The 57671-nt window shown below is 61.2% G+C and carries 52 protein-coding genes and 2 pseudogenes; 28 read left to right on the top strand and 26 right to left on the bottom strand.

Annotated elements, in window-relative coordinates; all coding sequences use genetic code 11:
• Positions 1-211: 211 nt before the first annotated feature.
• The 3 genes and pseudogenes from APH34_RS21180 to APH34_RS21170 form a co-directional block, all read right to left on the bottom strand.
• On the bottom strand, positions 212-1006 hold the full coding sequence (locus tag APH34_RS21180) for an OBAP family protein (protein WP_054902843.1): 795 nt from the start codon (positions 1004-1006) through the stop codon (positions 212-214).
• Positions 1007-1252: 246 nt separating this feature from the next.
• A pseudogene (locus APH34_RS21175) lies at positions 1253-1945 on the bottom strand (DUF421 domain-containing protein).
• Positions 1946-2589: 644 nt separating this feature from the next.
• Positions 2590-3114, bottom strand: coding sequence for a toll/interleukin-1 receptor domain-containing protein (locus APH34_RS21170; RefSeq protein ID WP_054902842.1), 525 nt, complete (start codon positions 3112-3114; stop codon positions 2590-2592).
• Positions 3115-4137: 1023 nt separating this feature from the next.
• Here APH34_RS21170 and APH34_RS21165 point away from each other — a divergent pair.
• Positions 4138-5145: a hypothetical protein gene (locus tag APH34_RS21165; protein ID WP_054902841.1), complete on the top strand. Its 1008-nt coding sequence runs from the start codon at positions 4138-4140 to the stop codon at positions 5143-5145.
• 169 nt (positions 5146-5314) lie between these two features.
• Entirely contained in the window at positions 5315-5677 is a 363-nt protein-coding gene (locus tag APH34_RS21160) for a histone-like nucleoid-structuring protein, MvaT/MvaU family (protein WP_054902840.1), read from the top strand.
• A gap of 72 nt (positions 5678-5749) precedes the next feature.
• Here the strand turns inward: APH34_RS21160 and APH34_RS30400 are convergent, their stop codons facing one another.
• The gene (locus tag APH34_RS30400; RefSeq protein WP_371263317.1) at positions 5750-5857 is read right to left on the bottom strand and encodes a helix-turn-helix domain-containing protein; all 108 of its coding nucleotides are present in this window, start codon (positions 5855-5857) and stop codon (positions 5750-5752) included.
• A 74-nt stretch (positions 5858-5931) separates the two neighbouring features.
• Here APH34_RS30400 and APH34_RS21155 point away from each other — a divergent pair, with 74 nt between their 5' ends.
• On the top strand, positions 5932-6144 hold the full coding sequence (locus tag APH34_RS21155) for a hypothetical protein (RefSeq protein WP_146024524.1): 213 nt from the start codon (positions 5932-5934) through the stop codon (positions 6142-6144).
• A gap of 555 nt (positions 6145-6699) precedes the next feature.
• Here APH34_RS21155 and APH34_RS21150 read toward each other — a convergent pair.
• Positions 6700-7281 carry a hypothetical protein gene (locus tag APH34_RS21150; RefSeq protein ID WP_054902838.1) on the bottom strand — a complete coding sequence of 194 codons (582 nt, stop codon included), beginning with the start codon at positions 7279-7281 and terminating at the stop codon, positions 6700-6702.
• 476 nt (positions 7282-7757) lie between these two features.
• Positions 7758-8210, bottom strand: coding sequence for a helix-turn-helix domain-containing protein (locus APH34_RS21145; RefSeq protein WP_054902837.1), 453 nt, complete (start codon positions 8208-8210; stop codon positions 7758-7760).
• Between the two features lie 322 nt (positions 8211-8532).
• On the opposite strand from APH34_RS21145, the gene APH34_RS21140 reads away from it, so the two are divergent.
• From APH34_RS21140 to APH34_RS21130, 3 genes are all read left to right on the top strand, one after another.
• Positions 8533-8970, top strand: a complete 438-nt coding sequence (locus APH34_RS21140) for a hypothetical protein (protein ID WP_054902836.1) — start codon at positions 8533-8535, stop codon at positions 8968-8970.
• Between the two features lie 141 nt (positions 8971-9111).
• On the top strand, positions 9112-9453 hold the full coding sequence (locus APH34_RS21135; RefSeq protein WP_054902835.1) for a hypothetical protein: 342 nt from the start codon (positions 9112-9114) through the stop codon (positions 9451-9453).
• 223 nt (positions 9454-9676) lie between these two features.
• Complete coding sequence (locus APH34_RS21130) at positions 9677-9868, top strand: MbcA/ParS/Xre antitoxin family protein (RefSeq protein WP_054902834.1); 192 nt, start codon at positions 9677-9679, stop codon at positions 9866-9868.
• A 232-nt stretch (positions 9869-10100) separates the two neighbouring features.
• Here the strand turns inward: APH34_RS21130 and APH34_RS21125 are convergent.
• Positions 10101-10871, bottom strand: a pseudogene (locus tag APH34_RS21125) (mechanosensitive ion channel family protein); the annotation flags it as partial.
• Positions 10872-10976: 105 nt separating this feature from the next.
• Here APH34_RS21125 and APH34_RS21120 point away from each other — a divergent pair.
• Positions 10977-12338 (top strand): DEAD/DEAH box helicase, encoded by a 1362-nt coding sequence (locus tag APH34_RS21120; RefSeq protein ID WP_054902833.1) that lies wholly within the window; start codon positions 10977-10979, stop codon positions 12336-12338.
• Between the two features lie 57 nt (positions 12339-12395).
• On the opposite strand, the gene APH34_RS21115 is transcribed toward APH34_RS21120, so the two are convergent.
• On the bottom strand, positions 12396-12668 hold the full coding sequence (locus tag APH34_RS21115) for a hypothetical protein (RefSeq protein WP_054902832.1): 273 nt from the start codon (positions 12666-12668) through the stop codon (positions 12396-12398).
• Between the two features lie 137 nt (positions 12669-12805).
• Between APH34_RS21115 and APH34_RS21110 the strand changes: the two genes are divergently transcribed.
• Both APH34_RS21110 and APH34_RS21105 read left to right on the top strand, forming a co-directional pair.
• On the top strand, positions 12806-13201 hold the full coding sequence (locus tag APH34_RS21110; protein ID WP_054902831.1) for a hypothetical protein: 396 nt from the start codon (positions 12806-12808) through the stop codon (positions 13199-13201).
• A gap of 106 nt (positions 13202-13307) precedes the next feature.
• Complete coding sequence (locus APH34_RS21105; RefSeq protein ID WP_054902830.1) at positions 13308-14234, top strand: DMT family transporter; 927 nt, start codon at positions 13308-13310, stop codon at positions 14232-14234.
• Between the two features lie 61 nt (positions 14235-14295).
• Here APH34_RS21105 and APH34_RS21100 read toward each other — a convergent pair whose 3' ends face one another.
• The gene (locus APH34_RS21100; RefSeq protein WP_054902829.1) at positions 14296-15468 is read right to left on the bottom strand and encodes a YbfB/YjiJ family MFS transporter; all 1173 of its coding nucleotides are present in this window, start codon (positions 15466-15468) and stop codon (positions 14296-14298) included.
• A gap of 106 nt (positions 15469-15574) precedes the next feature.
• Between APH34_RS21100 and APH34_RS21095 the strand changes: the two genes are divergently transcribed.
• Both APH34_RS21095 and APH34_RS30050 read left to right on the top strand, forming a co-directional pair.
• Positions 15575-16468, top strand: a complete 894-nt coding sequence (locus APH34_RS21095; protein ID WP_054902828.1) for a LysR family transcriptional regulator — start codon at positions 15575-15577, stop codon at positions 16466-16468.
• 124 nt (positions 16469-16592) lie between these two features.
• A complete protein-coding gene (locus APH34_RS30050) occupies positions 16593-16721 on the top strand; it encodes a PA1414 family protein (RefSeq protein WP_256215799.1) in 129 nt (42 codons plus the stop codon).
• Positions 16722-16804: 83 nt separating this feature from the next.
• Here the strand turns inward: APH34_RS30050 and APH34_RS21090 are convergent, their stop codons facing one another.
• A complete protein-coding gene (locus tag APH34_RS21090) occupies positions 16805-18184 on the bottom strand; it encodes a sodium:solute symporter (RefSeq protein ID WP_054902827.1) in 1380 nt (459 codons plus the stop codon).
• Positions 18185-18353: 169 nt separating this feature from the next.
• Complete coding sequence (gene speB / locus APH34_RS21085; RefSeq protein WP_054902826.1) at positions 18354-19304, bottom strand: agmatinase; 951 nt, start codon at positions 19302-19304, stop codon at positions 18354-18356.
• A 222-nt stretch (positions 19305-19526) separates the two neighbouring features.
• Here speB and APH34_RS21080 point away from each other — a divergent pair, with 222 nt between their 5' ends.
• From APH34_RS21080 to APH34_RS21070, 3 genes are all read left to right on the top strand, one after another.
• Positions 19527-20420, top strand: a complete 894-nt coding sequence (locus tag APH34_RS21080; protein ID WP_054902825.1) for a LysR family transcriptional regulator — start codon at positions 19527-19529, stop codon at positions 20418-20420.
• A gap of 140 nt (positions 20421-20560) precedes the next feature.
• A complete protein-coding gene (locus APH34_RS21075; protein WP_054902824.1) occupies positions 20561-22126 on the top strand; it encodes a PAS domain-containing methyl-accepting chemotaxis protein in 1566 nt (521 codons plus the stop codon).
• Positions 22127-22318: 192 nt separating this feature from the next.
• Positions 22319-22918, top strand: coding sequence for a tRNA-uridine aminocarboxypropyltransferase (locus tag APH34_RS21070; RefSeq protein WP_054902823.1), 600 nt, complete (start codon positions 22319-22321; stop codon positions 22916-22918).
• A gap of 116 nt (positions 22919-23034) precedes the next feature.
• Here APH34_RS21070 and APH34_RS21065 read toward each other — a convergent pair whose 3' ends face one another.
• From APH34_RS21065 to APH34_RS21055, 3 genes are all read right to left on the bottom strand, one after another.
• Positions 23035-24390 carry an HlyD family type I secretion periplasmic adaptor subunit gene (locus APH34_RS21065; RefSeq protein WP_054902822.1) on the bottom strand — a complete coding sequence of 452 codons (1356 nt, stop codon included), beginning with the start codon at positions 24388-24390 and terminating at the stop codon, positions 23035-23037.
• 57 nt (positions 24391-24447) lie between these two features.
• Entirely contained in the window at positions 24448-26583 is a 2136-nt protein-coding gene (locus APH34_RS21060) for a type I secretion system permease/ATPase (RefSeq protein ID WP_156358105.1), read from the bottom strand.
• A gap of 66 nt (positions 26584-26649) precedes the next feature.
• The gene (locus APH34_RS21055) at positions 26650-28023 is read right to left on the bottom strand and encodes a TolC family outer membrane protein (RefSeq protein WP_054902820.1); all 1374 of its coding nucleotides are present in this window, start codon (positions 28021-28023) and stop codon (positions 26650-26652) included.
• Between the two features lie 195 nt (positions 28024-28218).
• Between APH34_RS21055 and APH34_RS29315 the strand changes: the two genes are divergently transcribed.
• Positions 28219-28467 (top strand): hypothetical protein, encoded by a 249-nt coding sequence (locus APH34_RS29315; protein ID WP_156358103.1) that lies wholly within the window; start codon positions 28219-28221, stop codon positions 28465-28467.
• A gap of 20 nt (positions 28468-28487) precedes the next feature.
• Entirely contained in the window at positions 28488-34667 is a 6180-nt protein-coding gene (locus tag APH34_RS21050) for a retention module-containing protein (RefSeq protein ID WP_054902819.1), read from the top strand.
• A 96-nt stretch (positions 34668-34763) separates the two neighbouring features.
• On the opposite strand, the gene APH34_RS21045 is transcribed toward APH34_RS21050, so the two are convergent.
• Positions 34764-35129 carry a YbaN family protein gene (locus tag APH34_RS21045; RefSeq protein WP_054902818.1) on the bottom strand — a complete coding sequence of 122 codons (366 nt, stop codon included), beginning with the start codon at positions 35127-35129 and terminating at the stop codon, positions 34764-34766.
• A 7-nt stretch (positions 35130-35136) separates the two neighbouring features.
• Entirely contained in the window at positions 35137-35724 is a 588-nt protein-coding gene (locus APH34_RS21040; protein WP_039602166.1) for a YecA family protein, read from the bottom strand.
• A 245-nt stretch (positions 35725-35969) separates the two neighbouring features.
• Between APH34_RS21040 and recQ the strand changes: the two genes are divergently transcribed.
• Both recQ and APH34_RS21030 read left to right on the top strand, forming a co-directional pair.
• Positions 35970-38114 carry a DNA helicase RecQ gene (gene recQ, locus APH34_RS21035; RefSeq protein WP_054902817.1) on the top strand — a complete coding sequence of 715 codons (2145 nt, stop codon included), beginning with the start codon at positions 35970-35972 and terminating at the stop codon, positions 38112-38114.
• 137 nt (positions 38115-38251) lie between these two features.
• Positions 38252-38689 carry a MarR family transcriptional regulator gene (locus APH34_RS21030; protein ID WP_054902816.1) on the top strand — a complete coding sequence of 146 codons (438 nt, stop codon included), beginning with the start codon at positions 38252-38254 and terminating at the stop codon, positions 38687-38689.
• Positions 38690-38719: 30 nt separating this feature from the next.
• Here the strand turns inward: APH34_RS21030 and APH34_RS21025 are convergent, their stop codons facing one another.
• A complete protein-coding gene (locus tag APH34_RS21025) occupies positions 38720-40906 on the bottom strand; it encodes a patatin-like phospholipase family protein (RefSeq protein ID WP_054902815.1) in 2187 nt (728 codons plus the stop codon).
• 67 nt (positions 40907-40973) lie between these two features.
• On the opposite strand from APH34_RS21025, the gene APH34_RS21020 reads away from it, so the two are divergent.
• The gene (locus APH34_RS21020; RefSeq protein WP_054902814.1) at positions 40974-41255 is read left to right on the top strand and encodes a SelT/SelW/SelH family protein; all 282 of its coding nucleotides are present in this window, start codon (positions 40974-40976) and stop codon (positions 41253-41255) included.
• Here the strand turns inward: APH34_RS21020 and APH34_RS21015 are convergent, their stop codons facing one another.
• Both APH34_RS21015 and APH34_RS21010 read right to left on the bottom strand, forming a co-directional pair.
• The gene (locus tag APH34_RS21015) at positions 41256-42146 is read right to left on the bottom strand and encodes a DMT family transporter (RefSeq protein ID WP_054902813.1); all 891 of its coding nucleotides are present in this window, start codon (positions 42144-42146) and stop codon (positions 41256-41258) included.
• A gap of 108 nt (positions 42147-42254) precedes the next feature.
• A complete protein-coding gene (locus APH34_RS21010; RefSeq protein ID WP_054902812.1) occupies positions 42255-43028 on the bottom strand; it encodes an AraC family transcriptional regulator in 774 nt (257 codons plus the stop codon).
• Between the two features lie 127 nt (positions 43029-43155).
• Between APH34_RS21010 and APH34_RS21005 the strand changes: the two genes are divergently transcribed.
• Positions 43156-43968 carry a UDP-2,3-diacylglucosamine diphosphatase gene (locus APH34_RS21005; protein ID WP_054902811.1) on the top strand — a complete coding sequence of 271 codons (813 nt, stop codon included), beginning with the start codon at positions 43156-43158 and terminating at the stop codon, positions 43966-43968.
• 18 nt (positions 43969-43986) lie between these two features.
• Here APH34_RS21005 and APH34_RS21000 read toward each other — a convergent pair whose 3' ends face one another.
• Positions 43987-44298: a DUF962 domain-containing protein gene (locus APH34_RS21000; RefSeq protein ID WP_054902810.1), complete on the bottom strand. Its 312-nt coding sequence runs from the start codon at positions 44296-44298 to the stop codon at positions 43987-43989.
• Between the two features lie 154 nt (positions 44299-44452).
• Here APH34_RS21000 and APH34_RS20995 point away from each other — a divergent pair, with 154 nt between their 5' ends.
• Complete coding sequence (locus APH34_RS20995) at positions 44453-45514, top strand: AraC family transcriptional regulator (protein WP_054902809.1); 1062 nt, start codon at positions 44453-44455, stop codon at positions 45512-45514.
• On the opposite strand, the gene APH34_RS20990 is transcribed toward APH34_RS20995, so the two are convergent.
• Positions 45471-46925, bottom strand: coding sequence for a TrkH family potassium uptake protein (locus APH34_RS20990; RefSeq protein WP_054902808.1), 1455 nt, complete (start codon positions 46923-46925; stop codon positions 45471-45473). The genes APH34_RS20995 and APH34_RS20990 overlap by 44 nt on opposite strands.
• A gap of 181 nt (positions 46926-47106) precedes the next feature.
• Here APH34_RS20990 and APH34_RS20985 point away from each other — a divergent pair, with 181 nt between their 5' ends.
• Positions 47107-47664, top strand: coding sequence for a nitroreductase family protein (locus tag APH34_RS20985; RefSeq protein ID WP_054902807.1), 558 nt, complete (start codon positions 47107-47109; stop codon positions 47662-47664).
• 90 nt (positions 47665-47754) lie between these two features.
• Here the strand turns inward: APH34_RS20985 and APH34_RS20980 are convergent, their stop codons facing one another.
• The 5 genes from APH34_RS20980 to APH34_RS20960 form a co-directional block, all read right to left on the bottom strand.
• On the bottom strand, positions 47755-49095 hold the full coding sequence (locus tag APH34_RS20980; RefSeq protein ID WP_054902806.1) for a HAMP domain-containing sensor histidine kinase: 1341 nt from the start codon (positions 49093-49095) through the stop codon (positions 47755-47757).
• 60 nt (positions 49096-49155) lie between these two features.
• Entirely contained in the window at positions 49156-49572 is a 417-nt protein-coding gene (locus APH34_RS20975; protein ID WP_054902805.1) for a Spy/CpxP family protein refolding chaperone, read from the bottom strand.
• Positions 49573-49757: 185 nt separating this feature from the next.
• Positions 49758-50435 carry a response regulator transcription factor gene (locus APH34_RS20970; RefSeq protein WP_054902804.1) on the bottom strand — a complete coding sequence of 226 codons (678 nt, stop codon included), beginning with the start codon at positions 50433-50435 and terminating at the stop codon, positions 49758-49760.
• Positions 50436-50513: 78 nt separating this feature from the next.
• The gene (locus APH34_RS20965; protein ID WP_054902803.1) at positions 50514-50813 is read right to left on the bottom strand and encodes a YciI family protein; all 300 of its coding nucleotides are present in this window, start codon (positions 50811-50813) and stop codon (positions 50514-50516) included.
• Between the two features lies 1 nt (position 50814).
• Positions 50815-51408, bottom strand: coding sequence for a septation protein A (locus tag APH34_RS20960; protein ID WP_054902802.1), 594 nt, complete (start codon positions 51406-51408; stop codon positions 50815-50817).
• A 67-nt stretch (positions 51409-51475) separates the two neighbouring features.
• Here APH34_RS20960 and APH34_RS20955 point away from each other — a divergent pair, with 67 nt between their 5' ends.
• The 6 genes from APH34_RS20955 to APH34_RS20930 form a co-directional block, all read left to right on the top strand.
• Entirely contained in the window at positions 51476-52336 is an 861-nt protein-coding gene (locus APH34_RS20955) for a PHP domain-containing protein (RefSeq protein WP_054902801.1), read from the top strand.
• A gap of 13 nt (positions 52337-52349) precedes the next feature.
• Positions 52350-52979: an L-threonylcarbamoyladenylate synthase gene (locus APH34_RS20950; RefSeq protein WP_054902800.1), complete on the top strand. Its 630-nt coding sequence runs from the start codon at positions 52350-52352 to the stop codon at positions 52977-52979.
• Positions 52980-53104: 125 nt separating this feature from the next.
• Entirely contained in the window at positions 53105-53830 is a 726-nt protein-coding gene (locus APH34_RS20945) for a ScpA family protein (protein WP_176512487.1), read from the top strand.
• Entirely contained in the window at positions 53817-54596 is a 780-nt protein-coding gene (gene scpB, locus APH34_RS20940; protein ID WP_054902875.1) for an SMC-Scp complex subunit ScpB, read from the top strand. Before APH34_RS20945 ends, scpB begins: the two co-directional genes overlap by 14 nt.
• Before the next feature lie 224 nt (positions 54597-54820).
• Positions 54821-55885, top strand: a complete 1065-nt coding sequence (rluB, locus tag APH34_RS20935) for a 23S rRNA pseudouridine(2605) synthase RluB (RefSeq protein ID WP_054902798.1) — start codon at positions 54821-54823, stop codon at positions 55883-55885.
• A gap of 625 nt (positions 55886-56510) precedes the next feature.
• The coding region (locus tag APH34_RS20930) for an amino acid permease (RefSeq protein WP_177337042.1) at positions 56511-57671 on the top strand (1161 nt) is incomplete at its 3' end.

Below are 57671 nucleotides of genomic sequence, written 5' to 3'. Positions count from 1 at the left end.
GATCGTTCACTTTGAGACAAGGACTAGGCCGGGCATTTGAGTGTCGGCAACTAGCAAGCGGAGCGCGCAGCCCATGGAGGGGCGGAGGCGTGAGGATGGAAGCCCGGTAGGGCCGTGACCCTGGCAGCGCCAGGGTGCGGTACACGACAGCCGCTCCCCCGAAAGGGGGGACACGCCCGAGGCCCCATCCACACAAAGCTGATGCAGGCGGCTATTGGCTGGATCGGCTATTTGTAGTGGATGGTGTAGCTGTTGAAGGGCGATGTAAATGGGCACCGGTTGGATCGGTGATTTGAATGACGTTACCGTGCTGCCAGCCATTCGCCTGGGGATCAGCATCAGGAATACGAATGTCAGCCCGCTCAGCTTTGGTTTTTGCAGCATCCACACCCAGGCGCCGATTGCGCTGTTCGACCATCGCCGGGCTAGCCTGGCCATCAGCGGTAAAGCCCATCATCAATTGCGGCACACCTACAGGCAGCGATTTATCCTGATCGGTGTGCCAGGTGTGCCATGTCTTCCCATAAGTATGCGCCAGTCGCTCCATCAAGGCATGTTCAGCAGGAGCAGGGATGCCTGGGGCGATCAGCTGCCCAGACGCGACCTCGTAGCCATGACTGTGCCACATCGCCTTCTCCTTGATTGGTAATCCGGCAAACAGCTTCTCGTCGATGATGTACTCGACGCCCATGATCTTCGCACACTTGGTATTGCCGTCGAATATCACACACTGAATGACATCCTCGTTGAGGATGGAGCAGTAGTGATGCGCTTCCATTTGCACGTCCTGATGGCCGTTGTAGAAGTGAAATCCATCCAGGTAGGCGTTGATGGCCTCAATGGGCGGCTTGGACTGCAGCGTCGCGGCGCCGGTTTCCAGCAACTGGGTTTTTGCCGACTCTGGCCGGCCTGGTGCCTCCACAGGAGACTTCGTTTCGGGAGCGGCGCATGCCCACAGCAGAGTGCAGGCAAGGGGAAGAGTTATCGATTGGAATAGCTGTCGCATGAGGAAGCCTCTGGCTGATGTCCTTAGAGGACAGCTTTGGCCGATGAAGCGGACAGCCCAACGGACGAATGGCCCGAGTCGATGAGGAATGGCGGGCAAAAGAAAGCCCGCTGCTAGGCGGGCAAGGGAGCTTCTATCACACGTAGGGATAGCTAACGCTCCCACATAGCATGTGAAAAGGGCGTGAATAAATCCGTCAGTGAAGACGGTGCCTGTCCAACCCCCGCGCTATTAAGTGGATTAGGTCTAGCGGTTGCGCACGGTATCCAATGCAGGTGACCAGACGTTATGTCCGCAGCGTTCACACACGACTGAGTCTTGAGGTTCATGGAAGGTTGGGAAGCCGCAGCTGACGCAACAGTGAAGGCCCGCGTTCGGCGGTGCCAGGTACTCCGGACGATGTTCGACTGGGAGCACCGACAGCCCTGGCCGGGTGTCATCTTGCCCATAGAAATACAGACTGAGATCGCCATCGGTTTCCAATAGGCCGAGTCGAACTTGGCCGAGATGCTCCACGCCTTGTTGGCGCAGCTCCATGAAGAGCTCGTTGGACGAGATGTTCAAATTCCGCAGCTAATGGATCTCGTACATTCCGTCCTTTACGACCGTGATGGGCAGTCCATCGATCCAGGCCTCGCATGTTTTGCTGCGCCTCATCATGTAGACGGTTCCGCGATAGAGCAGCAAGAGCGTAAGGAAAACCAATGCGACCGGGAGGAGGGGTACATCTTCATAAAAAGTCACATCGCCTGCGGCTGAGCCCAAGGTGAGGATCACCACGAGCTCGAATCGGGACAGCTGCCTGATTCCGCGTCGACCACTGAATTTCAAAAAGAAGAACACGGCTAGAAACGCCGCTGAAACACGAAGGGCGACCTCCAAGAGGAAGGTCAGCGGGAACTCGCCAATGAGCATCCTTTGTAGATCAAATGAAACCATTCGCTGTACCCCGCCAGTTGCAATCTCCCGTTACAGACTGACCCGCAATTATCGATCTTGGTTCATGCGGCGGTGTCGGCGAGATCAGTAGACCTTTTGCCATACGTTGATTGGTGCAAGGCTTTGGATTCCATAGTAGCTGGGTGACGTGCGGTTAGATGGACGCGCGCTTCGGGACTGCGCCCATATCTATGTGGCAGCAGATCTTCGCCCTTGGACGAAGCTCCCAATTATTGGGGGGTGAGTTGCAGTTTGGGCAACTGAGCTGGGATTCACTGAAAGTAGCTATTTCATAAGTGCTCAACATGTCCGTAGACTCGCCGAGCTCAGATTGCGACGATGATGTCTTCGCGACCACACTTTTCTGAGCCGCCAATCATCAATACCTGGTTTTGTCCGAGGTCATTGTCACTATCTGCATCTGAGCAGTCTGCAAGTGGCTTGGCACAAGAATGGCTGGTGTTTCGGTACTCCAATGGCGAAGTTGAATCCGTAGGCATCCATTGGCATTGCTGTCGACACCTTGAATCTGGCGGCCCCCCTGGGGAGGAGAAGGCGATTAGCCTGCCGGGATGTCCCAAGGGCAGGCAACAGCGGATGGGCATGCCCGATTATCTCCAGGCATGCTGTGTGGACGCTTGATGTTAGGATGCTTGGGCATCATTAGACTTTAGCAAATCGGCGATCTCAGCAGCGATCTCATCAATGGTGTGCACCGCGGTGCTGCGCGCCACCTTGTCCGCGATCGAAGAACTGAAATCCATCACCTGCTGCTTGGTGATGTTGTGCCAAATCGGCAGCAATATCTGTTCGCCAGAAACCGAGCGGGTAACGATCCCGTCCAATTCGTAATTCGTCCATCCCTTCTTGATAAACGCTGGGGACAGAACCACAAGTCCAACGCGGCTATTAACCAAGCCTTTATCAATTTTTTGACGCAAGCTGTCCCCGATACGAAGTGTCATTTCGTCAAACCATACCTTGAGCCCAACTGCAATCAACGCATTGGCCAATGGCCTGACAAACTCGTCCTTGTCCTCAGATGCATGAGATATGAACACGTCATAGGTTTGCCCGTTCGACTGCGCCGGAGTTGGAACCTCGCTGCGGACTAGGCTTGGTACCTCAGATAGCGGACGACGATAGATTTCCGGAACTCCACTGGGCAAAGCACGTGACGTGCGCCCCCCACCCCCACCAGATGAAGAGGATGATGACGGAGAAGAGTATGAGGTGGAGGAATATGAGCGTGCTCCATAGCCCCCATAGCGATTTCTACACGCAGGACAATTTGCTGCCGCGCTTGCGGAGCGGTGACCCTTACTAGGTGCGGTGCATGTCGCCATATCGATTCTGACTCCCCAAACGCAATGTGCGCCTTGTACGTGCCCTGCCTCAGTCATGGCATTAGCGGGACAATCCCATAGGTTCAGCGCTAGAAAATCATGCCAGTTTGAAGCGCCTAAACTGAAGGATTACTGATATCAACGTGCCATGCAACCCTTTTGGGGTATAGCGAAACGTGGATCGCTGGCAAGCAGCGGAAACTATGGAAGGAACTTTCGAGTGCGCTTGTGTGGCTGAATTGAACTCGGTTTCGTAGATACCTCGAACGGCTGCAAAGAATCGATTGCGGTCGGTCACCACTGGCTGTTTTCGACCCAGGGGTGCCAGTGCAGTTGCCAGTAATTATGTGGGAGTGGGCTTGTCCCGCGAAGCGGCCGGCCCATGCATTGGAGGTAGCTGGCACGGGCTACGCCCGTGTTCGCTGGGCAAGCCCGCTCCCACAAAAATCAACTCTGAGTTCACCGCCAGCAACGCGTCGTAGGCTAGCGGTCATCATTTACCTCTTTCTATCCAAAGCTCCCAAACGGGAGCGATGGTCACGCTCAATTCCCAAAGCCTGTGGCCGTGGACGAAGACCGTGAGATACCCGCGTTGTGAGCTTCACTGGTACCCATCTCCCTGAGTAATAGATGATCAGGCCACATGCTGGATCAGGGCCCGATGTGTTGTATCTCGAAGTAGCACTCCACCTCGTCTTTGGCCTACCTCTTTCGGCTGAATAACCTGCAGTTCCGTGGAGAAATCATTGTCGCTAGGGGCGAGACGGGATCAAATGATGCAGCCAGTTCAAGCTGTGATAGCGGCTATGTTAATGTGCCATCACGAAGCCAGTAAGGAATATTGTGATGGGTTGGAAAGGGACAGTTCGATCTCTGCAAGCGTCTGCAAGGCGAGCAGAACGTAATGCGCATCGCCGCCAACGTGAGCTGGAGAAGCGGCAGAAAGAGTTCGCGAGAATGGAGGCCCTCGAACAGGCGGCCTACGAAGTCGAGGTGTATGAGAACCACATTGATATCCTGCTCTCGATGCATAAGGAATGCGCTGAGCCGGTCAAATGGAAGAAGATTCTGTCCAAGCCTGAGCCTAAGCCGCCCGTGAAAAGCGGGGCCCTTGAACAGGCCGCTATGCAGGCCTCGGCGACTTATCGTCCAAACTTCTGGGCCAAGCTGTTTAAGTTGGAAAGCCGTCAGCGTGCGGCCCTCATCGCGAAAATCGCCACTGCCGCAACTGAAGATGAACGGCTGTTCCAGGCGCAGTTTGAAGAATGGAAGACTCAGCATTCTGATTGGTCGGAGGAGCGGGACATTGCCCTGCGGATTCTTGATGGCGATCGCCAGGCAAAGCTCGACGCTATCGAGGCGTTCGAGTCGTTCGAGGAAATTTCGCACCTTGGCTCATCCATACAGATGATCGTTCATGAGGGAGGCGTGCTGGAAGCAAAGCTGGCTATTCACGGCTCGCACGTCATTCCCACCGAGATCAAATCGCTGCTCAAAAGCGGAAAACTGTCGACCAAGGCGATGCCTGCAGGCCGCTTCAACGAACTCCACCAGGATTACGTGTGCAGTTGCGCACTGCGGGTAGGCCGCGAGCTGCTGGCCATCTTGCCGGACGACCTCGTCATCGTTACGGCGATGGATAACGTGCTGAACAGCTCTACCGGGCACATGGAGGATCAGCCGATCCTCAGCGTTGCATTCTCCCGTGCCACTGTCGAAGGTCTTAACCTCGAAGCCATCGACCCTTCAGATGCGATGAAAAACTTTGTTCACAATATGAGCTTTAAAAAGGGTGCTGGCTTCTCGGCGGTAACGTCCTTAGACGCGCAGCGCTTTGCTCAGGTAGGTGTGTGAAGCAGCACAGGCCTAATTAGTGAGATGGATATAGTTTCCTTATATTGCTGCTGAGCCTGCAAGTGCTGTTGTGGTGAACTAACTCCACGTTGCAGCATCAAATTCATTAGGCCCAGCTCCACATTTGGGTTAACCTGTAAGCACTTTTTTAAATACCTGAGGACTACATATGTCTCGTTTGGCAGAATTCCGAAAGCTTGAGCAGACCCTGGCCGCGCAGCTCGCTGAGCTCGAGGCGATGAAGGGCAGCACCGAGCTGAAGAAAGAAATCGAATTTGAAGAAAAGCTTCGTGATTTGCTGAACAAGTACGGCTTCAGCCTGCGTGACATCATCAACCTGCTGGATCCTCAAGCGGGTCGTCGTAGCGCCCCGGCTGTGGCAGAGAAATCGCCGCGTCGTGCACGCCAAGTTAAGCAGTACAAGAACCCGCATAACGGGGAGATAATCGAGACAAAAGGCGGCAATCACAAGCTGCTGAAAGAGTGGAAGGCGCAGTACGGGGCCGAAGAAGTAGAAGCTTGGGTTTCCTGATTTATTGTTGCTGCACTCAAAACGGCCAATCTGGCCGTTTTTTTGTGTCAGGGAAATTGGTGAGGTAGCAGATCAGCCTTTCTTCCATATGTCGTTTACCGTCGACCATGGAATGCCAAGCTCATCTGAGATTTCTCGCTTGGATTTGCCAGCCGCTTTGGCTTTGAGCACCGCTTCAATCTTCGCTTGCCGTGCTGGCTGACCAGGCTTGTGGATTACAAGATGCCCACCTCAGGCTGACGACGAGGCTTTTGTTGGACGTGGCCAAGGCTGACCATGGGGCCGATGAAATCGCTGAACAGCTCACTCAGTGGTGGTCAGCAAAAGACGCGGCGCGTATTGCTCATGAGATCAAAGCTCACTTGATGCGTATCAACAGCGCCTCGCATGTCCCCAAAACGTCTGACGATCCGGACTTCATCCCCAGAATGATTGAGGCGGGAGAGCGGCGGATGACTGGGCCCTGATTGTGCGACAGGGGGAAGCTGACGCGGGATAGGTGGAGTACAAATGTATTCTTTCCTGTTTTCATGCCAGTGAATGGCTTAATGAGCGCCTGAATTTCTTCTGCTTTCAGCAATCCCAATGGTAGCGTCGCTCAAGTGCCCGTCTGAACGAGGCCGAGTCAACCCAGGAGATTACAAGCCTGCAAGTCGTACCGTTCGCGTCCTCTCGGATACTGATGTCTCCTAGGGAAGTCCCGCTATGATGCTGAAAATACATTGTGATCAAGTCCTGTGCACACTGGCGAACACACTCTAGGCGACGGGATTGACAGAAAAATGATGGATTGATGACGTCACTGAGAGGTACCAGCGGCAGTAAGCATGGCGGATCGTGCTGTCCGCAGTCCTAGTAGGAGTTGTCTGATCGCGGGTGGTCAGAAGCTAGGAATGAAGTGGCCCTGTTTACCAGGTACGAGATGAGAAGCCACAGCAGGGTTACGATGCTGTCCGGATGGATAAGATATGTGAGCTGCGAAAGGATGGAGGCGGGCGACCGACTGATCGCCCGCCGGAGGGTTAAATCAGGCCGCTCTTCTTCTGCGCGCGACGGATTCTGCGTTTGATTTTCTGAAGGGGAGGATCGGTGACGACCAGGTGCTCCTTCAGGAACAGTGAGGGGAAATTGGCTTTTGCTAGCGCCACTGGGACGGCTGCAAACGACCCCCAGTTCCACCGCCAGGCTGACAGCTCAGCGCCGGTCTCGATCACATAGAGCGGCTCTTCATAAAACGCGCGGAAGTCCATGATCGCCAATTGCTCGTAACCGGGCTTGGGCATACGAACCTCCCTCCCGTTTCTATCCCATCCAATGAAGTAAGAGTCATAGCCGATCGACTTGCCGTCAAAATGACTGAACCGCACATGCGCGATACCCTCTTCGGGAACACGCAAGGCGCAGATTTTCTTCATGAGCGTAGTGTAAAAGTCACCGAGGCGGTCGGATGGCGCCGTCTTCAGGCAGCCCTTGAAGTGCTCATAATCTTGGTAGCCCAGGCGCTGAGCCAGGTAACGAAGGTACTGGGTGTGTTTGAGCTTTGGGGCATCCGCAACCTTGGTGGTTTTAAAGGTTTCCAGGATGGTTTCGGCATTGAAACGCATGACATTGACTCCGGTGTCATGGCCGAAAAAGCACTCGTTAGACGAGATCTTTGCAGATCAGACGCGCTTTGCTGAGCTTGCTGCTAGCCGGGCTGGCCACGGGGAGTAATGTGGTAAGCAGGCACAACACCGTGCTTTCCCAACACAGCGGGGCGGTATACGGCAACCTGGGCACTTGGCCCTCGTCAGCAGGATAGCAAGGCTTCGAATTTGGGTGCAAGCGCTCTATCATCGTTCCTTGCTGCTTTAATACTTTGTGCTAGGGATGCGAAGTTTGGCTAGGTTGAGGGTGTGCTGATCACAGTGGCACGGGCCTGATCTTTGGCATCTGCTGCTGCAGAGGAGCTCGCCAGCAGGCTGGGCGTGGCTCTTTTGGGCATCAATACTTTAAGGGTCGCAGGCCCACTCCTCAGAGTGCATCCATACGGCTACTACGCTTGGCTGGCCGCGCTTGAAGCGGACAGGTCGAGAGAGGGTTAGCATTTTCTCCAGTAACGGCTCAGAGTGGATCTAGGTAAGTCCAGCAACGCCATGGCCTCTGATTGAGTCTTGCCCTCAGCCTTCAGCGCCTGCACCTTCAACAAAACTGCCTCAGCGCTCCTGGTGCGAGGATGTGCTTGCTTGACTGGCTCGGTGGGGAGTGGCGCATCGATCAGCTCCATGCGCTCCAACTGGTCGAGCGCCTGCTCCAGAATCTGCCTCGCGGTTTTCTGCTCATCAGCTGCGTGCACGAGCGCCAGGAAAGCGATCGGATGCAAGTTCAGCGCTTTCGCGAGCTCTTGGCTGGTTTCCAGAGTGGCATTGGATTTCAAGCCTTCCAGTCGACTGATGTGTGACTGAGTCACACCTCCAGCGACATCGTATTGCGAAAGCTGCTGCTGCTCTCGCAAAAGCTGGAGCACGGCCGCAAAGGCATCTCGAAGACTCATTTCATCCGCCCTGATAAAAGCGGAGGGTATGCCGCGTTTGCGTGCGCTCACTCAAATGTATATATTCATCGCTGTGGGAATCAGGTGGCTCTGTCAGCTTCGGCTGTAATTGGGGGTAGCCCTCTGACCGCAGGCCCTGGCCCGGAGGGGGCTCTTCAATATATCTCTAAATCGTAAATGAGTAGCGTCACCGTGTGGCAAGCCTCGGCCCGCACTCTGTGTGGCCCGTTAGCTATCCATCAACGATGAAAATTGATCTTTTCTTGTCCGAATCATCATGTCGAGGCGGTTTAGCTGTGCGTTGGAGTAAGCGAGGAAGGCGGTGGAATCAGTTCTAATTGCAGACATCCTGTACGGGGAGGCACGGAATCTTAATGGGTCGAGCCTCAGCGATGGCGACCTCATTAGCATCGTTCAAAAGGACTTTTCCGACCGTGCAGTTTGTGTGGTGAGGCAGTGGTTGTTGCTGGATGTTTTGCTGGCCGAGGGCATGCGCGCTGAGATCGAAGGGGAGGGGCGTCAGCCCACCATTCTCTACGCCCACAACGTGGTCTTTGATAACCGAGAATGCATTCCCGCGGGGGACGGTCTTGTGACCGATTACGAGCGAGAATTCTACGGCTGCCTGTTTGAAACCGGGGATGTCTTGGTGGTGCTTGCCGGCCGTGGTGGACGCAAATATGTGAGTCAGCCTGCGGTGGCCGCGCTGAAAAATCCCGACATTCGAAGTGCCGCAGGATTGCTGGTGCACGATCTTTAACGCCTGCAGGTGCCGCTTTCCTCCCTGGTCGTGCAATGGGGCCGCAAGCTCCAATATTCGTTTCTCTGCGCTGAGAAGCAGTGCTCAGTCGGGTGACCGGTTTTGACGTCGGGGCAGTAACTATTAAAGGAAATTTTCAGGGTGAGTAAGCTTAGAGTTCCGCCGTTTACCAATAAGCCGGCTTGGAGTGACTGCGCCGCGATACCGAGCGGTGTCGCAAAAGCCATGGACACGCAGTTCGACGTGACCGTAACGGCCTATCTTTCCTCTGTGCAGTACGGGGAGGGGGAGGCGTACATGATCGGCGTGATTTTTGGCGACGACCGTAAGCGGTTTACTGATGGCTCGACAATTTGCACATCAATAATTATGAAGACTGAAGAGCGGCGGGGCTACTTGATAGTCCACACCATGAACAGTTGTTATGTGATATGCGACTGGGCGGCAAGTAATGGGAAGGAAAATCTAGGCTTCGTTCATTGATGTTCCTGCCTGAGCTGGAGTTTGAAAGGAGTGAACTTCAGGATGTGGGTTTGCGCTGTCTCATTTTCTCAGAATTTACCAGTGAGGCGGTGCTGGTTTTCAGAAGGTGTTCAAGTGAGCGGGAAATGCAGGAATTTACTTAGGTCTGGCATCGTATGTCACGCCTAGCTAGCTCGGGTTGAGCGATTTTGGACGACCAACACCAAGGGCTGGGAGGGCATCTATGGATCGGATTGAGCGCCTCTGGCTGCGGGCTGAGCAGGTGTTTGGTGACAGAGCCAAAGCTGCCGTTTGGTTGTCGCAGCCTCGGGCCGCATTTGAAGGTTGCTCTGCGCTGGAGCTTGCACGTGAGGAGGCTGGCAATCGTCTGGTCGTCCAGACCCTGGAGCGGATTGCTCACGGCTACTGCTGCTGACAAGCATGACGTAACTACGCGTCATCGCGAAATCAACTGCGAGAATAGCAACGGATATTGAGCGCGGATCTTGCCCACAGGGGGAAGCGGAATGGGGCTCAAGGCGCGGGCTGGGCGGGAAAGGGGTTACGCAGGAGGGTGGCAGATAGTATATGAATTGGTAGTATGTGTACTATCTATGAGGCCAGGGTTTACGGGGTCTGTGGCGTAGGTAGTATATTATCCGCGGTTATAGACCACGATTGCGGAACGACTCGCTCATCAGGCGCCAGGTAGGGATGGAAACGATGGTTTTATCGAAGTTCTGCACCTTCACCGTGTGCAAGGTGATGTCGACCACGTCGCCATCGGCGCCGACCTGGGGCATTTCGATCCAGTCGCCGACGTGCAGCATGTCGTTGCTGGTCAGCTGCACGCTGGCGACAAACGACAGTAAGGTGTCCTTGTACACCAACAGCAGCACCGCGGACATCGCGCCCAGACCCGACAGCAGCAACAGCGGCGAGCGGTCGATCAGGGTGGCGACGATGACGATCAAGGCGAAGATCCACAGCATCATCTTGGCCAGTTGCACATAGCCCTTGATCGAGCGGGTGCGGGCGTGTTCGGTACGTGCATAGATGTCCAGCAGGCCATCGAGCAAGCATGACAGCGCCATGGTCATGAACAGCAGGGTGAAGGCCAGCGCAACATTGCCCAAAAAGTGCTGGGCGGTCTCGGACAGCTCCGGCACCAGCTTGAGCCCGAACTGGATGACCAGCGACGGTGTAGTCTGAGCCAGGCGATGGAAAACCTTGTTATGGCGCAGGTCGTCGAGCCATCGAAGCGCGGGCTGGCGGGCCAGCAGGCGGGTTGCGTGCAGTATCAGAAAGCGTGCCAGGCGGCCGATCAGCAGGGAAATCAGCAGCAATACGGCCAGGCCCAGTGCGGCGTGGAGCATGGGGTGTTGATCGAGGGTGCCCCACAGGTCGAGGCTGTCACGCCAGATTTTTTGTATATCCATGAGCTTCAGAACGGTCTTTGCTTGCGAAACGAAGGCCCATTAGAGCGCGGATGGCGACAAAGTTGCCAAAAGAAATTCGGCTCCGGCGGCAGAAAACGTTACCCTATGCCACTGAATTTCCCGCACTTGCCTGAGGTTACCTCCGTGTTCTCCCAATTCGCCCTGCATGAACGCCTGCTTAAAGCCGTGGCCGAGCTTAAATTTGTCGAGCCAACCCCGGTGCAGGCCGCGGCCATTCCCCTGGCCCTGCAAGGGCGTGACCTGCGCGTGACGGCGCAGACCGGCAGCGGCAAGACGGCGGCCTTTGTCCTGCCGTTGCTCAACCGCCTGGTCGACCTGAGCGGCCCGCGTGTCGAGATCCGCGCGCTGATCCTGCTCCCTACCCGCGAGCTGGCCCAGCAAACCCTCAAGCAAGTGCAGCTGTTCTCGCAGTTCACCTACATCAAGTCGGGCCTGGTGACCGGCGGTGAAGACTTCAAGGAGCAGGCCGCCATGCTGCGCAAGGTGCCGGACGTGCTGATCGGCACCCCGGGCCGCCTGCTGGAGCAGCTCAATGCTGGCAACCTGGACCTGTCCCACGTCAAGGTGCTGATCCTCGACGAAGCCGACCGCATGCTCGACATGGGCTTTGCCGAGGACATGGAGCGCCTGTGCAAGGAATGCGAACACCGCGAGCAGACCTTGCTGTTCTCGGCCACCACCGGTGGTGCGGCCCTGCGCGACATGATCGGCAAGGTGCTCAAGGACCCCGAGCATCTGATGCTCAACAGTGTTTCGCAGCTGGCCGAAGGCACCCGCCAACAGATCATCACCGCTGACCACGACCAGCACAAAGAACAGATCGTGCAGTGGCTGCTGGCCAATGAAACCTTCGACAAGGCGATCATCTTCACCAATACCCGCGCCCTGGCCGACCGTATCTACGGTCACCTGGTGGCCAAGGACGTGAAGGCCTTCGTGCTGCACGGCGAGAAGGACCAGAAGGACCGCAAGTTGGCCATCGAGCGCTTCAAGCAGGGCAGCTCCAAGGTACTGGTGGCCACCGACGTGGCAGCCCGTGGCCTGGACATCGACGGCCTGGACCTGGTGATCAACTTCGACATGCCACGCAGCGGCGACGAGTATGTGCACCGTATCGGCCGTACCGGCCGTGCCGGGGGTGAAGGCCTGGCCATCTCGCTGATCACCCATAATGACTGGAACCTGATGTCCAGCATCGAACGCTACCTCAAGCAGCAGTTCGAGCGTCGGGTGATCAAGGAAGTCAAAGGGACTTACAACGGGCCGAAGAAGGTCAAGGCGTCGGGCAAGGCTGCCGGCACCAAGAAGAAGAAGGTCGAGAAGAAAACCGGCGACAAGAAGGCCACCGCCAAGCGCAAGCCAACTGCCAAGCCGAAAGCCAACGCGCCCCTGGCCAGCTCCGATGGCCTGGCGCCGCTGAAGAAGCGCAAGCCTGCAGCCGAGTAATGGCCTTGCCAGGCCCTGTCGTCGGCGTGCCGGCGACAGGGCCAACACCACCCCACATCAGTCAGCTTTCTTCTGCGCCTCCTTCAGTTCCTTGATCCGCTTGTCGATCAACTGACACTTGTCGGGCAAGTCCTTACTCGCCGTCCCCAGCTCCATCCCCTGGAGCTCGTCATTGATCTCCTTGGCTTTTTGCGGGTTCTGTTCGGTCAACTGGCTCACCAGCCCGGCCAGTTCTTCACGTTTCTGGGTTGCCTCTTCTGGGGTGCATGCCCAGGCGGGCAGGGCGCAGAACAGGGCGGTCGCACAGGCGATGCGCAGTAGTGGTTTCATCCTTTTCACCTCCAGCGGTGGCTATGCGTGGTGGAGGTTTTTGCACGCCGGGAAGTTCAGAATTTTTCGGAACGCTCCTCGCTGCCGCCGTGTCCCAAGCTGTGTACCCCACGCGTCCACAGCAAGAGGCCATGACCATGAGCATCACTTACGACTGGGACCTGATCGAGCGCTTGTTGCACGAAGTGCAGAATGGCGCCGACCACAGCTTCACGCCACGCCCCTATGCCGAACAACATGCCGCCGCGATGGCCTCCGAGGGTCAACCGGTGGGAGATGTAGACCACCTTAAAACCCGCGCCTGCGAGTATGAGAAGCTGCTGTTCGAACGTGGCTTCATCGAAACCCGGCCCCCAGAAGAGGGCGGCAATGGCGAAAATTTCGTGCTCACACCGCGCGGTTCACGGCTTTTGAGCCTGCTCGACAGGAGTATCCCAGGCGATACACACCCCCGCGAGGTGCTCAATGAGCAGGAGGATCCACTGGACGAGGCCACGTTCGACAAGGTCTCGTCCAAGGCACAGATCGCTTGAGGTCGTTTTGAGGCTGGCACGGGCAGGCAAGGAAAACCGATAATCGGGTTTCTTTGAACACTGCCGAGCCTTGTCCGATGCCATTGACCACTCAGGAGGGCCGCTCATGACCGCGGCCCGCAAGAACCCCGATGCTTTCGCCTTCCAGGTCATGCTGGGGCTATGCCTGATCTGGGGCTGCCAGCAGGTGCTGATCAAGACCGCCGCAGTGGATATCGCCCCAGTGATGCAGGCGGCCCTGCGCAACGGCATCGCCGCCGTGCTGGTGGGGCTGATGATCTGCTGGCGGGGGGGCTGGGGTCAGGTGGGCAGCACGTGGCGCGGCGGGTTGCTGGCGGGCGGTTTGTTCGGCCTGGAGTTTTTGTTCATTGCCGAAGGGCTGAAGCTGACCTCGGCGGCGCACATGTCGGTATTCCTCTACACCGCACCGGTGTTCACTGCGCTCGGCCTGCATTTCATGTTGCCCAGCGAGCGTCTGCGCCTGTTGCAGTGGCTGGGTATCCTGCTGTCGTTCGGAGGGATTGCCACGGCCTTTGCCGGTGGCCTGTCGTTTGAGCAGATGGATGGGCGAATGCTGCTGGGCGATGCCTTGGGCGTGCTGGCGGGCCTGGCCTGGGGGGCGACTACAGTGGTGGTGCGTGGTTCACGGTTGTCCGAGGCACCGGCCACGCTCACCCTGTTTTACCAGCTGGCGGTCGGTTTTGGTGGTTTGCTGCTGATTGCCTTGCTCAGCGGGCAGATCGGTGCGGTGGTATGGACGCCGCTGGCAGTGGGCAGCGTGCTGTTTCAGGGCATCGTGGTGTCATTCGTCAGTTACCTGACCTGGTTCTGGCTGCTGCGTAAGTACCTCGCGTCGAACCTGGCGGTGTTTTCGTTCATCACACCGTTGTTCGGTGTGACGTTTGGGGTGCTGCTGCTGGATGAGCCGCTGAGCGTGAACTTCGTGCTGGGAGCGGTGATGGTTTTGCTTGGTGTAGTGCTGGTGAGCGCCGAGCCGTGGGTGAAGCAGCAGTTACGCCGGCTCGTAGGGTAGAGAGTGTGTAACGGCCCTGTCGCCGACTTGTCGGGACAGGGCCGCACTGATCAACCCGCGTTCACGAAGCCACCCGGCCAGCAACCTCGCAAGCCTGGGTGCTGCGAGTACGGGTAAGCACCAACGCGCCCGCCACGCCCAGCCCCGCTGCAGCCAGCACCAGCGCCGGCTGCAGGCTGCCACTGTAATGGTTGCTCAGCGCCGCCAGCAAAGGCCCGCTTAGCTGTCCGAGTGCAAAACAGGCGGTCAGCAACCCGGCATTACGCTGCGTCGCATGGGGCGCCAGTTCCCGGGAGCGCTGCATCACCAATTGCATGCAGGCCAGGAATGGCGTGCCGCACAACACGACGCCCAACGCCAGGCCAATGCCGCCGCCCATCAGGCAAGCCAGCACGCCCAAGGCCTGCAGCCACAAGGTGGCGGCCAGCCATGCCGAGGTTCGGCCGGCACGCCGTGCACTCACTGCCAACACACCTAAAGCCGCAGCCAGGCCAAAGGCTGGCCAGAACAGGTCGGCGGTCCAGCTACCGCGCATCTGCTGGTTGGCCATCTGCGACAGGAACGTGGCCGGCAGGATGTAACCCACACCATACAAGGCATACACCAGGCCAAGGCGGCCAATGCCAGCGCTGCGCGTCGCCCCTTGTGGCGCGGGGCTGGGTGCCACGGCGGGCTCCAGCGCCTTGGGCAGCCATGGTTGCGTGGCCAGGAGCAGCACCAGCGCGGCGCCGGCATACACCAGCCACAGCGCCGCCGAGCCCAGGCCCAGCAGGTGCGCACCCAGTGCCAGCAAACCGGTGAGGGCGATGCCTAGGCCAGGGCCGGCAAACACCATGGCGCCCAGTTGGGGGCGGTTGTGGGCATTGGCCACCTGTTGGCTGAGGCTGGTGATCATCACCAGCACCCAGGCACTCGCCACACCAGTACCGAAGCGCAGCAGCAAGTGGCCCCAGAACCCGTCAGCGGCGGCGCTGGCCAAGGTCAGCAGCACGCACAGCCACAGGCCGCCCAGCAGCCGAAGCCTGACCTGGGCTGGCGTGCGGGCGAACATGGCATCCGCCGCACCAATGAAGTAGCCCAGGTAGTTAGCGGCGGCGACCAGCCCGCCAGCCGTCAGGTCGAACTGACCCTCTGCAAGCATGTGCGGCAGTTGCGGGGTAAGGGCGAAGCGGCCGATACCCATGGCCATCATCAAGGCCACGGCGCAGGCCAGCAATTGTACGAGCGGTGACATGAGAACACTCCTGCACGGTGTAAGCGGATAGATGGCAGGTTAAGAGGCTTTTGTTTTCAATAAAATTGAATAATGATGATGAAGTTGTTCTGTTTTGGAGAAAGCCATGGAGTTCAGCCAACTGCGTATCTTCCAGGCTGTTGCCGAGGAGGGTTCGCTCACCCGGGCCGCCGAGCGTTTGCACCGGGTACCTTCGAACCTGTCCACGCGCTTGCGCCAGCTTGAGGAGCAATTGGGCGTCGAGCTGTTTCTGCGTGAACGCCAGCGCCTGCAGCTTTCGCCTGCGGGCAAGGTACTGCTGGATTACGCCAACCGGCTTGCCGCGCTTCGTGACGAGGCCGTTGCGGCAGTGCAGGGTGGCCAGCCGGCCGGCGATTTTGTGCTTGGCACCATGTACAGCACGGCTGCCATTCACCTGCCAGCGCTGCTGGCGCGCTACCACCAAGCTTACCCGGCGGTGAACCTGCAGGTGCAGGCGGCACCCAGCGGCGAGCTGCTCGAGGGGGTGCTTGGCCATCGTCTCGATGCCGCGCTGGTGGATGGGCCTCCTAGCCTGGCCGGGCTGGACGGCGTGCCCTTGTGCGACGAACAACTGGTGCTGATCACCAGCCCTGAACACCCAGCAGTGCACAGCGCCCGGGATGTCGCGGGCAAAGCTGTGTTCACGTTTCGCCAGGGCTGCTCTTACCGTATGCGCCTGGAGGCCTGGTATGCCCATGCCCATACCCCGATGGGGCGGGTGATGGAGATCGAGTCGTATCAGAGCATGCTGGCCTGCGTGATCGCCGGCGCTGGGGTAGCGATGATGGCGCAGTCGATGCTCGACAGCCTGCCTGGGCGCGACCGGGTGCGTGCCCATCGTTTGCAGGCACCGTTCGATCAGGCCGTCACCTGGCTGATGTGGCGACAGGGTATGCGTGGCGCAAATTTGCAGGCGTGGATCGAGCTGCAACAAAGCGAAACGATTAACCAGCCGTCGGAATGCGCCGTTTCCGCTTGATCCGCGTCAAACTCGCCCTTATCTGTAAGAACAAGGGCATGCGTAATACAGGACATAGGGCTATGATCTGTATGAAACATCTCAGGATTGATTGACCGTGAGGCTGACCCGTCAAGGGGGCACTATGAAAAACCAAATGTTCAACTGGCTCCATGACTTGGCTGTCGCGCTGGGGCTGATACCTCCACCCCTGCAGCCGGTGCCGATCCCGACTGATGAAGAGCAGCGCAAGCGCCAACCGCGTCGCCGCTGAAACAGAAAGGCCGCCGCATCAGTCATGATGCAGCGGCCTTTTTTTGATGCTGGTTGATGTCTGTCGTTGCAGACGCTGATGAATCAGGCCAGCTTCACGGCACCCACTGTCTTGCGCGACAGCACGCTCACCACCACGAAACTCACCAGACCAATCGCCAGGCTGTAGTAGATCGGCGTATTGGCATCCAGCCCATCCTTGAACATGAAGAACAGCGCGGTGGCAAAGCCCAGCGACATGCTGGCGATGGCCCCTGCGGTGGTCGCACGTTTCCAGAAGATGGCGCCGATCAGCGGGATCAGCATGCCGCCGACCAACAGGTTGTAGGCCAACGTCAGGGCGCTGATCACATCGTTCACCGCCAGGGCAATGCCCAACACCACGAGGCCAGTGAGCAGGGTGAACAGGCGGTTGATGCCCAGGCTCGACTGCTTGCCGCCGCGTAGCTTGGGCAGCAGGTCTTCGGTCAGGGTGGTGGAGGCCGCCAGCAGGCCGGCACTGGCCGTCGACATCATCGCCGCCAGCGCCGCCGCCATCAGCAGGCCGCGGATGCCCTCTGGCAACTGGCTCTTGATCATTTCGGCGAAGGCATTGTTCGGGTTGGCCAGGTCGGGCATCAGCACGTGTGCGGCCATGCCGATCAGCGCACAGGCCAGGCCGTACAGCACGCAGTACACACCGGCGGTGGTCCCGGCGCGCTGGCAGACTTTTTCGTCACGGGCGGTGAACACCCGCTGCCAGATGTCCTGGCCGATGAGAATGCCGAAGAAGTAGATCAGGAAGTAGGTGATGATGGTGTCCCAACCGATGGTGGTCCAGTTGAAGCTGGCCGCCGGCAGCTTGGCGACCAAGGTGTCCCAGCCGCCGGCCTTGTACAGGCACACCGGCAGCAGGATGAACATCAGGCCCACGGTCTTGATCACGAACTGGACAATGTCGGTGAGTGTCAGCGACCACATGCCACCGATGGTCGAGTAGATCACCACCACGCCACCGCCCAGCAGCAACGACATCCAGAACGGCAGGTCGAGCAGCACTTGCAGCACAGTGCCCATGGCCAGGGTCGACGTCACGCCGATCATCAGCGCGTAGGCGAGCATGATGGCGGCACTTGCCTGACGTGCCATAGGGTTGTAGCGCCGCTCCAGCACCTGGGTCACGGTAAAGATCTTCAGGCGCAGCAGGGGTTTGGCGAGGAACAGGTTGAGGGCGATGATCCCCAGGCCCAGCGCCGCGCAGAGCCAGAAGCCAGAGATGCCATGGACATAGCCCAGGCGCACGGTGCCGACGGTGGAAGCGCCACCGAGCACGGTGGTGGCCATGGTGCCCATGTACAAGGTCGGGCCCAGGTTGCGCCCGGCCACCAGGTAGTCTTCGTGGGTCTTCGCACGGCGCATGCCATACCAGCCCAGCCCGAGCATGCCGATGGCATAAATCATTACAACGATGATGTCCAAGGCCATTGGGGGTCTCCCGATTATCTTTATTATGGCGAGATCGACCGCTCGGGCGTTCTCACGGTGCCCGGCGGTCTTGTCTTGTGTTGGCGGGCCTCAGTGGCCCTCCCAGATGGCTCCTGCCAGGGGTACAGCGATCAAGCAGTGCTCCTGCACCGGGGCGGTGCGGGCTGGTTCAGCGGCGCACGACGCCTGGCAGCACGCAAAGCATCTCGAACAACAGGTTGGCACCGAGCAGCGAGGTGTTGCCGGTGGTGTCGTAAGGCGGGGAGACTTCGACCAGGTCACAGCCGATCAAGTCCAGGCCGTGGCAGCCGCGAATGATCTCCATCGCCTGGATAGTGGTCAAGCCGCCGATTTCCGGGGTGCCGGTGCCTGGTGCCCAGGCCGGGTCGATGCCGTCGATGTCGAACGACAGGTAGACCGGGCCGCCGCCGACTTTTTCGCGCACTTCGGCCATCAACGGTTCCAGCGATTTATGCCAGCATTCTTCGGCCTGCACCACGCGAAAGCCCTGGCGACGGCTCCAGTTGAAGTCGTCGGCGGTATAGCCCTGGGCACGCAGGCCGATCTGCACGACGCGGTCGCAATCGAGCAGGCCTTCTTCCACGGCGCGGCGGAACGTGGTGCCGTGGGCGATCTTCTCGCCGAACATGTGGTCGTTGACGTCGGCGTGGGCATCGATGTGCACCAGGCCGATCTTGCCGTGTTTCTTGTGCAGGGCCCGCAGGATGGGGAGGGTAATGGTGTGGTCGCCGCCCAGGGTCATTGGGATGACGTTGTGCTCGACGATTTCATCGTAGGCCTGCTCGATGATGCGCACGGCGTCGAGCAGGTTGAAGGTATTGATCGCGACGTCGCCGATGTCCGCCACCGATAGCGAATCGAACGGGGCGGCACCGGTGGCCATGTTGTACGGGCGGATCATTACCGACTCGGCGCGGATCTGCCGTGGGCCGAAGCGGGTGCCGGAACGCAGCGACGTGCCGATGTCCAAGGGGACGCCGATGAAGGCGGCGTCCAAGCCTTGGGCGCTTTGCAGGTGGGGAAGGCGAAGCATGGTGGCGATGCCGCCGAAACGCGGCATTTCGTTGCCGCCCAGTGGTTGATGGAGAACTTTGTCCACGGTGGGCCTCATCAGTCGGTCGATTATTCTGTTTGTTCGAACCTGTGCCGCCGCGCGCCTCCAGTGTGGTCATGCCGGCGGGCAGGGACATTTCGGTCAAGTCTGCTCAAGGTAGTGCGTGGGAAAAATCGCTACCGGCAAATACTTACTTCAGGATTTTCTGAACTAACCAACGCGGAGCGGTTAGACTGCGCGCAAATAACACTGCGGAACCGTTGCACCATGGCCTCGACCTTGCCCGACCTGAAACTGCTGCGCATCTTCGTCAGCGTGGTGCGCCACCAGGGCTTCGCCAATGCCCAGCGTGAGCTCAATCTGTCGACGTCCGCCATCAGTACCTACATGAGCCAACTCGAAGGTGCGCTGGGTATCGTGTTGTGCCATCGAGGGCGCGGCGGTTTCAGCCTGACCAGCAAGGGCGAGTTGTTTCACCAGGAAACCTTGCGGCTGCTTGCCGAGCTGGATGGTTTCGAACAATACGCCGCTGCGCTCAAGGGCGAATTGCGTGGCACGCTCAACCTTGGGGTAATCGATTCCACGGTCGGCGACCGGGCGTTGCCATTGGCTGAGGCCATTGGCGCCTACAGCCAGGAACACCCAGCAGTGCATTTGCACCTGTCGGTATCGAGCCCTTATGAGTTGCAACTGGGTGTGCAGGACAACCGCCTGGACTTGGCGATCGGTGCGTTTTCTTCGCGCATGAGTGGCCTGTTGTATCAACCGCTGTACCGTGAACAGCATTGGCTGTATTGCAGCAGCCGTCACCCGTTGTATGCCGAGCGGCGTATTCCGGAACCTGTGGTGACCCAGCAGCGCATGGTCGGGCGGGGTTACTGGAGCCAGGCGGAGCTGGCCCGGCATGGCTTCAAGCACAGTGCGGCGACGGTGGAGAGTATGGAGGCGCAATTGATACTGATTTTGTCAGGCGCCTACATCGGTTACCTGCCCGAACACTATGCCCAGGCCTGGGTCGACAAGGGCGATCTGCGGGTGCTTTCTCCGGCTACTTTCGGCTATCAGGCGCCATTTTCGTTGATCATTCGCCGTGGTCGCAGCCGCGAGCCGCTGATCCAGACTTTCCGGGACTTGCTTAAAAGCCAACTCAACGTGGGATGAAACACAGGGCGTTTCGCCCATTTTGTCGGGATGGGCAGTTTTCCCACAGAAGCTCACCCGCTTTGCGCATGGAGCTCTGCTAAACCTCTACTTGTTTTGGTGATTTTCCCTTCATCCAGACAAGCAAAGGATTGCCCAAGATGCGCCTGAATATGCCCGTCACTGAGCACGAGAGAACCTTCTCCAGCGAGCAGCGCCTGATCTCCACCACGGACCTCAACAGCCGCATCACCTATTGCAATGATGCATTTGTGGCGATCAGCGGATTCACCTACGACGAGTTGATTGGCCAGACCCACAACCTGGTGCGCCACCCGGATATGCCACCTGCCGTGTTCGGCCACATGTGGGACACCATCAAGCAGGGCAAACCTTGGATGGGTGTGGTGAAGAACCGTGCCAAGAATGGCGACTTCTACTGGGTCAGTGCCTACGTCACGGCGATTTACGAAAATGGCCGTATCAGTGGCTATGAGTCGGTGCGTTCGGTGCCAACCCGTGAGCAGATCCGCCGTGCCGAAGCACTCTACCGGCGTTTGCGTGCCGGGCGCTCGGCCGTGCCTTGGGCCGCGCGCCTGGCGCATGGTCTGAGCCAGGGGTGGCCATTGATCGGCGCTGGCGTGCTGTCGGCCGCCGGCTATCTTGGGTTGCCACCTTATGCGGCTCTGGGCACGCTGATGGCCAGCCTGCTGGTGGCGTGGTACCTGATCGAAAAGCGTCAAAGTCAGGCAATCCGCCGTACCCTGGGCGAGCATCCCAAGGCCTTCACCAGCCCGCTGGTGGCGCTGACTTACAGTGACAATCCGGGCCTGCGTGGCCAGCTTGACCTGGCGATCATCAGCGAGGAGGCGCGCTTGCAAACGGCGTTGACGCGGTTGGTCGACGCCGGTGTCGGGGTCAAGTCGCGGGCTGCACAGTCCGCCGAGCTGTCTGGCGCCCAGGCGCAGATGCTCGATCGCCAGCGCAGCGAAACCGAACAGTCGGCCACGGCCATTGCGCAAATGGCCGCGACCATTCAAGAGGTCACCCATAACGTGCAGAGCACCGCCCATGCCGCCGGCGATGCCGACCAGCTTGCCCAGCAGGGCAGTGCGCTGGCGCAGCAGAGCCTGAAGGCGATGGACAGCATGAGCGAGGCCGTCAGCGATATTGGCCAGGCGGTCAATGCCCTGGCCGAGCAGACCCAGTCGATCGGTAGCGTGGTCGACACCATCACTTCGATTGCTGAGCAGACCAATCTGTTGGCACTCAATGCTGCGATCGAAGCGGCGCGGGCAGGGGAGCAGGGCAGAGGCTTTGCGGTGGTGGCCGATGAGGTGCGCTCACTGGCACAGCGCACACGTTCCTCCACCGAAGAGATTCACCAGATCATAGCCTCCCTGCACGCAGGCGCTGAGCGGGCGGTGAGCACGGCAACCCGTGGCGAACAGATCTCCCGGGACAGTGTGCAGCGTGTCGAGGCGGTGCAGGCGGCCCTGGCCGGGATTGCCCAGGCGGTCAGCCGGATCACCGGCATGAGCCAGCAGATGGCGACCGCATCGGAGCAGCAGAGCCATGTGGCCGAGGACATCAACCAGCAGATCGTGCGCATCGCCCACCTGTGCGACGAGACGGCGGGGCAAGCCAAGCAGGGGGCTGAAATCAGCCAGGACCTGGAGCGCATGGCCGAGTATCTGCATAGTTTGGCGCAGCGGTTCAACCGCTGATGGGCGCTGACGAAACACCTGTGGGAGCGGGCTTGCCCCGCGAAGCGAAACACCTGTGGGAGCGGGCTTGCCCCGCGAAGCGCCGCGCGGGCGGCGCTCGATCCCACAGGCGCCATCAAATCACCGACAAGCACCCACACGCTCCCCGCGCTCGCCAACCCTATGGCAAACTCCCCGGCCAAGGAGAACCCCATGCCCAGACCCCGCTGCGAGCGTTGCCAGCGCCCGCTCGATCACTGCCTTTGCCCACTGATCCCCTCGCTCGCCAGCCGCACCCGCGTGGTCCTGCTGCAGCACCCCAGTGAAACCTCACACGCCCTGAATACCGCACGCCTGGCTGCCCTTGGCCTGGTCAATGCCGAGTTGCGTATTGGCGAAGTGTTCGAAGACCTTGGCGAGTTGTTGCAGACCCCAGGCTACCGGCCCGCGTTGCTGTTCCCCGGCGACGAAGCCCAGGTGCTGACACACTACGGCGCAGCGGACGACGAACCCTTGCTGCTGATCGTTCCCGACGGCACCTGGCGCAAGGCGCGCAAGTTGCTGTACCTCAACCCGCTGCTCGAGGCGCTGCCCAGGGTGACGCTGGCGCAGCTGGCACCCTCACGCTACCGCTTGCGCAAGGCGCCTGAGCCGGGGGCGGTGTCGACCCTCGAGGCGGTGGTGCAGGCATTGAATGTGCTGGAACAGCCAGCGTGTTTCGATGCGTTGCTGCGGCCGTTCGAGGCATTGATCGAGGGGCAGATCAGGGCCATGGGGGTTGAGACGTTCGAACGTAATCACGGTCAAGGCTAAGGGACGGTAGGCCTCTTTCGGCCTCAAACCCACGCCAAAGCTACGGCGCCGCGCTCGCGAACAACGGTGGGACTTCTGGCAGCCGGCTTGCCGGCGATAGAGCTGCAGATGCCCCTTCAGCGCTCGCGCAGTGCTTCGGTCCGGGCCTTGAGCACCGGCTTGAGCAGGTAATCCAGCACACTCTTCTGCCCGGTGATGATGTCCACCGTGGCCACCATCCCCGGAATGATCAGCAGCGGCTTGTTATCCCCACCCAGGTGGTTCTTCTCGGTGCGCACCTGAATCAGGTAAAAGGCATTGCCTTTTTCGTCTGTCACCGTATCGGCACTGATCAACTCAAGCTTGGCCTTCAACCCGCCATAGATGGTGTAGTCATACGCACTGAACTTCACCATCGCCGGCTGCCCCGGGTGCAGGAACGCCACGTCCTGTGGCCGCACCTTGGCCTCGATCAGCAGGTTGTCCTCGATCGGCACGATCTCCACCAGGTCACTGCCCGGCTGCACCACGCCGCCGATGGTGTTGACCTTGAGCAGCTTGACGATGCCGCGCACCGGCGACACCACCGTGGTGCGGTTGACCCGATCGTCGATGGCGATGCTGGTGGCGGTGATCTTTGAGAGTTCCGTGCGTTTGTCGTTGAGCTCCTTGGCCGCGTCGGAGCGGAAGCTGGCGTCGGACTCCTGAATCTTGCTTCTGATCTCCGCCACAGCCGCCTCGGCGCGGGGGATGGCCAGGGTGGTGGCGTTGAGCTGGCCGCGGGCTTCGACCGTGCGCTGCTTGAGGCGCAGGATTTCCACCGGGGAGATGGCGCCTTTGCTCACCAGCGGTGCCGACATATCCAGCTCCTGCTGCAGCAGGCCCACGGCCGAGCGGTACTGCTCGACCTTGGAGCGGAATTCGGCCAGCTCCTGGGTTTTTTGCCGCAGTTGCTCATTGAGCGTTTGCTTTTCACTGGCCAGGCGACGCTGACGTGAACCGTAAAGCGACAGCTCGTCTTCGGCTACCTGAGGGGCCTTGGCGCGGACTTCGTCCGACAGCACGAAAGGCCGCCCTTCGGCTTCGGCTGCCAGGCGCTCGACCTGGGCGGTCAGCGCATAGCGATCGGCTTCGCTTTCACCTTTGTTGGATTTGAACCGGGTATCGTCCAGGCGCAGCAGCGTTGCACCTTTTTCCACCATCTGCCCCTCGCGCACCAAGATTTCAGTGACGATGCCCCCTTCGAGGTTCTGCACCACCTGCACTTTGCTTGACGGGATCGCCTTGCCTTCGCCCACGGTCACCTCGTCGAGCACCGCCAGGCTGGCCCATACCAGGGCCACCAGCAGCAACGCCGCCGCCAGCCAGACGGTCAGGCGTGACAGACGAGGGGAGTCTTGCAAGGTGGCGCTGGCCAGCTCCGGCATGTAGTCGCGCTCGGTGTGCCTGGCGGAGCCGCTATGGGGACTGCGTACGCTGTGGCTTGTGGTCATGGCCTAACTCCCACAGGGTTCGTGCCGTAATTTAGGCTGTGCATTTCAAGTGCTTCCCTACAACGCCGCCCCGATGCGGCCCTTGCGCAGGGCGTCGATGACCGCATCCTTCGGCCCGTCGGCGACCACTTTGCCGTTGTCCAGGACCAGCAACCGGTCCACCAGGCTGAGCATCGAGGTGCGATGGGTGACCAGCAGCAGGGTCTTGCCCGGCACCCAGTTCAGCAAGCGCTGGCGCAGTTGCTCTTCGCTGCTGTTGTCCATGTGGCTGGTGGGTTCGTCGAGGATCAACATCGGCGGCTCCAGCAGCAGTGCGCGGGCCAACAGCACGGCCTGACGCTGGCCGCCAGAGAGCAGCTGGCCGCGTTCGCCTACCGGGCGGTCGAAACCGTGCGGGTGTTGCCTGGCCAGTTCGCTGACGCCGGTCAGCTCGGCCACTTCGAGCATACGTGTATCGCTGACGTGTCGGGCGCCGAGGGTCAGGTTGTCGCGCAGGCTGCCGGCCAGCAGCGGCAGGTCATGGGCGACGTAGCCAAGCTGGCTGCGCAGGTCGGCGATGTCCAGTTGGCGCAGGTCGAGGTTGTCCAGCAGTACCTGGCCCTCGTCAGGATGATGGAATCCCATCAACAGGCGCCCCAAGGTGCTCTTGCCCGAACCACTGCGACCGATGATGCCGATGCGCTCGCCAGGTTTGATCACCAGGTTCACATCCTGCAGAGCAGGGGCCGCCTGCGCGGGGTAGCGGAAGGTGACATGGCTGAGGGTCAGGCCGCCTTTGAGAGGGGTATGCTCCAGGGCCTGCTGCTCGGCCAGGCGCTCTTGCGGCAGGGCCATCAGTGCGTCGGTGCTGCGCATGGTCAGTTGCGCCTGCTGGTAGCGGGTGATCAACCCGGCGATCTGGCCGAGCGGCGCGAGGACCCGGCTGCCGAGCATGTAGCTGGCGACCAGGGCGCCGACGCTGAGGTTGCCGGCAATGATGCTGTACACCCCGGCTACGATGGTGGCCATCCCGCAGAACTGCTGGATGAACAAGGTGCCGTTGCTGGCCAGCGACGACAGGTTGCGGGCATGGGCATCGAGGCGCGCCATGGCGCCGTTGGTGTGCTCCCACTGGTATTGCCGTTCGCTCTCGGCCCCGCAGGCTTTGAGGGTCTCCAGACCGCCAAGGGTTTCAATCAGCAACGCCTGGCGGACCGCGCCGAGGCTGAGGCTTTTTTGCACGGTGTCGCGCAGGCGTGCCTGGATGATCAGGGCGAAGCCGACCGCCAGTGGGAAGGCGATGAGCGGGATCAACACCAACCAGCCGCCGAGCAGGCCGATCACCAGCAGCATCAGGGCGACGAATGGCAGGTCGATGATGCTGGTCAAGGTCACCGCAGTGAGGAATTCACGCAGTCCCTGGAAGTCGTGGATACTTTGCGCGAAGCCACCGATGGAGGCTGGCTTGGCTTTCATGGCCATGCCGGTGATGCGCTCGAACAGGGTGGCAGAAAGGATCAGGTCGGTCTTCTTGCCAGCTTGATCCAGCAGATGGGCGCGTACCATGCGCAGCACCAGCTCGAAGGCCGTGCCGATGAACAGGCCGGCGACCAGCACCCACAAGGTCGACAAGGCCTGGTTGGGCACCACACGGTCGTAGGTCTGCATGACGAACAGCGGCACCATCAGGCCCAGCAGGTTGATCAGCAGGCTGGCCAGCAAGGCGTCGCCATACAACCAGCGGGAATGGCGCACGGTGTCACGGAACCACGCTTCGACCCGTGGCAGCAGCGGCGAGCGCAGCGCTTCCAGCGTATGGCGCGGGCGGGCGAACAAGGCCTGGCCGGTGTACGCCCGTTCGAGCGTTTCGCGCTCGACCCATTGCTCACCTCCTTGGGCCTCGCAAGGCAGAATAAGCGCCCGGCCATCATCCCCCCAACGTTGCAGGACGGCGCTGCGGCCATTGTCGAGTAACAGCAGCACCGGCAGGTTCAACGGCGAGATGTCCCCCAGTGCTCGTTGCAACACGCGGCCTTGCAAGCCGGCGCGGGCCGCGGCCCGTGGCAGCAAATCAGGCCCCAGGCGCTGTTGCAGCAGGGGCAGGCCGCTGCTCAGGCTGGCGCGGCTGGCCGGCCGGCCATGCAGGCGACACAGGATCAGCAAGCCATCGAGCAGCGGGTCATCGATATCGGGGCGCGGTTGCGCGCTTTGCATACTGGTCACGATGGACTACTCCCGCCACGGTGAATGGGTGGTGCTGCCTGGCGCTGAGCGCCTGGCTCAGCGCATGTCGGGTAACCTGGCTTCGGTGCGCACGTCGTTATTGGCGAGGGCTTCCGGTGGCAGCGAAATACGCTGCTTGCTCAACAGCTCGCCCATGGTCGCCAGCACGCGGTACATCGAGTACTCCTCGGTGTAACGCACTTCGGTATAGCGACGGTTGGCGTTGTACAGCTCGTTTTCGCTGTCGAGCAGATCAAGCAGCGTGCGCTGGCCAAGACCGAACTGGTCCTGGTATGCGGCGCGCACGCGCTGGGTGGTCTCGGCGTATTCGCGGGCGGTCGGAGTCTGCTTGCGTGCGTTGTTCATGGCGTTCCAGGCCAGGCTGAGGTTTTCGGTCAGCTCACGCAGGGCGTTGTTGCGAATGTCCAGGGCCTGGTTGATCTTGTGTGCGTCCGACTGCAGGCGAGCCTTGTCGCTGCCGCCGCGGAACAGGTTGTAGCTGAGCTCGACGCCGGCCTGCCAGTCGTTGTTGCTGTGGCCTTTCTCACCGGCCAGGTTGTTGTTGGCGCCGGTGGCCAGTACTGCATCCAGGCGAGGGTAGAAGGGCGATTTGGCGACTTCGTACTGTTGCTCGGCGGCATTGACGTCGGCTTGGGCGGACTTCAGGTACGGGTTGTTCTGGCGCATGCCTTCGCGCGCCTCGTCGAGGGTGCCAGGCATCTGTACCTTGATCGATTGCGGGCCTTCCAGTTCGTCCGGCAGGCGACCGACCACGCTGTAGAAATTGGCCTCGGCATCGGCCAGGTCGACCTCGGCAGTGTCCAGGTTGTTTTCTGCCAGGGCCCGGCGGGCGCGGGACTGGTCAAGGTCGGCGGTGCTACCCACGCCACGCTCGCTGCGCAGGCCTATCTGGTCGTTGACGCGCAGGTGCGCCTGCAGGTTGTTCTTGGCCAAGGTCACCAGTTCGCGGCGCTTGAGCACGTCGAGGTAGACCTCGACGGCGCGCAGGGCGACATCCTGAGCCACGGCCTGGGTGTAATAGGCGCGCGAGGTGGCGACTGCCTGGGTACGTCCCACTTCGTTGGCGGTGTTGAAGCCGTCGAAGATCATTTGCCGAAGGCGCAGTTCCGACTGGGTGTAGTTGAGGCTTTCCTTGTTGTGGTTGCGTGTGCCGTCAGCATTGAAGCCACGGGTGTTGACGTTGTCCGAACGCTGCCTGCCGTATCCGGCCACCAGGTCGACGCTCGGGTAATACCCGCCACGGGCGAAATTAACATCTTCGTCAGCTGCCAGCTTGCTGTTGCGGTTGGAGCTGATTTGCGGGTGATAGTCCATGGCGCTCTGAACTGCCTCGTTGAGCGACATCGCCTGAACGTTGGCGCACGCCATGGCCAACAGGATTGCACTGGTGATGGGGTTAAAAACGCGCATGGACTGCTTCTCCCTGGTCTTGAAAATGTCCTGCTAATGCCAAAAAACTGACGTTTTTTTGTCGTTCAAACCGTTTCAAGTTTGTAACAACAGAGCTAAGAACATTTGGCGCGCCAGCTAAGAAGATTTCTTCATAAGTTTTATGCGAAAAAAAACTTATGCGGTCTAACAAATCCGAGACATTGTTTCTTCCAGATGAATTTGCAACCGGCTGCAGGTCACGTTTTTCAAGGCCTGCACGAAGTTCCAGATTATTTGCAGCTAAAAACGCAGGATGGAAGGGTCAAAGCGGAATTTGGCGACAAAAAATTGGCATTGAATGATGGCCAATTAGTCCATGACTATCGCCAAAGCAGACCTTGGAGAACGATTCTCACCGTTGAGACACTCGGACTCGAAGCCTTTGACTCCACCGCCATGTCGTTGGCTGATGTAGCCAAATAGGGAAGGGGAGGCGTGCGCTCATGGCTAAGTTAGTCGGTGTGGTCAGCAAGGTGGTCGGTGAGGTATTCGCCCTGGGCAGCGACGGCAGTCGTCGCCCGTTGATCGAAGGGGACCGCTTGTTCGCAGGCGAGCAGCTTGAGACAGGCGCCGCTGGTGCGGTGGCGGTGCGCTTGCAAAGTGGCGGCGAACTTACGCTGGGGCGCGACAGCATCCGGCAGATGACCGCGGACCTGCTGACCCATCACGCGCACCCGGTACATTCCCAGGACGCCTCCCCAAGTGCGGCACAGCTCACCGATGTGGAGCGTATTCAGCAAGCGATTGCCGCGGGTGCCGACCCAAGTGAAACCAGCGAAGCACCCGCAGCCGGCCCCGACGGCGCTGCTGCGCCGGGGGCGTTGGGCGGTGGCCACAGTGTTGTGATGCTGACCGAAGTGGCGGCGCGGGTCGACCCGGTAGTGGGGTTTCCGACTGCCGGGTTCAATGGCACCCCGGAGCTTGCCAATCGCTATGTCGGGGATTTGGGCAATGGGCGCGCCCTGCGCGCTGGCGACAGTGGTGGCGGCACCGACGGTGGTTTGCCACCCGGCCAGCCCAATCCTCCCGGCGAGCCTAACCCCCCGTTGACGCCTACTGATGAGAACCATCCCGTTCAACTGCGCGGGCTTGAGCTCAACCCTGGCGACCCTGGCCTGGATGAAGCCAATCTGCCGCTGGGGTCTGCCAGCAATCCAGCGGCCCTGACCCAGCACGGCAGCTTTACCGTTGTGGCGCCGGACGGTGTGTTCAATCTCACCCTGGGCGGCATCAGTGTGGTGACCGCCGGCGTGGTGACCGGCGTAGGCCAATCGATCACTACCGCGCTGGGCAATATCCTGACAATCACCGGCTACGACCCGGCAACGGGCGTGGTGAGCTACAGCTATACCCTGACCGGTGCCGAACAGCATGCCGAGGGTGCAGGGACCAATTCGCTGAGCGAGCACTTCCCGGTGTTCGTCAGCGACACCGACGGTGATACGGCGCAAGGGACGCTGCAGATCAGCATCCGTGATGATGTACCGACAGCGGTGGATGACAGCCATCCGTTCAGCGCCACGGAGCTACGCACCGAATTGACCGGCAATGTACTGAGCAATGACGTGCAAGGTGCCGACCGCGTTCCGGGCGGCCCGGTGATAGCCGGTACGTTTGTTGGTACCTACGGCACCTTGATCCTGGCGGCTGACGGCTCGTATACCTATACCCTCAACACCGGCGGCCTGGGCTTCAAGAACCTGGGCGGTGGCGGCCATGGAGTGGAAAGTTTCACCTACACGATCAAGGACGCCGACGGCGACACCAGCAGCGCGACGTTGACCCTGAACATCAGCAACCTCGACGACCCGGTGACGCTTGACGGCCTGGATGCACAGGGCGGCGAACTGACGCTTCACGAGAAACACCTGCACGATGGCAGCGCACCAGATGCAAGCGCCCTGACCCAGCAAGGTACGTTCAAGGTTACCGCGCCAGACGGTTTGCAGAGCCTGACCGTGGGCGGCATCAGCGTGATCAGCGCAGGCGTTGCGGCAGGCTTTGCGCAGTCGATTGTCACTGCCCAAGGCAACACGTTGACGATCACAGGTTATGACCCCGCCACTGGCGTGGTGAGCTACAGCTACACCCTGGTGGGCAACGAAAGCCACCCTTCCGGCCAGGGTAGTAACAGTATCAGCGAGCATTTCCAGGTAATTGCCAAGGATGTCGATGGCAGCACCGCCACGGGCAGCCTGGATGTGAATATCGTCGACGACGTGCCGACGGCGAACAGTGATTACGTCAGCGTGGCCAAGGGCGACGTGGTGCGTGGCAACGTGATGCTCAATGACGTGGTCGGTGCAGATACTCGGGGTGATGGCCAATACGTGGTCGGCGTGCGTGCCGGCAGCGATACCTCGACCTCGGCCATTGGCCAGTTGAACACCCAGGTACATGGGCAGTACGGCTACCTGACCATCGATGCCTTTGGCAACGCCGAATACCACTCCGACCCGACCATCGCTTCGCCCAGGGATGCGCTGGAAACGTTCGTCTACACCATTCGCGACGCCGATGGCGATGAAAGCACTACGACCATTACCATCAACGTGCACAACGGCCTGATCGCCTGTGCGGACCATGACGTCACGGTGTACGAGAAGGCGCTGGACCTGATCAAGGACGGCAACGACCTGGCGGCCGGCACTGTCACCGGCAGCGATCCAGGTTCGACCCTGGAAACGGCGTCTGGCACGTTGGTTGGCTCAGCCAGCGGCGGCGTCGGTGCGCTGACGTTCAGCCTGGTTGGCAGCGCGGTGGGCCAGTACGGTCAGATCCAGCTGAACGCGGATGGCTCTTATACCTACACACTGACTTCACCGGCGAACTCGCCAATTCATACCAACGATGGCGCCAACACAGTAACGGAGACCTTCACCTACCAGGTGGGGGATTCACTGGGCAATTCGACCACCAGCACCATCGTCATCAGCATTGTCGACGATGTGCCGACGGCTAACAGTGATTACGTCAGTGTGGCCAAGGGCGACGTGGTGCGTGGCAACGTGATGCTCAATGACGTGGTCGGTGCTGATACCCGTAGCGATGGCCAATACGTGGTCGGCGTTCGCGCCGGCAGCGATACCTCGACCTCGGCCATTGGCCAGTTGAACACCCAGGTACATGGGCAGTACGGCTACCTGACCATCGATGCCTTTGGCAACGCCGAATACCACTCCGACCCGACCATCGCTTCGCCCAGGGATGCGCTTGAAACGTTCGTCTACACCATCCGCGACGCCGATGGCGACGAGAGCACGACGACCATTACCATCAACGTGCACAACGGCCTGATCGCCTGTGCGGACCATGACGTCACGGTGTACGAGAAGGCGCTGGACCTGATCAAGGACGGCAACGACCTGGCGGCCGGCACTGTCACCGGCAGCGATCCAGGTTCGACCCTGGAAACGGCGTCTGGCACGTTGGTTGGCTCAGCCAGCGGCGGTGTCGGTGCGCTGACGTTCAGCCTGGTTGGCAGCGCGGTGGGGCAGTACGGCCAGATCCAGCTGAACGCGGATGGCTCCTACACCTACACCCTGACTTCACCGGCAAACTCGCCAACGCATGCCAATGATGGTGCCAACACGGTCACTGAAACCTTCACCTATCAGGTGCGCGATTCACTGGGTAATTCGACCACCAGCACCATCGTCATCAGCATTGTGGACGATGTGCCGACCGCGAACAGTGATTACGTCAGTGTCGGCAAGGGCGACGTGGTACGCGGCAACGTGATGCTCAATGACGTGGTCGGTGCTGATACCCGTAGCGATGGCCAATACGTGGTCGGCGTGCGTGCCGGCAGCGATACCTCGACCTCGGCCATTGGTCAGTTGAACACCCACGTGCATGGGCAGTACGGCTACCTGACCATCGATGCCTTTGGCAACGCCGAATACCACTCCGACCCGACCATCGCTTCGCCCAGGGATGCGCTTGAAACGTTCGTCTACACCATCCGCGACGCCGATGGCGACGAGAGCACGACGACCATTACCATCAACGTGCACAACGGCCTGATCGCCTGTGCGGACCATGACGTCACGGTGTACGAGAAGGCGCTGGATCTGATCAAGGACGGCAACGACCTGGCGGCAGGCACTGTCACCGGCAGCGATCCCGGTTCGACCCTGGAAACGGCGTCTGGCACGTTGGTTGGTTCGACCAGCGGCGGTGTCGGTGCGTTGACCTACACCTTGGTAGGGAATGCCGTAGGGCAGTACGGCCAGATCCAGCTGAACGCGGATGGCTCCTACACCTACACCCTGACTTCACCGGCAAACTCGCCAACGCATGCCAATGATGGTGCCAACACGGTCACTGAAACCTTCACCTATCAGGTGCGCGATTCACTGGGTAATTCGACCACCAGCACCATCGTCATCAGCATTGTGGATGACGTGCCGACCGCGAACAGTGATTACGTCAGTGTCGGCAAGGGCGACGTGGTACGCGGCAACGTGATGCTCAATGACGTGGTCGGTGCTGATACTCGGGGCGATGGCCAATACGTGGTCGGCGTTCGCGCCGGCAGCGATACTTCAACCTCGGCCATTGGCCAACTGAACACGCAGGTGCATGGGCAGTACGGCTACCTGACCATCGATGCCTATGGCAACGCCGAGTACCACTCAAACCCCGATGCCGTGGCCCCTCGTGATGCGCTCGAGACATTCGTCTACACCATCCGTGATGCCGATGGCGACGAGAGCACTACCACCCTTACCATCAACGTGCACACCCACTCGTTGGAGCCCTGTGGAGACGGAGGGGTCAAGGTCTACGAGAGCGCCCTGGACCTGATCAAGGATGGCAACGACCTGGCGGCAGGCACCGTCACCGGCAGCGATCCTACCTCGCCCCGAGAAACCGCGATCGGCAGCCTGGTTGGCCAGGTCGCAGGTGGCGTGGGAGCACTGACCTATACCTTGGTGGGCAATGCGGTAGGCCAGTATGGCCAGATTCATCTGAACGCGGATGGCTCCTACACGTATACCCTGACTTCCCCCGCGAATTCGCCGACCCATGCCAATGATGGTGCCAACACCGTCACTGAATCGTTCACCTATCGGGTCGAGGATACGGTGGGTAACTGGACCACCAGCACCGTAACCATCACCATCGTCGACGATGTCCCGCAGGCACACTGTGACTATGTGAGTGTTGGCAAGGGTGATGTGGTACGGGGCAATGTACTGCTCAATGATGTGATCGGTGCCGATGTGCCGAGCGATTGTGGCTATGTGGTGGGTGTGCGCGCCGGCCATGACACGTCTACCTCAGCCATTGGCCAACTGGGCAGCAAAGTGTTCGGTCAGTATGGCTACCTGACCCTGGATGTCCAGGGTAATGCGGTTTACCACTCCGACCCCGACGTAGTTGCGCCGAGGGATGCGGTCGATAGGTTCGTCTATACCATTCGCGATGGCGACGGTGACGAAAGCACCACAACCATTACCGTCAATGTGCATGACAATTCGATATCCGAATGTGGTGATGGATATGGCCGGGGCCTTGAGCAACGGTTTGTCGATCGCGGTGCATTCACCTTGGATGCCAGCAGCATGACCGCTGCGCTGGTAGTGCTCGGGTATCTGGGGGCGAGCGGTGCGGCCAATGCCCAAGGCAACGCCGACGAGGTGATCAACATCAGTTTGCGCACAGGCGAAACCTTGCAACTGAACCAGGCCCATCACGATGCCAGCCTGGCGCTGGCGTGGAAAGAGGCGGGTGGCACCTATCAGGCCATTGCCGCAGGCGACAGTTTTACTGCCAGCCATGATGGGGTGTACAGCATTCAGGTGAGTGACCCGGTCGCTGCGAGCAAAGGCGGCGAGAGCTACCAACTGAGCATGGTCCTTGACTACGCCAGGGCGCCGGACGCCGGCGTGCATGCTGGCGCAGGCGTTGACCCTGCCGCGATCAGCCCCGTCGGCGCAATGGGCGTCACCTCGCTGGTAGGCCATGCGCCCGCTGGTGTCGAGGCGAGTGCTACCGCCAACTATGCCTTGGCCAAGGAGGGAGTCACGATTGACCTGAGCCATGACGGGGCACAAGACACTGGAAGTGCGGGCCTGGAAAGCTTCAATGGCATTCATAACCTGGTTGGCTCCGACTATGGCGATATTTTGATCGGCAACAATGGCGACAATGTCCTCATTGGCGGGGGTGGTAACGACGTGCTCAAGGGGGGGGATGGCAATGACACCCTTATCGGAGGGGTCGGCGACGACAGCTTGACCGGGGGCAATGGCAACGACATTTTCATCTGGCAGAAAGGTGACAGTGGCCATGACACGGTCACCGACTTCACCCCTGGCAGTGACAAGCTCGATTTGTCGCAACTGCTGCAGGGCGAGCATGCCACCGCCTCCTCACTGGATGACTACCTGCATTTCAAGGTCAACGGCACTGGCGCCAATGTGGTTTCGACCATCGAGGTCAGCAGTGTGGCGGGAGCGGCGCCGACCCAGACAATCGACCTGGCCGGCGTCGACCTGGCCCAGCATTACGGGGTAACCGCCGGGGCGGGTGGTGTGGTATCGGCAGGGCATGACACAGCCACCATCATCAACGGGATGCTCGATGATCATTCGCTGAAGGTGGATACGGTGTAAGACGTTCGGCTACAAGTGGGGCTGGCTGCGCAGCTGACCTGCGGCATACCGCACCGGCCTTGCCGGTCCCTGCCAAATCAGTTGTTGGCCGCGCGCTCAACCGGGTTTGCGCAAGGTTTTCTGCTTGAGAATATACAGGCTCACCAACACCGCACTGGTCAGCATGAAGACCCGTGCCCAGAACAGAGGCACCAGGTAACAGGATAGGCCAATGCTCGCCCACATCAGCCCGATGGCGTAGACCTTGCCCTTCAGCGGGATGCCTTCGCCGTTCAGGTAGTCGCGGATCCACGGCCCTAGCTTGGGGTGGGTGACCAGCCAGTGGTAAAAGCGTGGCGAGCTGCGGGCGAAACAGGCAGCCGCCAGCAGCAGGAACGGGGTGGTGGGCAATACCGGCAGGAAGATCCCCAGCACCCCCAGCGCAACGCTGAGCCAGCCGATGGCCAGCAGCAGGTAGCGCACAGCCGACTCAGTGGTGGCGTGGCTTGAGCAGCGCCGGCTTCTCGTCGGGTGCGTGCAGCAGCAGGAACAAAGCGCTCAGCGCCTCAGGGATCTGCACGATCATGTCGTCCTGCAGGTTGGCGTTGCTGGCGATGTCGGCGAACTCAGGTTGTTCGTCGAACAGGCCGGAGCCGACCATGATGGGCAGCAACATCTCGCTGACTTCTTCTTCGGCGTTTTCGAACCAGGCTTCCTCGCGCAGGAACACGCCTTCCATGAAGCCGATGCACCAGCCGCGCAGGTCGGAATCGTCCGGCTCGTCGGTCAGGTCCAGCTCGCAAGGCAGGTCGAATTCTTCGTCGCTGGCCAGTTGACGGGCGATGTGCCCCTTGAGCGCCACCAAGGTGGCCTCGATTTCGGTGCGCTGGGCATCGCTGGCGTAATGGGGCTCTTCGGCGAACAACGCGTCGATCCATTCGCGCTCGGGAACGTCTTCCGAGCAGATCGACAGCGCGGTCAGGTAGCCGTGGGCGGCGACGTAGTCCAGCGCTTCTTCGTGCAGCTCGTCGGCGTCGAGGAAGGCTTGCAGGCGGGTCAGTTGCTCGGCGAAGGACATTACAGGGCTACCTTGGGGAATAAACGATAATGAATTCTAGCACCTTGCGGCGACGGCGGGGCAAAGGGAACGTCTGTCACCGGGGCATCCTGCGCAGGGCGGTGCTGGGGTATACTCCGCGATTTTCACCCAGGGCAGGATTCCCCCTGCCATCTGGCAAAAGCCGCTTACGCATTTGGCGTGTGCGGAGCGGGTTTTTCGTCCAGCCTGTGTCCAGGATGGTACGGCGATTTGTGGAGTTGCACATGCTCGAACAGGCTCAGCGCGTTCTCAAGGATATCTTCGGCTACGACAGTTTCCGAGGGCGCCAGGCAGCGATCATCGAATGCGTGGCCAGTGGTGGCGATGCCCTGGTGCTGATGCCTACCGGTGGCGGCAAGTCGCTGTGCTTTCAGGTGCCGGGGCTGCTGCGCCCGGGCCTGACAGTGGTCGTGTCACCGCTGATCGCGCTGATGGACGACCAGGTCGCCACGCTCGATGAACTCGGGGTGGCTGCCGCAGCGTTGAACTCCACGCTCAGTGCCGAGCAGCAGCGTGACCTGGCCGGGCGCCTGCGCCGTGGCGAGGTGAAGATGCTTTACCTGGCGCCAGAGCGCCTGGTGCAGCCGCGCATGCTGGATTTTCTGCGTGGGCTGGACATCGCCCTGTTCGCCATCGATGAGGCCCACTGCGTGTCGCAATGGGGGCACGATTTCCGCCCGGAATACCTGCAGTTGGGCCAGTTGGCCGAACTGTTCCCCCATGTGCCGCGCATCGCCCTGACCGCCACCGCCGACATGCGTACCCGCGAGGAGATCGTCCAGCGTTTGCACCTGCAGGGGGCCGAGCGTTTCCTGTCGAGCTTCGACCGGCCGAACATCTTCTACCGCATCGTGCCCAAGGAGTCGCCGCGCAAGCAGTTGATGGCCTTCCTCGGCGAGCGCCGGGGCAATGCCGGTATTGTCTACTGCCTGTCGCGCAAGAAGGTTGACGAAACGGCTGCGTTCCTTTGCGAACAAGGCTTTCCGGCATTGCCGTACCATGCAGGCCTGGCTGCCGAGACGCGTGCCGCCAACCAGCACCGTTTCCTCAATGAGGAAGGGCTGATCATGGTCGCCACCATCGCGTTCGGCATGGGCATCGACAAGCCCAACGTGCGCTTCGTCGCCCACCTCGACCTGCCTAAGTCGCTTGAGGCCTATTACCAGGAGACTGGCCGTGCCGGCCGGGATGGCCTGCCATCTGACGCCTGGATGGCCTATGGTCTGCAGGACATGGTGATGCTCAAGCAGATGCTGCAGAACTCCGAGGGCGACGAGCGCCACAAGCGCGTCGAGCAGCACAAGCTCGACGCCATGCTGGCGCTGTGCGAAGAGACCCGTTGCCGCCGCCAATCGCTGCTGGCCTACTTCGATGAAGTGCTCGAGCAACCCTGTGGGCATTGTGACAATTGTGTAGACCAGATTCAGACCTGGGACGCCACCGAGCCTGCGCGCCAGGCACTGTCGGCGGTGTTCCGTACTGGCCAGCGCTATGGCGTAGGCCACCTGATCGACGTGTTGCTGGGCAAGGACACGGAGAAGGTGCGTAATTTCGGCCACGAAAAGCTTTCGGTGTTCGGTGTAGGCAAGGGGTTGGCCGAGGCCGAGTGGCGTTCATTGTTCCGCCAGTTGGTGGCCCGCGGCCTGGTGGACATCGACCTTGAAGGCTACGGTGGCCTGCGTCTGTCCGACAGTTGCCGCCCTCTGTTGCGGGGCGAGGTGCCCTTGCAATTGCGCCGTGACCTCAAGCCCCAGACTGTGGCCAAGACGTCCTCCAGCGGCGGCAGCCCGGCCAGCCAGCTGGTGCGCGCCGAGGAACGCGAGCTGTGGGAAGCGCTGCGCACCCTGCGGCGCAAGCTGGCCGAGGAGCACAGCGTGCCGCCTTATGTCATTTTCCCTGACTCCACCCTGCTGGAGATGCTGCGCAGTCAGCCGACCAGCCTCAGCGACATGGGCCAGGTCAGCGGCGTGGGCGCACGCAAACTGGAGCGCTACGGCCAGGCTTTCCTCGAAGTGCTCAATGGCGCTGGTGGCACGGAAGAAGCGCCCAAGGTGGTACTCGACCTGCGTCATGAGCTGGTCAGCCTGGCCCGCGCCGGTATGACCCCGGCACAGATTGCCGGCCAGCTCAACTGCAGCGAAAAGAACGTCTACAGCCTGCTCGCCGAGGCTATTGGCCGCCAGGAACTGAGCCTGGAGCAGGCGCTGGACCTGCCTGAAGACCTGATGATGGAAGTACAGGACGCCTTCCTCGATGGCGAAGGGGAGTTGCCGCCCGTCTCGGCGATTGCGCCCTTGTTCGCGGGCCGGGTGCCGGAGGGTGTGCTGTATTGTATGCGGGCAGCACTGGCGGCGGAGTTCGAACTCTGATCGGGGATATTTCCGGCATCCGCTGATCGTTGTCATCCCTTTTGACGATTTTCAGCTGTTCCACAGCGCGCAGCCTTGCCTGATGGCCCGGGTCATGGTTAGCTGGCTAATAATTAGTTCTAGTTAATGAGTTGCTTATGCCCCTGACCGACAACCAACACCGCTTCGGTATGCAGCTGGCACAGATGTCCCGTGGCTGGCGTGCCGAGCTGGACCGACGCCTGGCCGGGCTCAACTTGTCCCAGGCGCGCTGGCTGGTGTTGTTGCACCTGGCACGTTTCGACGAAGCGCCGACCCAGCGCGAGCTGGCACAGAGCGTCGGGGTTGAGGGGCCGACCCTGGCGCGGTTGCTGGACAGCCTGGAAAGCCAGGGCCTGGTACGTCGCCAGGCGGTGATGGAGGACCGGCGGGCGAAGAAGATTGTGCTGTGCCCGCCAGCCAAACCCCTGATCGACCAGATCGAGACCATCGCCAATGCCCTGCGGCTGGAGCTGTTTACCGGGGTGGATGAGGCGGACCTGGAAGTGTGCATGCGAGTGCATGAGAAGATTCTCGCCAACCTCGAAAAATCCTGAAAATAGGGGCTGCAACCCAGCCCCTTTCATTCAGAAGGTATTTCCAAGGTTCAGGTACACCGCCTGCTCATGCGCGCTGTTGGCCCCGTAGCTCAGGTTCAGCGGCCCCAATGGCGTGTCCAACCCCAGGAAGATGCTTGCCGCATTGATGTAGCCACTGTCGAACTCATTGTCGTTGTTCCAGGCCCTGCCACGTTCCAGCGAGCCGCCGATGTACAGCGGGAAATCCAGCGGCAGGTAGGAGCGTGGTGTCAGGCGGCGGTAGTAAACCATGCGCAACAGGCTCACGTTCTGCCCCGACAGCGAGTCCTGGCGGAAGCCCGACAGCTCCCGCGCCCCACCCATGACAAAGCTCGACGTCACCACCTCGGTCTTGTCCAGGGTGCGCCCATAACGCCCGCCCAGCACCAGGGTGTTGGGGCCGCTGCTCAATGCCTTGTCCACATTCAATAACCATTGTCGATAATCGGTATCTGAGTCCAGCGACTTGTCGTACTTGCGCAGGGTCAGGCCGATGTCCTCACCACTGTGCGGGAAGTACACGTTGTCGAGGGTGTCGAACGAGTATTTCAGCTCATAGAAGCCTTCGTTGAAGCTGACTTTGGGCAGGTCCTGATCGCCGATGCGTACCTGCGCCTCGCCCCATGCTTTGCCCGCGCCCAGGCGCACCTCGCCATAGGTGCCGATCTGGCGGCCGATGTTGAGGCCGAAGCCGTAACGTTCCAAGCGGTATTCGGCAATCGGATCGTTATCCAGGGTTGCCTCGATATTCTGCGAGCCCAGGTCAAGGTAGGGCGCGATGAAGTAGCGTGAGCCGACGTCGAGCGGTTGATAGAATTCGCTGTAGAGCTCCTGCTGGTCGCCGATCTGGGCCCGTGTCAGCCATTCTGCCCCCAGGCGGTTGATACCGTTGACTCGGTAGCTGGCGCCCAGGTTGAAGGCGCTGTCGCCCCGCAGGTCGTCCGACAGGTTCAGCCCCAGGCGCAGGTAGTCGGTACCACCGCTTTTGCCGCGGGCGTTGATCACCAGCGTATTATCCTCGCCCTTGTGCACCACGCGGTACTGCACGCCGTCGAAGTAGTCCAGGCCATACAGAGTACCCATGTCGGTCTGCAGGCGGTCCAGTTCCAGTGGCTCGCCAATGGGCTGGCGGATGTAGTAGCGGATCACATCGTCGCTGACCTTGGACTGGTTCTCCACCTTGATCGCGGTGATCACAGGCGTGCGCTGGCGGGGTGAGCGGGCCACGGCCAGGCTCACGTCACCCTCGGGCCGGCGCAATGCCGCCAGGCGCGGGGCGAGCAGGCCGGTGGCACGGTAGCCCGCTTCGATCATGTCATGGGCGCGGCCAAAGTCGGTCACGCCGAAAGCGGCCAGCTGTGGCTGGATGAGGATGTCGTCGTGGCGCAGGCTAGCCAGTTGTTCTTCGGAGTTGCGCCGGGTCATCAGGGTGATCGACTGGTTGAGCACGTCCACCACGGTAACCAGTTGCTTGCGATCGCGTAGCGGGGTACCGATATCGACGACGATGGCCAGGTCAACGCCCATCTCCCGGGCCACGTCCAACGGAATGTTGTCGACCATACCGCCGTCCACCAACAGGCGGCCATCCAGCTCGACCGGCGCAAACACAGCTGGGATCGACATACTGGCACGGATCACCTGAGGCAGGTGGCCGCGGCGGAATACCACCTTTTCACCACTGGCAATGTCGGTGGCCACGGCGCGAAAGGGGATCGGCAACTTGTCGAAGTCGCGGGTGTCGGCGGTGTGCGCCAGTTTGCTTTCCAGCAACAATGCCAGGTTTTGCCCCTGGATCACCCCCAGTGGCAGGCCAAGGCTGCCATCGTCGCGAAAGCTCAGTTTCTGCTTGACCAGAAAGTCGCGGTCATCCTGCTTGCGCCTGAAGGGCACATCCTTGCGCGGCGGGGCATCGGACAGCGCCTGCTGCCAATCCAGGGTGGTGGCGAGTTTCTCCAGTTCCTCGACGCTGTAGCCGGACGCATACAGCCCGCCCACCACGGCGCCCATGCTGGTGCCGGCAATGGCGTCGATACGCACACCCTGTTCCTCAAGGGCCTTGAGCACGCCGATGTGGGCCAGGCCACGGGCGGCCCCGCCGGAGAGCACCAGGCCGACCTTGGGGTGGGCCGGTTCGGCGGCGAGCAAGGTGAAAGAGGTGAGCGTCAGCAAAAGGCAGAACAGCAGGCGGCGCATCGTGAGTCTCAAACCAAGGGCTAAAGACCGCTAGTATAAGCATCCCCTCAACTGGAGATGCGCCACCATGGCCAACAGCAAGCCGGAAATCGTCATCACATATTGCACGCAGTGCCAGTGGCTGCTGCGTGCCGCCTGGCTGGCGCAGGAGCTGCTTAGCACGTTCTCCGACGACCTTGGCCGCGTCGCGCTGGAGCCCGGTACCGGCGGGGTGTTCCGCATTACCTGCAATGGTGTGCAGATCTGGGAGCGTAAGGCTGACGGTGGCTTCCCTGAAGCCAAGGTGCTCAAGCAGCGGGTGCGTGACCAGATCGACCCCCAGCGCGACCTGGGTCACAACGATCGTTGATCAGGCACTGTCAGCCAGGGCGCGTTGTTTGGGTGCTTGCGCAGCCTCGAGGCGGCTGGACAGCACGATGGCAAAGATGATCAGCACGCCGCCCAGCAGCATGCGCGGGGTGGGGGTTTCTGCAAACACCACCCAGGCCATGGCGATGCCGTAGATCGGCTCCATGGCGAACACCACGGCGGCGGTGCGTGCCTTGATCACCGCCAGGCTGGCGACGAACAGGCTGTGAGCGACCCCGGTGCAGAAAACGCCAAGCAGGGCGATCCACAGCCAGTCCAGGGGCGCAACGGTGCCCAGGCCGGACGCGGCGATCGGCAGTGCGCACAGAACCACCACCAGGTTCTGCCACAGCGCTGCCTGTACGGCGGGCAAGCGGCCGGAGCCTGCGCGGTTGGTCAGCGACAGCAGCGAGAACAGCAAGCCGGAAAGCAGTGACCAGAGCAGGCCGCCGGTAGCTTCGCTGGCAAGGTCGAATGACGGTGTCACCAGTACCAGGCCGATGCTCACCAACAGCACCAGTACCCCTTCGTTGCGGCGGATGCGTTCGCGCAGTAGTACCCCTTCGAGGATCACGGTAAAGGCCGGAAAGCTGGCGAAACCCAGGGTGGCGATGGCCACCCCGCCCACCTTGACGGCGATGAAAAAACTGCCCCAGTGGCCGGCCAGCAGTACGCCGCCGAGTAGCAGGCGCCGTATGTCGCGGCCGCTCAGGCGCTGCCAGCCTGGACCTACGGTGCTGGCGAACAGGGCCAGGGCGAGTACGGCGAAGGCGGCGCGACCAAAGACAATGATGGCTGGGCTGGCACTGGCGGCCAGCTTGCCGAAAATGCCGGTCAGGCCGAAGAGCAGCGCGCCGATGTGCAGGGCGCCTAGGGCTGTGCGGTGGTTCATGGTGGTCCTTGAGCAGAGGGGTTGTCAGTCCTCTTCGCGGGCTTGCTGCGCGAATAGGCCAGTCACGCCATAGCGTAAGGACTCAGACAGACACAATCTGTCGCCCACCTAGCGTTCTTTGTCGCCAGGCTCTCGCCGCAACGCCATCGGCGTACAGCCAAACGCCCGCAGCATCGCCGCCGAAAATGCACTCTGCGATTCATACCCCACCTGCGCAGCAATTTCGCCCATCGGCAGCAACGTCTGCGTGACCAGCTGCCGCGCCTTGAGCAGGCGCCGCTGGCGGATGTAATCCATCGGCGTCATGCCAGTTTCAGCGGAAAACCGCGCATGCAGCCGGGCACTCGACAGCCCGGCGATGCGCGCCAGGTCGGCAACCTGCAAGGGGTGGGCGGCGTGCTGTTCGATATGCCGGTCGAAGGCGGCATAGGGCAGGCGATGGCTGGGCGTTACGCTGGCCGAAGCTGCCGGGTTGAGGCTGGCCAGCAACAACACCGCACCCTGACGGGCGATCAACGGGTCGTCCACCGGGCTGGCTGCCAGCCAATCCACCAGTTGCTGCTGGCGGCTGTCCAGCTCCAGTGCGCCCGGGCGCGCCAGCAGGCGGCGGCTGGCGTCGGCATGCTCGCCGAGTTGCTCACGTAACCAACGCTCGCTCGGCACATCGAGCACCAGGCAGTGGCTGCCGGTGTCGCTGCCGCAGGTATGATGGGTGCCGGCCGGCACCACCACCAGACCCTGGCGGTCGACCCGTGCGCCGTGGCCCTGCACTTCGAAATCCAGGCGGCCACGCAGGCCGAACACCAATTGTGGGTGCTCGTGGCTGTGGGCGATCAGGTCGTCGCGATAGTGGCGCAGCGAAAGTATCGGGCCGGCGGTCATGGGGGTGTCCTCGCAGGGCAGGTAACCATTGTGCCCCAATCTTGGCGGCCTATCACTCGTCACATGGTTGCCACCCATCTGTCATGTCTGCCTGCCAGTCTCCAGCAAACAGCGCTGGAGCCTGCCCATGACCCATGCCGAACGTTTTCGCCCATCGCGCAAGCAGCGTGTGCGCACCTTATGGATATCCGACGTGCACCTGGGGACGCGGGACTGTCAGGCCGAACACCTGTCGCAGTTCCTCAAGGGGTACCAGGCCGACCGCATCTACCTGGTCGGCGACATCATCGACGGCTGGAAGCTGCGCAGTGGCATCTACTGGCCACAAGCCCACACCAATGTCATTCGCCGCTTGCTCACCCTGAGCAAGCGCGGCACCGAGGTGATCTACGTCACCGGCAACCATGATGAGTTCCTGCGGCGTTACTCCAAGTTGGTCCTGGGCAATATCCAATTGGTCGACGAGGCTGAGCATCTGACCGCGGATGGCCGGCGGCTGTTGGTCATCCATGGTGACCAGTTCGATGTGATCACCCGCTACCACCGCTGGCTGGCCTTTCTTGGCGACCGCGCCTACGAAGTGACCCTGGTGCTCAACCGCTGGCTCAACCATTGGCGCGCTCGCTACGGCTATGGTTACTGGTCGCTGTCGGCGTACCTCAAGCACAAGGTCAAGGGCGCGGTGAATTTCATCAGCGATTTCGAGGATGCCATTGCCCACGAGTGCACCCGGCGCGGCTTCCATGGGGTGGTGTGCGGGCATATCCACCATGCCGAGATCCGTAAGGTGGGCGAGGTGGATTACCTCAACTGTGGTGATTGGGTAGAGTCTTGCACGGCATTGATCGAGCATTGGGACGGTAGCATCGAGCTGTACCGGTTGGCCGAGGTACAGGCGCGGCAGGCTGAACAGGCTGCCGCGCTGCGCGAACCTGCCTGAAGCAGGTGCCTGCAGGCCCTACAAGCTGACCCTCCCCAGCAGAATGTCGCGAAACATGGCGAAATCGCCAATCAAGCTATACAGCGGATGCTTGAACGTCGCCGGTCGGTTCTTCTCGAAAAAGAAGTGCCCGACCCAGGCGAACCCATAACCGAATACCGGCACCGCCAGCAACAGCAGCCACTTGCCACTGCCAATGGTGTAGGCCAGCAGGGCAATGACCAGGCTGGTGCCGACAAAGTGCAGGCGCCGGCAGGTAGGGTTGCTGTGCTCCCCCAGGTAGTAGGGGTAGAACTCGGCAAAGCTGCGATACTGCGCGGTGCTGTTCATGGCAGTGCTCCGGAATTATCACTTTTTGACAGGATACACGGCGTGGAGCCTGAATCGAGTCTAGAGTCATTGGCGGGGCCGGCCAGTGACAATAGGCGCCAATTAAGTATCCTTGGGGTTAACCGCACGGAGCGGTCAGCATAAGAAGCCTGCCATGAGTGAAAGAACCACGTCAGCCAGCTGGGCATCAGGGATTGTCAAGGCACTTGAGCTGGAGGGGCTGGATTGCCCGGCCATGTTCAGGCAGCTTGGCTTGGATTTCGCGGCATTGGACGACCCCGATGCGCGCTTCCCTCAGGATTCCATGACCCGCCTGTGGCAACTGGCGGTCGAACTCTCGGGCAACGAAGCCATCGGCTTGAACATGGCGCGGGTGGTGCGGCCGGCTTCGTTCCATGTGGTGGGCTATGCATTGATGTCCAGCCGCACGCTGGCCGAGGGCTTCGAGCGCCTGGTGCGTTACCAGCGCATCATCGCCGAGAGCTCCGACCTAAGTTTCCGCCTTGGGCCGGAGGGTTATGCGTTGATCCTCACGGTACACGGCGATCACCTGCCGCCTACCCGGCACAGCGCCGAGGCCTCGCTGGCGTGCGCGCTGGCGCTGAGCAAGTGGCTCAGTGGGCGGCCGATCCAGCCTCGGCGGGTCATGATCCAGGGGCCGCAACCGAAAAATATCGAGCCGTACAAGGTGGCATTTCATTCGCCGCTGGTGTTCGGTGCGCCCCACGATGCGCTGGTGTTCGAGCGCGCCGACATGGAGGCAGCGCTGCCGACAGCCAACGAGGCCATGGCGATCCTGCATGACCGATTTGCCGGCGAATACCTGGCGCGTTTTTCGGAAAGCCGGGTGACGCACCGGGTGCGGCAGGTGCTGTGCCGCATCCTGCCCCAGGGTGAGCCCAAGCGCGAAACTCTGGCCCAGGCGCTGCACCTGTCCCAGCGCACGCTCCAACGGCGCTTGCAGGAAGAGGGCACCAGTTTTCAGGCATTGCTCGACGACACCCGCCGTGAGCTGGCCGAGCAATACCTTGCCCAACCGGGCATGACACTGCTGGAAACCGCTTACCTGCTGGGCTTCGCCGACCCGAGCAATTTCTACCGGGCCTTCCGCCGCTGGTTCGATGTCACCCCGAGCGAATACCGCGCACGCCTGGGCGGGCAAGCCGTGGTGGTCAGTGACGCCAGAACGCCGGCATGCACAACACCAGCACCGTGATGATCTCCAGCCGGCCGAGCAGCATGCCGGCGGCGAGGATCCATTTGGCGGCGTCCGGCAGCGTGGCGTAGTTGCCCGAAGGGCCGATCACTTCGCCCAGGCCTGGGCCAACGCCCGAAACGGTCCCGGCGGCGCCGGTCAACGCGGTCATCCAGTCCACGCCCAGCAGCGACAACAGCAAGGCCATTACGCAGATGGTGATCGCGAAGAAGAACGAGAAGGTGAGGATCGAGCGCACGATCTCTTCGTCCAGGCGGTGGCCGTTGTATTTCTGCTTGATCACCGCACGCGGGTGAATCAACTGATTAAGGCTGGCCTTGAGCAGGATGTAGGCCACCTGGAAGCGGAAAATCTTGATACCCCCGGCGGTCGAGCCGGAGCAGCCGCCGACGAAGCCCAGGTAGAAGAACAGCATCAGCGAGAAATTGCCCCACAAGCTGTAGTCGCCCAATGCGAAACCGGTGGTGGTGACCACAGACGTGACGTTCAGTGCAACGTGGCGCAAGGCATCGAGCCAGTGCAGGTTGGTGGTGGCCCAGTACCAGGTGCCCAGTACCAGCCAAGTCACCACCAGCATGCCGAGCAGCCCTTGTACTTGCTGGTCACGGATCAGTGCATTGCGGTTGCCGCGCAGGGTGGCAACGTAAAGGGTGAAGGGCAGGCTACCCAGGATCATCACTACCACCGCGACCCAGTGCACGGCCGGGATGTCCCATTTGGCCAGCGACTGGTCAGAGGTGGAGAACCCGCCCGTCGAAATTGCCGACATGGCGTGGTTGATTGCGTCGAACGGGCTCATGCCGGCCCACCAGAAGGCCAGGGCGCCAATCACCGAAAAGCCGACGTACACCGCCACGATAGACTTGGCGACCATGTGCGAGCGTGGCATGACCTTTTCCGATCGGTCCGACGACTCGGTCTGGAACAGACGCATACCGCCGATACGCAGCAGCGGCAGGATCGCCACCGCCATGGCGATGAAGCCAATACCGCCGAGCCAGTGCAGCATCGAGCGCCACATCAAGATCCCCGGCGACATGGTATCCAGCCCGCTGAGCACCGTGGCGCCGGTGGCGGTGATGCCGGACATACTCTCGAAGAACGCATCGGTGTAACTGATGTGCTGGGTCAGCAGGAAGGGCAGCGCGGCGAAGACGCACACCACCAGCCAACTGCTGACGGTCAGCAGGTACATGTCCCGCGGGCGCAGGTGGACATGCTCGGGGCGGCCCTGGATGACCAGGGCCAGGCCGGCAATGAAGGTGATCAGGCTTGCCCAGAGGAACGATGGCAGGTCACCGGTACGTTCGAAGATCACCAGGGTCGCCATGGGCACCACCATGCTGACCGCCAGGGTGATCAGGAAGATGCCGATGATGAAACCAATGATCCTTAAGGTCGGCAACGCCATGTGATCTGCTCTGACTCTGAACGGAAGGGCGCCATTCTACCTATGGGTCTGGTAGCTGCAAGCCGCGAGCTTCAAGCTGCAAGAAAAAGCGCTATGCATGGATCGGCGCATGCTTGGCGCTTGCAGCTTGTGGCGTGCAGCTTGAGAATGGCCGCACATTCACCTGCCAGGAGGGTAGCCGATGGAGGCTCTCGACGCATTGCTCAACCGTGTATCCGTGCCACGCCTGACCGACCCGGCGCCCAATGCCGCCCAGCGCGAGGCGCTGTTCCAGGCTGCGCTGCGGGCGCCGGACCACGGCCAGTTGCGCCCGTGGCGCTTTCTGACCATCGAGGGGCAGGGCCGCGAGAAGCTGGGTGAGCTGTTTGCACACGCCGTGCAGAACAAGGGCGATGCCAGCCAGGCCGCACTGGACAAAGCCCGCGCCATGCCGCTGCGGGCACCGTTGCTGATCGTGGTGATCGCCAGCTTGCAGGACCACTTCAAGGTGCCGAAGTCCGAGCAGCGGCTGGCTGCAGGGTGCGCGGCGCATGGCATTCTGCTTGCGGCGCATGCCCAGGGGATAGGTGCGGTGTGGCGCACGGGCGACATGGCCTTTGATGCACATGTACACAAGGGCCTGGGGCTTGGCGAGAACGAAGAGTTGATCGGTTACCTGTATGTCGGTACGCCGCTGAACGAGCCGCGTTCGGCGCCTATCCTGGAGACTGCCGACTTCGTCAGCGCCTGGGGCGAGTAACTCGCTGGCCCCTTCGCGGGCCCTCAGGCTCAGTGGAACCCTGTGGGAGCGGGCTTGCCCCGCGAAGAGGCCGGAAAGCCCGACATCACTTCAACTGCCAATCTCCACGGCGAGCGGCAACTCAAGGCGGGCCACAAACCCGCCCTGCGGATGATTCTCCAGCACCAGACTTCCGCCATGGCGCTCCGCCGCCTTGCGGGCAATCGCCAGCCCCAGGCCATGCCCCGGCGCCTCCTGACCCGGCGCGCGGAAGAACGGCTCCCCCAATTGCGCCAGATGCTCCGCTGATACCCCCGGCCCATGGTCACGCACACTGACGACGATGCGTGCCTGTTCGCGCTCGGCACTTATCTCGATCGGCTGCCCCACAGGGTTGAAACGCAGGGCATTGCGCAGCAGGTTGTCCACGGCGCGCTCGATCAAGGTCGGCCAGCCTTGCAAGGTCAAGCCTGGTTGCGCTTCAAGCCGTAGCTCCTGCTCCGGCGCACTGAGCAGTGCATCTTTACGCACGCTGCCGAGCAAGGCGTTGAGGTCGACCGGCTCGGCATGGGCTTGTTCGGCATCGACCCGGGCCAAGGTGAGAATCTCGCTGATCAAGTCTTCCAGGCGGTCGCACTCGCGGGTCAGGCGTGGCCACAAGGCCTGGCGCTGTGCCGGTTCGGCACGTTCGGCCAGGGCCAGGGCAATGCGCAGGCGGGCGAGGGGGGAACGTAGCTCGTGGGAAACGTCGCGCAGCAACTGGCGCTGGCTGCCGATCAAGCTCTGCAGGCGGGCACCCATCTTGTTGAAATCTTTGGCCAGTACACCAAACTCGTCGCGCCGTGCCGCCAGGCGGGCGAGGCTGTTCTGCTGGTAACTGGCCTGGCCCAGGTCATGCACCGCACCGCGCAGGCGGCTGAGGGGGCGGGTGATGGACAGTGTCACCAGCAGGCTGAACAGGGTCAACACCACCAAGGCTATACCCAGGGCGCTCAATGGCCAGAGCAGGCTCTCGCGATGCCAGGCATCCAGTTCCGGGTGAGGAATGCGGTAGATCAGCAGGTAGGTCTCGCCAGTGTCTGGGCTGGTGTATTCCTCGGTCAGGCGGCGCCAAGGCAGGCGACGCTCGTCATTGTGCTGACGTGCCTCGAACGCGGCGGCGCGACGTGGGAAGGTGCCAGGTACCACGGCATCACCACTGTCATCGAGCACTTGTACGTCGATCTTGAAGCGCTGCTTGCGTCGCTCGAGAAAGTTCTGCGCCGATTCCAGACCTTCCTGCTCATAGTGCTTGGCCCAATGGCTGGCCAGGGTATTCAAGCCAGGGTGGCGGCTGAGGATCCAGGCGTCCTGGTTGAGCATGTGGCCCAACAGGATCGATAAGCCAGCGACCAGGGTGATAGCCAGCCAGAAGCTGGCCAGGATGCGCCAGAACAGAGAACGCAAGAGCACCTCCTGTAAACGGGAAAAGCCCGGCCCGCTTGGGGGCGGGCCGGGCATCGGGGGGACAGCTTACTGGGCCTTGCCGGCTTTTTCAGCTTTCCAGGCCTGGAATTCCTTCCATTCAGCCTTGCGTGCTTCACGTTCCTTCTGCAGCTCGTCGAACTTCTTCTGCTGATCAGGCTTGAGCAGCGCGCGGACTTGGCTGTCGGTCTTCTCGTGGCTGGCCTTGAGTTCGTCCTTCATGGCCTTCTGGTCGGCGGCTGGCAGCTTGGCCAGGTAGCGCTCAGTGATGTCGCGGCGGTTCTTCATCTGCTCGCCCATCAGCTTGCCGATCTGCTGGCGCTGGTCGCGGCTCAGGTCCAGTTGGGCGAAAGGCGCGTCACCGCGATGATGCGGGCCGTCGTGGCGCGGGCCGCCTTCAGGCATGGCCATGGCCACGGTCGGCAGGGCGGCGGCGAACATCAGGGCGATAAGGGTCTTGCGCATGGTGTCTCTCCTTTCAAAGGCCGGTGGTTACCGGATGAGCTCAGTCTAGGGAGATCAAGGTCAAGCGCAGTCAGGAGAGGGTAAAGGCTGGGTAAAGAAGCGGCCTCAGTGTGTAAGCGGCAAGTGGCAAGAATGGGGCGTGCGGTGGCTTTTCTTGCCGCTTGAAGCTTGCAGCTGGCCGGTGATTACAGGCTGTAGTAATAGCCGCGGCTGCGCAGCGCGACGATACGCGGGCGCCCGTCTGCATGCGGGCCGATCTTCTTGCGCAGGTTGCTGACGTGCATGTCCAGGCTGCGGTCGTAAAGGGTGAGCTTGCGGCCCAGGCCGATCTGCGCCAGTTCCTGTTTGTCCAGCGGATCGCCTGGCTGGCGCAGCAGTGCCTCGAGGATGCGGCTTTCGGACAGGGTAAGGCTCATCTCGCGGCCGTCGATGCTCACCACACCACGTACCGGGCTGAAGGCCAGGTCGCCGATCTCGACCTGAGTGGTGGCGGCGGTGGGATGGCTGCGACGCAGCACGGCGCGCAGGCGCGCAGTGAGTTCACGCGGGTCGCAGGGCTTGGCCAGGTAATCGTCAGCGCCCAGCTCCAGGCCCAGAATACGGTCCAGGGGTTCGCCACGTGCCGACAGCATCAGCACCGGCAGCTCGGCATGCTCGCTGCGCAGTTGCTTGAGCAGTTCCAGGCCGCTGCCATCGGGCAGCATCACGTCGAGCACCACGGCTGCGGGTGCATGTTCGGCCAACGCCTGGCGCGCGCTCTGGCCATCATGGCAGGCGCGGACGGTAAAACCTTCCTGGGTCAGCCAGCTGCCGAGCAGCTCGCAGAGTTCCTGGTCATCATCAATCAGTAACAGCTCGCTCATGACTCACTCAATTCAAATCGACGGCGTCTGACGCGCCTGCCAGTGGCAAAGATACCGCAGACGCCGCCAATTTATCGATCAGGGCAAGACTTGCTTGAATGGCTTGACGATGACGTTGTCGTACACGCCCGCGGCAATGTACGGATCGGCATCGGCCCAGGCCTGGGCGGCGGCCAGGGAATCGAACTCGGCCACGATCAGGCTGCCACTGAAACCGGCTGCACCTGGGTCGTTGCTGTCGATGGCTGGGTGCGGGCCAGCCAGCACCACACGGCCTTCGGCCTTGAGCTGCTGCAGGCGTTCGATGTGCGCCGGGCGCGCGGCCAGGCGTTTTTCCAGGGAATCTGCGACGTCGCTGGCGATGATGGCGTAGAGCATGTCAATCCTTGGGTTTGGAGGTGGAGGGGTCGTCATGCAGGTGGCGCGAAAGGTATACACCCTGCGCCACCAGGAAGAGCACGGTCATGCCCAGGCTGCCGAATACCTTGAAGTCGACCCAGAACGCCTGGAAGGTGAACGCGACGAACAGGTTGGCCGCGCCACAGAACAGGAAAAACGCGATCCAGGCCAGGTTCAGGCGGGTCCAGATGGCATCGGGCAGCGTCAGGGCGTGGCCCATGATGCGTTTGATCAGTACCCGGTCACCGATGAAGTGGCTGCCGGCAAAGCCCAGGGCGAACAACCAGTTGACCACCGGCGCCTTCCACTTGAGGAAGGTTTCGCTGTGGAAGGTCAGGGTCAGGCCGCCGAATACCAGGCATGCGACCAGGGTCAGCCACTGCCCTTTCTCCAGCTTGCGCTGGCGCAGGAACAGCGCGCCATACACCACCAGCGAGCTGATGATCAGCATCGCCGTGGCGCTGTAGATGCCGCCGAATTCGAAGCTGTGGCCGGCGACTTCCAGGGGGCGCGGGTCAAGCTTGTAGACGATGAAGAACAGCAGCAGCGGGATGAAATCGATGAATTGTTTCACAATGGCAGCCAGAATCGGGATGTGACGGCATAATAACAAACATCGATTCCAGCGGTAGCGCTCCTCCATGAATGTTGATCTGCACTGTCACAGCACGGCCTCCGATGGCGCCCTGTCGCCTGCGGTCCTGGTCGCCCGGGCCCATGAGCACGGGGTGCAGACGCTGGCACTGACCGACCATGACACCCTCGAAGGCCTCCCCGAGGCCCGCCAGGCCTGCGCCGAGCGCGGCATGCGCTGGGTCAGCGGGGTAGAGCTGTCGTGCACCTGGGGTGGCGCAACCATTCATATCCTGGGCTATGACTTCCCACTCGAGGCGCCGCCGCTGCTTGACGCGATCGAGTCCCTGCACCGTGGCCGCTGGCTGCGTGCCGAGGAAATCGACAAACGGCTGGCGGCCAAGGGCATGCCTGGCGCTCTGGACGGGGCGCGTGCCGTGCAGCAGGAACTGGGCGACAGCGGCAATGCCCCGGCGCGGCCGCACTTTGCCGAGTACCTGGTGCGCGCAGGGCACGTCAAGGACCGTGGTGAGGCGTTTCGCAAGTGGCTGGGCGCGGGCAAGCTGGGCGATGTGAAGTTGCACTGGCCCACGCTCGAGGAAACCGTTGCCACCTTGCGACAGTCCAACGCCTGGGTGAGCCTGGCGCACCCCATGCACTACGATCTGACCCGCAGCAAGCGCAGAAGGCTGATTGCCGACTATATTCAGGCAGGCGGGCAGGCGCTTGAGGTGGTCAATGGGATGATGCCGGCCGAGCAGGTGGGTACGATGTCCATCCTCACCCGTGAGTTTGGTCTGCTGGCAAGCGCTGGCAGCGATTTCCACGGCCCCGGCACCTGGGGCGAGATCGGTGCCTACCGGCCATTGCCCGAGGACCTGCCACCCCTGTGGCGGCGATTCAGCCATGAACAGCCTATGGCGATATGAACAGGACGATTTCGTGAGCCAATTTTTCCAGATACACCCGGAGAATCCGCAACCGCGGCTGATCCGCCAGGCCGTGGAGATCATCCGCAAGGGCGGCGTGGTGGTCTACCCGACCGACTCGGCCTACGCCCTGGGTTGCCAGATAGGCGACAAGGCGGCGATAGAGCGGGTGCGGCGGCTGCGCGGGTTGGACAAGACCCACAATTTCACACTGATGTGTTGCGACATGTCGCAACTGGGCCTGTACGCCAAAGTCGACACCGGGACCTTCCGCCTGCTCAAGGCTCATGTGCCCGGGCCGTATACCTTCATTCTCAACGGCACCCGCGAGGTGCCGCGCTTGTTGCTGCATGAAAAGCGCCGCACCATCGGCCTGCGCGTGCCCGACCACGCCATTACCCTGGCGCTACTGGCCGAGCTTGGCGAACCGCTGATGAGCGTCAGCCTGATCCTGCCCGGTGACACCGAGCCAATGACTGACCCCTACGAAATCCGCGAGCGCCTGGAGCACCATGTCGATCTGGTCATCGATGGCGGTTTCGGCGACCTCAAGGCCTCGACCATCATTGACCTGTCTGGCGACGAACCTGAACTGATCCGCGAAGGATGTGGCGATCCCAAGCCTTTCCTGGTCAGCGCGTGAGCGAGGTGGAGGCGCCCGAGGCGCCGGCTGAAGAGGCCAACGCGCCCCAGCAGTTGCAGTTGGCCCTGGTCTACGGCGAAGCCCTGACGGAAATGCCGGTGGACCTGTATATCCCGCCGGATGCGCTGGAAGTCATCCTCGAAGCCTTCGAGGGGCCGCTTGACCTGCTCCTGTACCTGATCCGCAAGCAGAACATCGACATCCTCGACATACCCGTGGCCGAAATCACGCGCCAGTACATGGGCTATGTCGAGCTGATGAAGAGCGTGCGCCTGGAACTCGCCGCCGAGTACCTGGTGATGGCCGCCATGCTGGCCGAGATCAAGTCGCGGATGTTGTTGCCACGCTCGGCCGAGATCGAGGAAGAGGAGGGTGACCCACGTGCTGAACTGATTCGCCGCCTGCAGGAGTACGAGCGCTTCAAGGCGGCCGCCGAGGGCCTGGACACGCTGCCGCGGGTTGGCCGCGAGGTTGTCGTGCCGCGCCTTGAAGCGCCGCAGGCCAAGGTGCGCAAGCTGTTGCCCCAGGTCAGCCTGGAGGAGCTGCTGGTGTCCATGGCAGAGGTCATGCGCCGCAACGACCTGTTCGAAAGCCACCAGATCACCCGTGAGACCTTGTCGACCCGCGAGCGCATGAGCGAGGTGCTGGAGCGCCTCAAGGGGGGCGGCTTCGTGCCCTTCGTCGAGCTGTTCACTGCCGAGGAGGGCAAGCTGGGCGTGGTGGTGACCTTCATGGCGATTCTTGAGCTGGTGAAGGAATCGCTGATCGAACTGGTGCAGAATGAGCCTTTCGCCGTGATCCATGTCCGGGTCCGAGCCGAGCCTGTCGAAGAACCTGATGAACCTGAATGAACCCCGCGAACTGGCGTCGCTGATCGAGGCCTTTCTGCTTGCTAGCGGCAAGCCGCAATCGCTCGAGCGCTTGTACGAGCTTTTCGAAGAGGCCGAGCGGCCCGAACCCAAGGTTTTCAAGAAAGCCCTCGAGGTCCTTGGCAAGTCTTGCACAGGCCGTGCCTTCGAGCTCAAGGAGGTAGCCAGCGGCTACCGCCTGCAGATCCGAGAAGCGTATGCACCCTGGGTGGGCCGGCTGTGGGAGGAGCGCCCGCAGCGTTATTCCCGAGCGTTGCTCGAAACCATGGCGTTGATCGCCTACCGCCAGCCGATCACCCGTGGCGAGATCGAAGATGTAAGGGGCGTGGCGGTCAACAGCAACATCATCAAGACGTTGATGGAGCGCGAGTGGATTCGCATCGTCGGCTATCGCGAGGTGCCGGGGCGGCCGGCAATGTTCGCCACGACCAAGGCGTTTCTCGATCACTTCAACCTCAGGAGCCTGGACGAGCTGCCAGCATTGGCCGAGTTGCGTGAAATGGAGCCCGAACCTGTGCTCGACCCGGATGATGCTCCGGTGCCGGCGCATCTGCAGGCGTTGGCCGATGCCAGCCTGGGTGAGGATGACGAGGTTGCCGAGCCGAAGGAAGAAACCAGCTTCCGCAGCTTGCTGGTTGAGCTCGATGCCATGGAAGAGGGGTTGAAGACCGACTTTGACGATCTGCGTGAAGCAGAGGCGGCAGAGCCTGATGGCTCGCTTCAGGCAGAAGACAAAGGGCAGCCCTGAGCCTTTGGCTCCCTTGAACGCTACGTCGTCCTTGTGGAAGCGGGGTTCCCTGCGAAGCGGCTGGCACTGACTGCACAATCACCGCCGGGCAGAAAACCCGCCCCACTGCTGCAAAACCCTCTAGGCTGCAGTGCGTTCCCCCGCCGAACCGCGTATGATGCGCGGCCTTTTGGCGCGTTCGTCGCCAGAACCCTGTTTTCATTCCTACACCGGGAGGTGCCCAGATGAGTGAGCAAGACCTGCAAGACACCGAATTCACCCCTCCATCCGGCGAAAAGCTGCAGAAAGTGCTGGCACGTATCGGCGTTGGTTCGCGCCGTGATGTCGAGGCCTGGATCAGCCAGGGCCGCATCAAGGTCAATGGTGTGGAGGCCACCCTGGGTCAGCGCGTCGACCTGCATGACGCCATTGCCGTTGACGGCAAGCTGATCAAGCGTGAAGAAGCCGCCGAGGCCACCCGTCGGGTGATCATGTACAACAAGCCTGATGGCGAAATCTGCACCCGCGACGACCCGGAAGGCCGCCCAACCGTGTTCGACCGTCTGCCGCGCCCGAAGGAAGGCCGTTGGATCAACATTGGTCGCCTGGACATCAACACGACCGGCCTGCTGCTGTTCACCACCGACGGTGAGTTGGCCAATCGCCTGATGCACCCGTCCTACGAGATGGACCGTGAGTACGCGGTACGTGTACGGGGTGAAGTGGACGACGAGATGATCGAACGCCTTAAGGCGGGCGTGATGCTCGAAGACGGCCCCGCCAAGTTCACCGATATCCAGAAAGCACCGGGTGGTGAAGGCTTCAACCACTGGTACCACTGCGTGGTGATGGAAGGCCGCAACCGTGAGGTGCGTCGCCTGTGGGAGTCCCAGGGCATGGTGGTCAGCCGCCTCAAGCGCGTGCGCTTCGGCCCGGTGTTCCTCAATTCCGACCTGCCGATGGGCCGCTGGCGTGAAATGACCCAGGGTGAGATCGACATCCTGGCCGCTGAAGTGGGCCTGCAACCGGTCGCGCTGCCTACCCTCAACCTCAAGGCCAAGGACAAAATGGAGCGCATGCAGCGCAAGTCCACCCGGCCTATGGGGCGTAACGAGCGTGTGCGCAACCTGCGCCCAGCCCATGAAGCCGGCACGGCCGAGCGCCCTGCGCGCCAGCCGCGTGAAGAAGCGCCGCGCAAGGGTAACCGCGGCAGCACGGTTGCCGAGCGCCCAAGCGAGATGCGCAAGCGCACCGCCAAGCCGGACGCTGACAAGCCGGCAGGCCGTGGTCGCGGCAAGCCACGTGGCTGATCTGCTCTGGCAGTCATGAAAGGCCAGCCTTCGGGCTGGTTTTTTTTCGCCTGCGCGAACCTGCAATACACAAGGTGTTGAACAAAAAAGAAATTTTCCGATGTCTGGCAAGGTTTCAGACCGATCTGTAAAGAAAATTATACGAATTTGCCCGATTTTCTGGGTCCATCTGAATTTCTGTAAACAAATCTTGCCGCGCCAGGGGTGCCAACGTCCCCGACCAGCCTCTCGCCCTATTGCCCAAACCCCCGCCCCAGGCTGTTATAGCAGCCATTGCCGTGTGCAGAAGCCCGTCCACAGAGCCGGGCTGACAGAACAACAAATGGAGGCGCCATGTACGCCGATCACTTCGCCTTTCAAGGCTTCCTACCACAGGACCGCTGCGTTTTTTCTGAGGAAATGACGCAACGCGTTGACGCCTGCGCGCTTGCAGGGGTATACAGTGCGCCGCGTTTTACCTGTGACTCTCTTGCGTACCGCGCACTCTTGCTCACACCAGGTTGATCCGCCCTGGCGGCAACCGTTTGCAAGAAACCCAAGGTAACCACCTTGCTCATTCCGCTGCGCCACGAGCGCGGTGGGTCCGATTCCGTCACAGATAAAAACAATGCAGGTGACTTCGTTCATGAGTGGACAAAACATGCATTCAGGCGAGCTCAAGCGGGGCCTGAAGAACCGCCATATCCAGTTGATCGCCCTTGGCGGCGCGATTGGTACCGGCCTGTTCCTCGGCTCGGCAGGCGTGATGAAATCCGCCGGCCCGTCGATGATCCTCGGCTACGCCATCTGCGGCTTCATCGCCTTCATGATCATGCGCCAGCTCGGCGAAATGATCGTAGAAGAGCCGGTGGCCGGTTCGTTCAGCCACTTTGCCCACAAGTATTGGGGCGGTTTCGCCGGCTTCATGTCGGGCTGGAACTGCTGGGTGCTGTACATCCTGGTGGGCATGTCGGAGCTCACTGCGGTCGGCAAGTACATCCACTACTGGTGGCCGGAGATCCCGACCTGGGTCACGGCTGCTGGCTTCTTCCTGCTGATCAACGTTATCAACCTGATGAACGTGAAGGTCTTTGGCGAGGCCGAGTTCTGGTTCGCCATCATCAAGGTCGCGGCGATCGTTGGCATGATCGGCCTGGGTGCCTACCTGTTGACCAGCGGCAGCGGTGGCCCTGAAGCCTCGGTGACCAACCTGTGGGCCCATGGCGGCTTCTTCCCGCACGGCGTCAGCGGCCTGGTCATGGCATTGGCCTTCATCATGTTCTCCTTCGGTGGCCTGGAAATGCTCGGTTTCACCGCAGCCGAAGCCGACAAGCCGAAAACCGTGATCCCGAAGGCGATCAACCAGGTCATCTACCGCATCCTGATCTTCTACATCGGTGCCCTGGTGGTCCTCCTGTCGCTGACCCCCTGGGACAACCTGGTCGCCAGCATCGACGCGTCCGGCGGCAGCTACGGCAGCAGCCCGTTCGTGCAGGTGTTCTCGCTGCTGGGCAGCGATGTGGCTGCCCACCTGTTGAACTTCGTGGTGTTGACCGCTGCGTTGTCGGTGTACAACAGCGGCACCTACTGCAATGCCCGCATGCTGCTGGGCATGGCCGAGCAAGGTGACGCGCCCGCTGCCCTGGCCAAGGTCGACAAGCGCGGTGTGCCGGTACGTTCGATCCTGGTATCGGCCGGCGTGACCCTGTTCGCGGTGCTGCTCAACTACTTCATGCCGCAGAATGCCCTGGAGTTGCTGATGTCGTTGGTGGTGGCGACCCTGGTGATCAACTGGGCGATGATCAGC

This window comes from Pseudomonas sp. NBRC 111131 (assembly GCF_001320525.1).
In the GTDB taxonomy this organism is placed as follows: domain Bacteria; phylum Pseudomonadota; class Gammaproteobacteria; order Pseudomonadales; family Pseudomonadaceae; genus Aquipseudomonas; species Aquipseudomonas ceruminis.
This window is presented reverse-complemented; position numbering and strand designations above follow the sequence as displayed.

Coding starts and splice junctions, on each gene's coding strand:
- APH34_RS21180 (WP_054902843.1), bottom strand. CDS start 1,006: ATGCGACAGCTATTCCAATCGATAACTCTTCCCCTTGCCTGCACTCTG.
- APH34_RS21165 (WP_054902841.1), top strand. CDS start 4,138: ATGGGTTGGAAAGGGACAGTTCGATCTCTGCAAGCGTCTGCAAGGCGA.
- APH34_RS21160 (WP_054902840.1), top strand. CDS start 5,315: ATGTCTCGTTTGGCAGAATTCCGAAAGCTTGAGCAGACCCTGGCCGCG.
- APH34_RS21150 (WP_054902838.1), bottom strand. CDS start 7,281: ATGCGTTTCAATGCCGAAACCATCCTGGAAACCTTTAAAACCACCAAG.
- APH34_RS21145 (WP_054902837.1), bottom strand. CDS start 8,210: ATGAGTCTTCGAGATGCCTTTGCGGCCGTGCTCCAGCTTTTGCGAGAG.
- APH34_RS21130 (WP_054902834.1), top strand. CDS start 9,677: ATGGATCGGATTGAGCGCCTCTGGCTGCGGGCTGAGCAGGTGTTTGGT.
- APH34_RS21120 (WP_054902833.1), top strand. CDS start 10,977: ATGCCACTGAATTTCCCGCACTTGCCTGAGGTTACCTCCGTGTTCTCC.
- APH34_RS21115 (WP_054902832.1), bottom strand. CDS start 12,668: ATGAAACCACTACTGCGCATCGCCTGTGCGACCGCCCTGTTCTGCGCC.
- APH34_RS21110 (WP_054902831.1), top strand. CDS start 12,806: ATGAGCATCACTTACGACTGGGACCTGATCGAGCGCTTGTTGCACGAA.
- APH34_RS21105 (WP_054902830.1), top strand. CDS start 13,308: ATGACCGCGGCCCGCAAGAACCCCGATGCTTTCGCCTTCCAGGTCATG.
- APH34_RS21100 (WP_054902829.1), bottom strand. CDS start 15,468: ATGTCACCGCTCGTACAATTGCTGGCCTGCGCCGTGGCCTTGATGATG.
- APH34_RS21095 (WP_054902828.1), top strand. CDS start 15,575: ATGGAGTTCAGCCAACTGCGTATCTTCCAGGCTGTTGCCGAGGAGGGT.
- APH34_RS30050 (WP_256215799.1), top strand. CDS start 16,593: ATGAAAAACCAAATGTTCAACTGGCTCCATGACTTGGCTGTCGCGCTG.
- APH34_RS21090 (WP_054902827.1), bottom strand. CDS start 18,184: ATGGCCTTGGACATCATCGTTGTAATGATTTATGCCATCGGCATGCTC.
- APH34_RS21080 (WP_054902825.1), top strand. CDS start 19,527: ATGGCCTCGACCTTGCCCGACCTGAAACTGCTGCGCATCTTCGTCAGC.
- APH34_RS21075 (WP_054902824.1), top strand. CDS start 20,561: ATGCGCCTGAATATGCCCGTCACTGAGCACGAGAGAACCTTCTCCAGC.
- APH34_RS21070 (WP_054902823.1), top strand. CDS start 22,319: ATGCCCAGACCCCGCTGCGAGCGTTGCCAGCGCCCGCTCGATCACTGC.
- APH34_RS21065 (WP_054902822.1), bottom strand. CDS start 24,390: ATGACCACAAGCCACAGCGTACGCAGTCCCCATAGCGGCTCCGCCAGG.
- APH34_RS21060 (WP_156358105.1), bottom strand. CDS start 26,583: ATGCAAAGCGCGCAACCGCGCCCCGATATCGATGACCCGCTGCTCGAT.
- APH34_RS21055 (WP_054902820.1), bottom strand. CDS start 28,023: ATGCGCGTTTTTAACCCCATCACCAGTGCAATCCTGTTGGCCATGGCG.
- APH34_RS29315 (WP_156358103.1), top strand. CDS start 28,219: ATGAATTTGCAACCGGCTGCAGGTCACGTTTTTCAAGGCCTGCACGAA.
- APH34_RS21050 (WP_054902819.1), top strand. CDS start 28,488: ATGGCTAAGTTAGTCGGTGTGGTCAGCAAGGTGGTCGGTGAGGTATTC.
- APH34_RS21040 (WP_039602166.1), bottom strand. CDS start 35,724: ATGTCCTTCGCCGAGCAACTGACCCGCCTGCAAGCCTTCCTCGACGCC.
- recQ (WP_054902817.1), top strand. CDS start 35,970: ATGCTCGAACAGGCTCAGCGCGTTCTCAAGGATATCTTCGGCTACGAC.
- APH34_RS21030 (WP_054902816.1), top strand. CDS start 38,252: ATGCCCCTGACCGACAACCAACACCGCTTCGGTATGCAGCTGGCACAG.
- APH34_RS21025 (WP_054902815.1), bottom strand. CDS start 40,906: ATGCGCCGCCTGCTGTTCTGCCTTTTGCTGACGCTCACCTCTTTCACC.
- APH34_RS21020 (WP_054902814.1), top strand. CDS start 40,974: ATGGCCAACAGCAAGCCGGAAATCGTCATCACATATTGCACGCAGTGC.
- APH34_RS21015 (WP_054902813.1), bottom strand. CDS start 42,146: ATGAACCACCGCACAGCCCTAGGCGCCCTGCACATCGGCGCGCTGCTC.
- APH34_RS21010 (WP_054902812.1), bottom strand. CDS start 43,028: ATGACCGCCGGCCCGATACTTTCGCTGCGCCACTATCGCGACGACCTG.
- APH34_RS21005 (WP_054902811.1), top strand. CDS start 43,156: ATGACCCATGCCGAACGTTTTCGCCCATCGCGCAAGCAGCGTGTGCGC.
- APH34_RS21000 (WP_054902810.1), bottom strand. CDS start 44,298: ATGAACAGCACCGCGCAGTATCGCAGCTTTGCCGAGTTCTACCCCTAC.
- APH34_RS20995 (WP_054902809.1), top strand. CDS start 44,453: ATGAGTGAAAGAACCACGTCAGCCAGCTGGGCATCAGGGATTGTCAAG.
- APH34_RS20990 (WP_054902808.1), bottom strand. CDS start 46,925: ATGGCGTTGCCGACCTTAAGGATCATTGGTTTCATCATCGGCATCTTC.
- APH34_RS20985 (WP_054902807.1), top strand. CDS start 47,107: ATGGAGGCTCTCGACGCATTGCTCAACCGTGTATCCGTGCCACGCCTG.
- APH34_RS20975 (WP_054902805.1), bottom strand. CDS start 49,572: ATGCGCAAGACCCTTATCGCCCTGATGTTCGCCGCCGCCCTGCCGACC.
- APH34_RS20970 (WP_054902804.1), bottom strand. CDS start 50,435: ATGAGCGAGCTGTTACTGATTGATGATGACCAGGAACTCTGCGAGCTG.
- APH34_RS20965 (WP_054902803.1), bottom strand. CDS start 50,813: ATGCTCTACGCCATCATCGCCAGCGACGTCGCAGATTCCCTGGAAAAA.
- APH34_RS20955 (WP_054902801.1), top strand. CDS start 51,476: ATGAATGTTGATCTGCACTGTCACAGCACGGCCTCCGATGGCGCCCTG.
- scpB (WP_054902875.1), top strand. CDS start 53,817: ATGAACCTGAATGAACCCCGCGAACTGGCGTCGCTGATCGAGGCCTTT.
- rluB (WP_054902798.1), top strand. CDS start 54,821: ATGAGTGAGCAAGACCTGCAAGACACCGAATTCACCCCTCCATCCGGC.